45 protein-coding genes and 1 pseudogene (2 of these 46 running past the window's edge) are annotated in these 57,671 nt (G+C 71.1%); 24 read left to right on the top strand and 22 right to left on the bottom strand.

The features are described from left to right. Positions 1–175 carry the 5' portion of a DUF3000 domain-containing protein gene (locus IH48_RS0107990; RefSeq protein ID WP_037841244.1) on the bottom strand. 521 nt of this gene lie to the left of the window's left edge, so only the first 175 of its 696 coding nucleotides appear in the window; it begins with the start codon at positions 173–175; its stop codon lies beyond the left edge, outside the window. Between the two features lie 91 nt (positions 176–266). Between IH48_RS0107990 and hemE the strand changes: the two genes are divergently transcribed. Further along, entirely contained in the window at positions 267–1,340 is a 1,074-nt protein-coding gene (gene hemE, locus IH48_RS0107995) for a uroporphyrinogen decarboxylase (protein WP_030901045.1), read from the top strand. Positions 1,341–1,436: 96 nt separating this feature from the next. Here hemE and IH48_RS0108000 read toward each other — a convergent pair whose 3' ends face one another. Then, complete coding sequence (locus IH48_RS0108000; protein WP_030901048.1) at positions 1,437–2,411, bottom strand: chitinase; 975 nt, start codon at positions 2,409–2,411, stop codon at positions 1,437–1,439. A gap of 202 nt (positions 2,412–2,613) precedes the next feature. Next, the gene (locus tag IH48_RS0108005; protein ID WP_030901050.1) at positions 2,614–3,990 is read right to left on the bottom strand and encodes an FAD-dependent oxidoreductase; all 1,377 of its coding nucleotides are present in this window, start codon (positions 3,988–3,990) and stop codon (positions 2,614–2,616) included. Positions 3,991–4,075: 85 nt separating this feature from the next. Between IH48_RS0108005 and hemG the strand changes: the two genes are divergently transcribed. The 3 genes from hemG (at position 4,076) to IH48_RS0108020 (ending at position 7,342) form a co-directional block, all read left to right on the top strand. Beyond that, positions 4,076–5,527: a protoporphyrinogen oxidase gene (hemG, locus tag IH48_RS0108010; RefSeq protein ID WP_030901053.1), complete on the top strand. Its 1,452-nt coding sequence runs from the start codon at positions 4,076–4,078 to the stop codon at positions 5,525–5,527. Positions 5,528–5,593: 66 nt separating this feature from the next. Beyond that, the gene (gene hemQ, locus IH48_RS0108015) at positions 5,594–6,316 is read left to right on the top strand and encodes a hydrogen peroxide-dependent heme synthase (protein WP_030901056.1); all 723 of its coding nucleotides are present in this window, start codon (positions 5,594–5,596) and stop codon (positions 6,314–6,316) included. Positions 6,317–6,460: 144 nt separating this feature from the next. Beyond that, on the top strand, positions 6,461–7,342 hold the full coding sequence (locus tag IH48_RS0108020; RefSeq protein WP_030901059.1) for an SURF1 family protein: 882 nt from the start codon (positions 6,461–6,463) through the stop codon (positions 7,340–7,342). 32 nt (positions 7,343–7,374) lie between these two features. On the opposite strand, the gene IH48_RS0108025 is transcribed toward IH48_RS0108020, so the two are convergent. Both IH48_RS0108025 and IH48_RS0108030 read right to left on the bottom strand, forming a co-directional pair. Continuing rightward, positions 7,375–9,111: an alpha/beta hydrolase gene (locus IH48_RS0108025; protein WP_199809907.1), complete on the bottom strand. Its 1,737-nt coding sequence runs from the start codon at positions 9,109–9,111 to the stop codon at positions 7,375–7,377. A 457-nt stretch (positions 9,112–9,568) separates the two neighbouring features. Then, complete coding sequence (locus tag IH48_RS0108030; protein WP_234434170.1) at positions 9,569–10,741, bottom strand: hypothetical protein; 1,173 nt, start codon at positions 10,739–10,741, stop codon at positions 9,569–9,571. A 107-nt stretch (positions 10,742–10,848) separates the two neighbouring features. On the opposite strand from IH48_RS0108030, the gene IH48_RS0108035 reads away from it, so the two are divergent. Further along, positions 10,849–11,226, top strand: a complete 378-nt coding sequence (locus IH48_RS0108035; RefSeq protein WP_199809912.1) for an NTP pyrophosphohydrolase — start codon at positions 10,849–10,851, stop codon at positions 11,224–11,226. 2 nt (positions 11,227–11,228) lie between these two features. Next, positions 11,229–12,020, top strand: coding sequence for an RluA family pseudouridine synthase (locus IH48_RS0108040; protein WP_030901069.1), 792 nt, complete (start codon positions 11,229–11,231; stop codon positions 12,018–12,020). A 111-nt stretch (positions 12,021–12,131) separates the two neighbouring features. Here the strand turns inward: IH48_RS0108040 and dxs are convergent, their stop codons facing one another. The 12 genes from dxs to IH48_RS0108105 form a co-directional block, all read right to left on the bottom strand. Then, positions 12,132–14,045 carry a 1-deoxy-D-xylulose-5-phosphate synthase gene (gene dxs / locus IH48_RS0108045; RefSeq protein WP_030901073.1) on the bottom strand — a complete coding sequence of 638 codons (1,914 nt, stop codon included), beginning with the start codon at positions 14,043–14,045 and terminating at the stop codon, positions 12,132–12,134. Positions 14,046–14,336: 291 nt separating this feature from the next. Next, positions 14,337–15,626: a sugar ABC transporter permease gene (locus IH48_RS0108050; protein WP_030901076.1), complete on the bottom strand. Its 1,290-nt coding sequence runs from the start codon at positions 15,624–15,626 to the stop codon at positions 14,337–14,339. Beyond that, positions 15,623–16,414 carry an ATP-binding cassette domain-containing protein gene (locus IH48_RS0108055; RefSeq protein ID WP_030901080.1) on the bottom strand — a complete coding sequence of 264 codons (792 nt, stop codon included), beginning with the start codon at positions 16,412–16,414 and terminating at the stop codon, positions 15,623–15,625. The genes IH48_RS0108050 and IH48_RS0108055 overlap by 4 nt, the downstream gene beginning before the upstream one ends. 216 nt (positions 16,415–16,630) lie before the next feature. Continuing rightward, positions 16,631–17,740, bottom strand: coding sequence for a substrate-binding domain-containing protein (locus IH48_RS0108060; RefSeq protein ID WP_030901084.1), 1,110 nt, complete (start codon positions 17,738–17,740; stop codon positions 16,631–16,633). A 134-nt stretch (positions 17,741–17,874) separates the two neighbouring features. Then, the gene (locus IH48_RS0108065) at positions 17,875–19,074 is read right to left on the bottom strand and encodes an ROK family transcriptional regulator (protein ID WP_030901086.1); all 1,200 of its coding nucleotides are present in this window, start codon (positions 19,072–19,074) and stop codon (positions 17,875–17,877) included. Positions 19,075–19,302: 228 nt separating this feature from the next. Further along, positions 19,303–20,223 carry a carbohydrate ABC transporter permease gene (locus tag IH48_RS0108070; protein WP_199809908.1) on the bottom strand — a complete coding sequence of 307 codons (921 nt, stop codon included), beginning with the start codon at positions 20,221–20,223 and terminating at the stop codon, positions 19,303–19,305. Further along, on the bottom strand, positions 20,223–21,146 hold the full coding sequence (locus IH48_RS0108075; RefSeq protein WP_030901091.1) for a carbohydrate ABC transporter permease: 924 nt from the start codon (positions 21,144–21,146) through the stop codon (positions 20,223–20,225). Before IH48_RS0108075 ends, IH48_RS0108070 begins: the two co-directional genes overlap by 1 nt. Positions 21,147–21,290: 144 nt before the next feature. Beyond that, positions 21,291–22,742, bottom strand: coding sequence for an N-acetylglucosamine/diacetylchitobiose ABC transporter substrate-binding protein (gene ngcE, locus IH48_RS0108080; protein WP_030901093.1), 1,452 nt, complete (start codon positions 22,740–22,742; stop codon positions 21,291–21,293). A gap of 1,059 nt (positions 22,743–23,801) precedes the next feature. Continuing rightward, positions 23,802–24,344, bottom strand: a complete 543-nt coding sequence (locus IH48_RS0108090) for a TetR/AcrR family transcriptional regulator (RefSeq protein WP_030901095.1) — start codon at positions 24,342–24,344, stop codon at positions 23,802–23,804. Positions 24,345–24,349: 5 nt separating this feature from the next. After that, a complete protein-coding gene (locus IH48_RS0108095; protein WP_051839348.1) occupies positions 24,350–25,951 on the bottom strand; it encodes an MFS transporter in 1,602 nt (533 codons plus the stop codon). 148 nt (positions 25,952–26,099) lie between these two features. Further along, a complete protein-coding gene (locus tag IH48_RS0108100) occupies positions 26,100–28,892 on the bottom strand; it encodes an aconitate hydratase (protein WP_030901099.1) in 2,793 nt (930 codons plus the stop codon). A gap of 296 nt (positions 28,893–29,188) precedes the next feature. Then, on the bottom strand, positions 29,189–30,112 hold the full coding sequence (locus IH48_RS0108105) for a LysR family transcriptional regulator (protein ID WP_030901101.1): 924 nt from the start codon (positions 30,110–30,112) through the stop codon (positions 29,189–29,191). 81 nt (positions 30,113–30,193) lie between these two features. Between IH48_RS0108105 and IH48_RS0108110 the strand changes: the two genes are divergently transcribed. Beyond that, positions 30,194–31,135 carry a DMT family transporter gene (locus tag IH48_RS0108110; RefSeq protein WP_030901102.1) on the top strand — a complete coding sequence of 314 codons (942 nt, stop codon included), beginning with the start codon at positions 30,194–30,196 and terminating at the stop codon, positions 31,133–31,135. Positions 31,136–31,240: 105 nt separating this feature from the next. Here IH48_RS0108110 and IH48_RS0108115 read toward each other — a convergent pair whose 3' ends face one another. Then, on the bottom strand, positions 31,241–32,518 hold the full coding sequence (locus tag IH48_RS0108115; RefSeq protein WP_030901104.1) for a carbohydrate-binding protein: 1,278 nt from the start codon (positions 32,516–32,518) through the stop codon (positions 31,241–31,243). A 392-nt stretch (positions 32,519–32,910) separates the two neighbouring features. Between IH48_RS0108115 and IH48_RS0108120 the strand changes: the two genes are divergently transcribed. The 3 genes from IH48_RS0108120 to IH48_RS0108130 all read left to right on the top strand — a co-directional run bounded on the left by IH48_RS0108120 (position 32,911) and on the right by IH48_RS0108130 (position 36,357). Next, the gene (locus IH48_RS0108120; RefSeq protein ID WP_030901105.1) at positions 32,911–34,440 is read left to right on the top strand and encodes a helix-turn-helix domain-containing protein; all 1,530 of its coding nucleotides are present in this window, start codon (positions 32,911–32,913) and stop codon (positions 34,438–34,440) included. Positions 34,441–34,576: 136 nt separating this feature from the next. Next, on the top strand, positions 34,577–35,182 hold the full coding sequence (locus tag IH48_RS0108125) for a Chromate resistance protein ChrB (RefSeq protein WP_051839350.1): 606 nt from the start codon (positions 34,577–34,579) through the stop codon (positions 35,180–35,182). A gap of 38 nt (positions 35,183–35,220) precedes the next feature. Continuing rightward, complete coding sequence (locus tag IH48_RS0108130) at positions 35,221–36,357, top strand: MFS transporter (protein ID WP_037841350.1); 1,137 nt, start codon at positions 35,221–35,223, stop codon at positions 36,355–36,357. Between the two features lie 958 nt (positions 36,358–37,315). On the opposite strand, the gene IH48_RS0108135 is transcribed toward IH48_RS0108130, so the two are convergent. Next, positions 37,316–37,720, bottom strand: coding sequence for an ArsR/SmtB family transcription factor (locus tag IH48_RS0108135; RefSeq protein ID WP_030901114.1), 405 nt, complete (start codon positions 37,718–37,720; stop codon positions 37,316–37,318). A 110-nt stretch (positions 37,721–37,830) separates the two neighbouring features. On the opposite strand from IH48_RS0108135, the gene IH48_RS0108140 reads away from it, so the two are divergent. The 14 genes and pseudogenes from IH48_RS0108140 (at position 37,831) to IH48_RS0108205 (ending at position 53,212) form a co-directional block, all read left to right on the top strand. Beyond that, positions 37,831–39,810, top strand: a complete 1,980-nt coding sequence (locus IH48_RS0108140; protein WP_030901117.1) for a heavy metal translocating P-type ATPase — start codon at positions 37,831–37,833, stop codon at positions 39,808–39,810. Between the two features lie 339 nt (positions 39,811–40,149). Beyond that, a complete protein-coding gene (locus tag IH48_RS36905; RefSeq protein ID WP_030901120.1) occupies positions 40,150–40,557 on the top strand; it encodes a DUF6153 family protein in 408 nt (135 codons plus the stop codon). 75 nt (positions 40,558–40,632) lie between these two features. Further along, complete coding sequence (locus IH48_RS0108150; protein ID WP_030901123.1) at positions 40,633–42,213, top strand: multicopper oxidase family protein; 1,581 nt, start codon at positions 40,633–40,635, stop codon at positions 42,211–42,213. A 294-nt stretch (positions 42,214–42,507) separates the two neighbouring features. After that, positions 42,508–42,858 (top strand): NADH-quinone oxidoreductase subunit A, encoded by a 351-nt coding sequence (locus IH48_RS0108155; RefSeq protein WP_030901138.1) that lies wholly within the window; start codon positions 42,508–42,510, stop codon positions 42,856–42,858. Next, positions 42,855–44,072, top strand: a complete 1,218-nt coding sequence (locus tag IH48_RS0108160; protein WP_324604292.1) for a hypothetical protein — start codon at positions 42,855–42,857, stop codon at positions 44,070–44,072. The genes IH48_RS0108155 and IH48_RS0108160 overlap by 4 nt, the downstream gene beginning before the upstream one ends. Further along, positions 44,069–44,998: an NADH-quinone oxidoreductase subunit H gene (locus tag IH48_RS0108165; protein WP_030901143.1), complete on the top strand. Its 930-nt coding sequence runs from the start codon at positions 44,069–44,071 to the stop codon at positions 44,996–44,998. The genes IH48_RS0108160 and IH48_RS0108165 overlap by 4 nt, the downstream gene beginning before the upstream one ends. 19 nt (positions 44,999–45,017) lie before the next feature. Continuing rightward, a complete protein-coding gene (locus IH48_RS0108170; RefSeq protein ID WP_030901146.1) occupies positions 45,018–45,587 on the top strand; it encodes an NADH-quinone oxidoreductase subunit J in 570 nt (189 codons plus the stop codon). Next, entirely contained in the window at positions 45,584–45,889 is a 306-nt protein-coding gene (locus IH48_RS0108175; protein ID WP_030901148.1) for an NADH-quinone oxidoreductase subunit NuoK, read from the top strand. Before IH48_RS0108170 ends, IH48_RS0108175 begins: the two co-directional genes overlap by 4 nt. After that, positions 45,886–47,757 (top strand): NADH-quinone oxidoreductase subunit L, encoded by a 1,872-nt coding sequence (locus IH48_RS0108180; protein ID WP_030901150.1) that lies wholly within the window; start codon positions 45,886–45,888, stop codon positions 47,755–47,757. Before IH48_RS0108175 ends, IH48_RS0108180 begins: the two co-directional genes overlap by 4 nt. A 5-nt stretch (positions 47,758–47,762) precedes the next feature. Then, positions 47,763–49,271 (top strand): complex I subunit 4 family protein, encoded by a 1,509-nt coding sequence (locus IH48_RS0108185; RefSeq protein WP_030901152.1) that lies wholly within the window; start codon positions 47,763–47,765, stop codon positions 49,269–49,271. Beyond that, positions 49,268–50,689, top strand: coding sequence for an NADH-quinone oxidoreductase subunit N (locus tag IH48_RS0108190; protein WP_030901154.1), 1,422 nt, complete (start codon positions 49,268–49,270; stop codon positions 50,687–50,689). Before IH48_RS0108185 ends, IH48_RS0108190 begins: the two co-directional genes overlap by 4 nt. A gap of 218 nt (positions 50,690–50,907) precedes the next feature. Next, positions 50,908–51,096: pseudogene (locus tag IH48_RS0108195) on the top strand (BatC protein); the annotation flags it as partial. Between the two features lie 2 nt (positions 51,097–51,098). Beyond that, the gene (locus IH48_RS0108200) at positions 51,099–52,304 is read left to right on the top strand and encodes a JmjC domain-containing protein (protein WP_030901158.1); all 1,206 of its coding nucleotides are present in this window, start codon (positions 51,099–51,101) and stop codon (positions 52,302–52,304) included. An 8-nt stretch (positions 52,305–52,312) separates the two neighbouring features. Then, positions 52,313–53,212 (top strand): sucrase ferredoxin, encoded by a 900-nt coding sequence (locus IH48_RS0108205; RefSeq protein WP_030901162.1) that lies wholly within the window; start codon positions 52,313–52,315, stop codon positions 53,210–53,212. Positions 53,213–53,281: 69 nt separating this feature from the next. On the opposite strand, the gene IH48_RS0108210 is transcribed toward IH48_RS0108205, so the two are convergent. The 3 genes in view from IH48_RS0108210 to IH48_RS0108220 are tightly spaced (at most 14 nt apart) and all read right to left on the bottom strand, a layout consistent with a single transcriptional unit that may run on beyond the window. After that, positions 53,282–54,985, bottom strand: a complete 1,704-nt coding sequence (locus IH48_RS0108210; protein WP_030901164.1) for an ABC transporter family substrate-binding protein — start codon at positions 54,983–54,985, stop codon at positions 53,282–53,284. A 14-nt stretch (positions 54,986–54,999) separates the two neighbouring features. Then, a complete protein-coding gene (locus IH48_RS0108215) occupies positions 55,000–57,138 on the bottom strand; it encodes an ABC transporter ATP-binding protein (RefSeq protein ID WP_030901167.1) in 2,139 nt (712 codons plus the stop codon). Next, positions 57,135–57,671: the 3' portion of an ABC transporter permease gene (locus IH48_RS0108220; RefSeq protein WP_030901169.1), read on the bottom strand. 420 nt of this gene lie beyond the right edge of the window; 537 of the gene's 957 nt are visible here — the last part of the coding sequence; the start codon falls outside the window, past its right edge — the gene reads right to left on this strand; it ends in the stop codon at positions 57,135–57,137. Before IH48_RS0108220 ends, IH48_RS0108215 begins: the two co-directional genes overlap by 4 nt.

Here is a 57,671-nt window from a genome sequence, read left to right on the forward strand (position 1 = left end):
GCGCGAGGCGCTGCGGCGCCCGCGTGGGCTCGATCTCGATCTCCTGGCCCGGCCGCGCAGCGCGCAGCGCCTCCACCGCGGCGAGGAACGCGGGCGGTAGCGGAGCGCCCGGCGTGTTTTCCTTCCCACCTGCGTCGTTCGAATGATCGGAGAACTGTCCCTGAGCCGCGGCCATGCGGGGAAGAGTAGGCCGAACACGGCCCGCGCGCAGGGAGGGACACCCGTGCCGGGCCTGCCTCTCGGCCGCACATGCGAAGATTCCGGACGTGAGCAACCAGCACCGCCCCACGGGCCAGCCGACCACGAACACCGCCGCGCACGACTCGGCCTTCCTGCGTGCCTGCAGACGCGAGGACGTGCCGCACACACCGGTGTGGTTCATGCGCCAGGCGGGGCGGTCGCTGCCCGAGTACCTGAAGGCGCGCGAGGGTGTGCCGATGCTCGAGTCCTGCACGCGACCCGAGTTGGTCGCCGAGATCACGATGCAGCCCGTGCGCCGGCACAAGGTGGACGCGGCGGTCTACTACAGCGACATCGTGGTGCCGCTCAAGGCGATCGGCATCGATCTCGACATCAAGCCGGGCGTCGGCCCCGTGGTGGCCGACCCGGTGCGCACGCGCGCCGACCTGGACCGGCTGCGGCCGCTCACGCCCGACGACGTGCCGTACGTCACCGAGGCCGTCGGCCTGCTCACGGCCGAACTCGGCGCCACCCCGCTGATCGGGTTCGCGGGCGCACCGTTCACCCTCGCGAGCTACCTGATCGAGGGCGGGCCCTCGCGCACGTACGAGCGGACCAAGGCCATGATGTACGGCGAGCCGGACCTGTGGGCCGACCTGGTCGACCGGCTTGCCGCGATCACCGGGGCGTTTTTGAGGGTGCAGATCGAGGCGGGCGCTAGCGCGGTCCAGCTGTTCGACTCGTGGGCGGGGGCGCTGGCGCCCGACGACTACCGGCGCTACGTGCTGCCCGCGTCGGCGAAGGTGTTCGCCGAGACCGCCCCGTACGGCGTGCCGCGCATCCACTTCGGTGTCGGCACGGGCGAGCTGCTGGGCCTGATGGGCGAGGCCGGCGCGGACGTCGTCGGCGTCGACTGGCGCGTCCCGCTGGACGAGGCGGCGCGCAGGGTCGGGCCCGGCAAGGCGCTCCAGGGCAACCTGGACCCGGCGGTGCTGTTCGCGCCGCGGGAGGCCGTGGAGGCGAAGGCGGCGGCGGCGCTGGACGCGGCGTCCGGCCTCGAGGGGCATGTGTTCAACCTGGGCCACGGCGTCATGCCCGCGACGGACCCGGACGCGCTGACCCGCCTCGTCGAGTTCGTCCACGAGCGGACGGTCCGCTGACCCGCTGAGCGGACCGCTCGCCGGGGCGGGGCCGGCAGGGGCGTTTCGTCCTGCCGGCCCCGGGCTGTTCGGGCGGCCGCGACTACGTCAGCGCGCCTACTTCAGGGCGTCGGTGAAGGCGAGCTCGGACTGCGAGACGCCGCTGCAGGTGGACGAGGCCGCCGCCGGCGCGAGCGAGCCTCCGCAGCTCTGGTCGCGGTTGACCGACCACATGGACAGCCTGCCCACGCCGTTGGAGGCCGCCCAGTTCTTCACGGTGGCCGCGTCGGCGAGCGTGAAGGTCGAGCCGTCGTCGTTGGTGCCGATCATGGGCGTGATGCCGAGGTTGGCGTAGGTGTAGGAGGAGTCGACGGACTTCATCTGCGCGAGCGTCGCCTGGCCCGCCTTGATGGCGGCCTGGCCCATGTCCTGGTTGCCCTGGTAGTAGTCCATGGTCATGGCGTTGACGACGTCGAGCTTCAGGCCCGCGGACTTGGCGGACTTGAGGATGTTCACGCCGTCCTGGGTGAGCCCGCTGGGCAGGACGGGCAGCGTCGCCGACACGGTCAGGCCGGGGTTGGCGTCCTTGAGCTGCTTCATCACCGTCCAGTTGCGGACGGCCGAGGTCTGGTCGGCGACGGCCCCGCCCTCGATGTCGAAGTCGAGGGACTTCACGCCGTACGCGCTGATGATCTTCTGGTAGCCGGCCTTGATGGCGCTCTGGTCCGTGCAGGTCCAGCCGAGCGGGTAGCCCGCGGCGCCCCCGTTCGACACGATGACCGACGCGCCCTCGGACTGGGCCTTCTTGATGAGCGGGTCGGTGTACGAGTCGCCGCCGACGGGCAGCGTGTCGCCCCAGATGGCGTTGCAGCCCGAGCCGATGACGAAGGCCGCGGTGAAGGTCTTCACGCCGTGCTGGGTGATCGCCGTGTCGAGCAGGCCCTCCTGACTGTTCGACATGTCCGTGTACGGGGCGAACGTGGTGGCGCCCGCGGCCGGCGCGGCGGAGGCGGTACCGCCGGACGCGAGGGCGGCGGACGCGGCAAGGGCCGCGGTGGCGAGGCCGGCGGTGGCATGGCGGAGTCTGCGCATGGTGATGCCCTTTCGGTGGCTGTGGGGAGGCCGGGACGGCGCGCCGGCCGGAGGGTGGGGCCGCCCGGCGGCGCGCTGACGCGCACCCTCATAGTTGGACTAGACCAAAGAGGGCGTCAAGGGGTGGTGCACCAACTGTTCATCCGGAAGGCGCGGTTGGAGGCGGCACATCGAGGCGCGCCCGGGTACCCGCGCCCGTCGCTCAACCGCCCGCGCGCTGCTTGGCCGCGGCCTTGCGCGCCGCCACCAGGACCGGGTCCCAGACCGGCGAGAACGGCGGTGCGTACCCGAGGTCGAGGGCCGTCATCTGTTCCACCGTCATGCCGGCGGTCAGGGCGACGGCCGCCACGTCCACCCGCTTGCCGGCACCCTCGCGCCCCACGATCTGCACGCCGAGCAGCCGGCCGGTGCCCCGCTCCGCGGTCATCTTCACCGTCATCTCCGCCGCGCCGGGGAAGTAGCCGGCCCTGCTGGTGGAGCGGATCGTCACGGTCTCGAACCGCAGTCCCACCGCGCGGGCGTCCTTCTCGCGCAGCCCCGTGCGGGCGATCTCCAGGTCGCAGACCTTGCTCACGGCCGTGCCCACGACGCCGGGGAACGTGGCGTAGCCGCCGCCCACGTTCGCGCCGATGACCTGGCCGTGCTTGTTCGCGTGGGTGCCGAGCGCGATATGGCGCGTGCGGCCGGACACCAGGTCGAGCACCTCGACGCAGTCGCCGCCCGCCCAGACGTCCTCGTGGCCGCGCACCCGCATCGAAAGGTCGGTGAGCAGGCCCCCGGACGTGCCGCGCGGCAGCCCGGCCGCATCGGCGAGCTCCGTACGCGGCCGGACGCCGATGCCGAGGACGACGACGTCCGCCGGGTACTGCGCGTCGTCCGTGGCGACGGCGCGCGCCCGTCCGCCCGCGCCCGTCACGATCCCCGTGACGGCGGCGCCGTTCACCACGGTGATGCCCATGCCGGTCATCGCGTCGCCGACCATGCGCCCCATGTCGGGGTCGAGCGTCGACATGGGCTGCTCGTCGCGGTGCACGACGGTGACCTCGTACCCGTGGCGCAGCAGCGCCTCGGCCATCTCGACGCCGATGTACCCGGCGCCTACCACCACGGCGCGCCGCCCCTCGGTCCGGGCCAGCGTGTCGATGAGGGCCTCGCCGTCGTCGAGCGTCTGGACGCCGTGCACACCCGGCGCCTCGATGCCGGGCAGTGGCGGCCGCACGGGGCTCGCGCCGGTCGCCAGCACCAGCTTGTCGTAGCCCGTCCAACCCTCCTCGCCGCTCTCCAGGTCACGCGCGAGCACCCGCTGCCCCGGCACGTCGAGCTCGACGACCTCGGTGCGCGTGCGCAGGTCGATGCCGCGCTCAGCGTGCTCGCGCGGCGTGCGCGCCACCAGCGCGTCGCGCTCCCGCACGTCCCCGGCGATCCAGTACGGGATGCCGCAGGCGGAGTACGAGGTGAAGCGGGTGCGCTCGAAGGCGACGATCTCCAGCTCGTCACGGCCCCTCAGCCTGCGCGCCTGGGAGGCGGCGGACATGCCCGCCGCGTCACCCCCGACGACCACCATGCGCTCCGCCGCCATCGCACTCCCCTTCACCTCGGCCGTCCCACCGGCTGAACGCTACGCGGCCGACGGCACCACGCGCCGGTTTGAGAGAGTGAGAGCCATGGAGCCGAGCACGCAGCACACACTCAGCGCACGTCACGCGGGGGCCTCACCCGGGCGTGTCGTGGTCATCGGTGGCGGCATCGCCGGTCTCGCCGCCGCGCACCGGCTGCTCGGCTCGGGCGCCACCGTGACCCTCCTCGAGGGCAGCGACCGGGTCGGCGGCAAGCTGCACGCCGGAGAGATCGAGGGCGCGCCGGTCGACCTCGGCGCCGAGTCGATGCTGGCGCGCCGCCCCGAGGGCGCCGAACTGGCACGCGCGGTCGGCCTGGGCGGCCGGCTCCAGCCGCCCAGGGCGACGACGTCCTCGGTGTGGACGCGCGGCGCGCTGCGGCCGATGCCGAAGGGCCACGTGATGGGCGTGCCCGGCGACCCGGCCGCGCTCGCCGGACTGCTGTCGCGGGAGGGCCTCGCCAGGATCTCCGAGGAGCGCGCGCTGCCGCCCGCCGAGGTGGGCGAGGACGTCGCCATCGGCGCGTACGTGGCGGAGCGATTCGGCCGCGAGGTGGTCGACCGGCTGGTGGAGCCGCTGCTCGGCGGTGTGTACGCGGGCGACGCGTACCGCATCTCGATGCGCGCCGCGGTGCCGGCGCTGTATGCGGCGGCCCGGCGCCACGGATCGCTGCTCGACGCCGTCCGCTCGCTGCAGGCCGCACCGCCCGCACCGGCCGCCGGCGGGCCCGCCCCGTCCGGCGGGCCGGTGTTCAACGGGGTCGACGGCGGCATCGGGCGCCTCCCCGGCGCCGTGGCCGACGCGGTGCGCGCGGCGGGCGGGGAGGTACGCACCAAGGCGCCCGTGCTGGGCCTGTCCCGCGCCACCGACGGCTGGCACGTCCGTACCGACCAGGAGGTGCTGACCGCTGACGCCATCGTGCTCGCCACGCCCGCCTGGTCGAGCTCCGCGCTGCTGGCCGACGTGGCTCCGAAGGCGTCCGCCGAGCTCGCCGAGGTCGAATACGCCTCGATGGCGCTGATCACGATGGCGTTCCGCCGCACGGACGTCGCCGCGCTGCCGCAGGACAGCAGCGGCTTCCTCGTACCGCCGGTCGACGGGCGCACGATCAAGGCGGCGACGTTCTCCTCCCGCAAGTGGGGGTGGGTCGACGACGCGGCTCCCGACCTGTTCGTGCTGCGCACGTCGGTGGGCAGGTACGGCGAGCAGGAGCAGGTGCAGCGCGAGGACGGCTACCTGGTGCGCGCGTCGCTGCGCGACCTCGGGGACGCGGTGGGCATCGCCGCGCGGCCGGTGGCCACCCGCGTGACCCGGTGGATCGGCGGACTGCCGCAGTACCCGGTGGGCCACCTGGCGCGCGTGGCGCGCATCCGGGAGGCCGTCGCGGCGCTGCCGGGGCTGCGGGTGTGCGGGGCGGCGTACGACGGGGTCGGCATCCCGGCGACCATCGCCTCCGCCACGCGAGCCGCGGACGAGATCGCGGGTTCGCGCGCGCGGTGAGGGGGATCGGGATACGGGGGCGACCCCGGGCGGGAGCAGCGGGCCGGGCGCGCGAGAATGGGTCCCATGACTGCTGCACCATCTGAGGGCAAGACCCCGCACGCGGGCAAGAAGGCCCGGGATCTCAACGACGTCGTCCGCTACACCCTGTGGTCCGTCTTCCAGCTGCGCGACGTGCTGCCCGAGGACAGGTCGGGTTACGCCGACGAGGTCCAGGAACTGTTCGACCAGCTGGCCGCCAAGGACATCACGATCCGGGGCACGTACGACGTCTCCGGCCTGAAGGCCGAGGCGGACGTGATGATCTGGTGGCACGCGGAGACCGCCGACGAGCTCCAGGACGCCTACAACCGCTTCCGCCGCACGCGTCTCGGGCGCGCCCTGAAGCCCGTGTGGTCGAACATGGCGCTGCACCGGCCCGCCGAGTTCAACAAGTCGCACGTGCCCGCGTTCCTCGCGGAGGAGACGCCCCGCGACTACGTCGCCGTGTACCCGTTCGTGCGCTCGTACGAGTGGTACCTGCTGGAGGACGCGGAGCGGCGCAGGCTCCTCGCCGAGCACGGCATGATGGCGCGCGAGTACCCGGACGTGCGGGCCAACACGGTCTCGTCGTTCGCACTCGGCGACTACGAGTGGATCCTCGCGTTCGAGGCCGACGAACTGCACCGCATCGTGGACCTGATGCGTCACCTGCGAGGCTCGGAGACGCGCCGCCACGTCCGCATCGAGGTGCCGTTCTTCACTGGCCGCCGCAAGTCGGTGGCCGACCTGGTCGCAGGGCTCGCCTGAGAACACGGGTCCGGGCGGCCCGCTGCCGCCGGCTGCCTGCCGGCGTCCGGGCGTGCATGCCGTCCGGACGCCGGCACATGTCGGACATGCCGCCGAAGGCGGGGCCGCTGCTCGGGCGCTGGGGCGGAGAGGTACGGTCGTCAGGTGTTGCGTACCCTGCTGACCCGGCGCTGGGTGATCCTTACTCTGGTGTTCGCCGCCCTGATCCCGACCTTCTACCGGCTGGGCCTGTGGCAGTACCACCGGTACGAGGAGACCAAGAGGAACGACGCACTGATCAACGGAAACCTGAGTGCGCCGACGGTTGCGATGACCTCGCTGTCGAAGCCGGGTGGCACGGTACCGTTCAGCGATCTGTACCGGACGGTCAGTGCCACGGGCCACTACGACCCGGCCCACCAGTTCGTGATCCGCCAGCGCACCGACGCCCACGGCGACACGATCGGCTTCCACCTGATCACCCCGCTCATCACCGCCTCGGGCGACGCGATCCTCGTCAACCGCGGCTGGGTGAAGCCGGCCAACAACAGCGGCACCGCCTATCCGCCCGTCCCGAAGACACCCAAGGGCACCATCAAGGTGGTCGGGCGGTTGCGCCCGGACGAGACGTACGCGTCCACCGGCATCCACCGACGCGTCGGCCTGCCCCCCAAGCAGTACATGATCATCAACAGCCGTGAGCAGGCCAAGAACCTCCCCGAGCCCGTCGTCGCGGGATACATGGAGCTGAAGTCCACCAAGCCCACCCCGCCGGCGTCCGAGGAGGCGGAGCTCGTTCCCAATCCCAACGCCGACAGCGACTCCATGGCGGTCGTCGGCAAGGGTGTGCACCTGCCCTACGCCATCCAGTGGTGGCTCTTCGCCGCGGGCGTGCCGGTGGGCTGGTGGGTGCTGTTCCGCCGGGACGTGCGCGATGAGCGCGAGGCGGCGGAGGCGAAGGCGGAGGCCGCAGGCGGCGATGGCCCGGACGGCGACGGCGGCCGGGGCGCCGCGGCCGCGGCGCCGACCGCCGCGGCAGGCGGCTGACCGGCTCGCTGCGGCCGTTTTCCCCCACGCCTTCACGGCCGGCCCGGCAGCACGCTCGTGCGGAGTGCTTGCGTGACGCGTGCCTGCCCGCGCGGCGCCGCCCGGCCCGGCGCCTTCGCGCGGGCCAGGGACACCGGGTTCGGTTCCTTGTGCGGCGCGCAACTTGCCCCTGCCCCCGGCGTACGTCCCGTCAGCAGGTAGTCGGTCATGTAGGCGTTCACACACGCGTTGGGGCCGCCGGCGATGCCGTGGGTGCCCGCGTCGCGCTCGGTCACCAGCGAGGAACCGGCGAGCCTGCGCTGGAGTTCGAGCGCCCCCTCGTACGGCGTGGCCGCATCGCGCTCGGCGGCGAGGATCAGGGTCGGTGGCAGCGCGCCGGGAGCGGTCCGCACGTCGACCGGGCGCCCGTGCGGCGCGGGCCAGTACGCGCAGGGCAGGTTCTGCCAGACGTTGTCCCACGTCTCGAACGGCGCGGTGCGCGCGAGGGCCGTGTTGTCGCGGTCCCAGTCGCGCCACTTACCCGGCCAGGGCGCGTCATTGCACTCCACGGCGGTGTAGACCGCGTTGGCGTTCTCCGCCTCCCGTTCGGCTTCCGGGAGCGTGAGCGGTGACGCCTGTTCGACGAGAGGCTTCTCGTCTCCCTTGAGGTACTCGGAGAGCGCGGTCGCGCGCATCGCCCAGTAGTCGTCGTAGTAGCCGGCCGAGAGCATCGCCGCTTGGAGCTGGGCGGGGCCCACGCTACCGCCCGCCGGCCGGCGTGCGACGCGCGCCCTGACCTCCTCGTAGCTGCGCTCGACGCCCGCCGCCGTGGCGCCCAGGTGGTAGACGGCGTCGTGCCGCGCGACCCAGGCGCGGAAGTCGGCCCAGCGGCGTTCGAAGGCCGCCGACTGCTCCATGTTGTCGCCGTACCAGACCTGTGAGGGGTCGGGATCGACGGCCGAGTCGAACACCATGCGCCGTACGTGGGACGGGAAGAGCGTCGCGTACACGGCGCCGAAGTACGTGCCGTAGGAGGCGCCCATGAACGTCAGCTTCTTCTCGCCGAGCGCGGCCCGCAGCACGTCGAGGTCGCGCGCGTTGTTGAGCGACGTGTAGTAGGGCAGCGCGTCGCCCGCCTTCGTCGCGCAGGATTGCGCGTACGCCTTCGCCTCCTTGACGCGCAGGCGCTTGTAGGCCCGCGAGGGGTGCTCGGGCGCTGTTGTCGGCGCCTTCGCGAAGTCCTGCGGGCTCTCGCAGGACAGCGGCGCCGAGCGTCCCACGCCGCGCGGCGCGTAGCCGACGATGTCGTAGGCCGCCGCGATCTTCTTCCACTCGGGCAGGTCCGCCACCATGGGGAACGACATGCTGGAGGCTCCGGGCCCGCCCGGGTTGTAGACGAGGGCGCCCTGCCGCTCGGACGGCTTGCCGCTCGCCTTGACGTGACTGACGGTCAGCGCGATCCGGCGTCCTTCCGGGTGCGCGTAGTCGAGCGGGACGTCGACGGTGCCGCAGGTCACGGGGTCGGGCAGCATCTCCTCCTTGGGGCAGGGACCGAAAGCGATGCCCGCGGCCGCCGCCCGGTGTGCGGCGAGGGCGACTCCGCGGGACTCGGGCCCTGCCGCGAGCTCCTCCGCCGTCACGGCCCGGCCGGCGGCGTACGTGTCGAAGCGCTCGTAGGGTGGCTTCGCCCTCCCCGCGGCGTCCGCGCCGCTCGCCGGGGCGGCGACGGCCGTCGAGAGGGTCAGGGAGCCGAGCGCCGCCAGCGCGCCGTACCTCAGTGCTGCTCTCATCGCGTTCCCTTCGGGCGGTGGGGCAGCGATCATGAACAGCCGTGTCTCCCTTTCCCAAGGATGTGGACCCGGTGTCGTGAGCCGTGACCCCGATGCGCACAGGTGCCACCCGGCGGGCGCCGCCCGGGATGCGGGCGATCCCGATGTGTGCTCGTGCCCGATTCCGCCTCCCGAATGGTGCGACGGTGTGGCTGCCGGCGTCGTCATGGTGTGCCCCCGTAGATGTGCTGCTCCGCGTTTCCGAAGGGGGCATCACCGGCCGGGAAGCGGCAGAAACGTGATGAGACGGCGTTCGAGGGTGGAATCAGGGTGCACGGCCCCGCTGCCCGGATACGGCATCAGGGTTCGTGCCGCCACGCGAGGGCCTGCCCCGGTGGAGGTTGCCCGTAAGGGGTCGTTCAAGGGTCCATCGGGTGGTCGGCCGGGGAGTAGCGGATGCCGGGCGGTCGGCCGGGCGTCAGCCCGCCGGTCGCGTCCACGCCTCCAGGGCCAGGCCGCTCTCCGCCTTCTGCCGGGCGATCCGCAGGGAGCCGTCCTCGCCGATGGCGGCCAGCGTCACCCTGCCCGCGCCGTCCAGCGCGAGTGCCGGCGCTCCCCGGCACGGTTCGCCGGAGGGAACCCACGTCAGGCCCGCCTCCTCGTCCTCCGTCGGGTAGGCGGCGAGTGCGGGACGACCGTCCTGCCCACGGCCCGCGAGGATCGTGCAGTCCACGCCGTCCACGGGCGTGCGCAGGACGGACACGGGTCCGCTGCCGGGGCCGCCGAGGTCGGCAGGGTCGCTCCCCGGCCGCCAGGCGCGCACCCGCGCGCTCCCGGCATCGCGCCAGAAGTAGGTGCGGTGGGAGGGCGAGGTGCGCTCGGACGAGAGCGTGCCGGGGGCGACCGCCGCGTCGAGCTCCAGCTCCGTGACGCGTTCGATCTCCCCTTCGTGGCCCCGCAGACGCCAGTGCAGTACGCGGCCGGCGGCCGGGCCGAGCACGTCGATCACGCCGTCGTCGCCGAGCACCGCGTAAGCCTCGCCCTTGATGGGGGTGCCCTCGACGCCCGCCCGCTCCCAGTTGTTGAAGCGGCCCTTCGGCGTCTGTCTGCGGTAGGCGAGGCGGCCCTCGGCGGTTCGGATGTACACGTGGAGCCCGCTGCGCGCGTCGAGCAGCGCGGCGGGCACGCCCATCCTCGCCGCCTTCGCGTGGTCGCGGTAGGGGCTCACGAGGCTTTGCCAAGTGCGCAGTGGCCGCCCTGACTGGTACTGGATCGCGTTGACCACGTCGATGAGCGGCTCGCCGCCATCGGTCGCCGGGCGTCTGCGCAGGGCCGTCAGGTACGCGTAGCCCTCGGCGCTCTGTGCGGTGGTCATGCTGAGCGCCGTGCCGCCGGCGGGCAGCCGTTCCGGGCCCGTGAAGTACGGTCCGCCGGCCACGGTCTCGGTCCACCACACGGCCGCGTCGTCGACCTGCGCGTACGCGGTGAGCCTGCCGTCCTTCCCGCGCAGTAGCCAGCGGCCGGCGGTGGGCCTGGCAATGGCGCCGTCCGGCACTGCCTTGCCGCGCTTCTTCGCGGCGGAACCGGGAGCCGGCGCCCCCCGGCCGGGGCCTTCGGACGTCTTCCCCGCCCGTGCGGACCGCAGCGCCATGACCCGCCGCCACCACCTTCCCGTGTCCCCCGCTCCACCCGCGGAGGTTACGAACAGCCGATCCTACCCGGGGGCCCGGCGGCGTCGTGTGCGAGGCTGCGGACGTGCTGACTCTTCTGATCGTCGACGGCGCGAACGTGGTCGGTTCCGTCCCCGACGGGTGGTGGCGGGATCGCCACGGCGCGGCCGAGCGCCTGCGGGACGCCCTTGCGGTGGCGGCGGCCGAGGGGCGCGGCGTGCCCGGTCACGCGGGGCCTTTGGAGACGGTGCTGGTGGTGGAGGGAGCGGCGCGCGGCGTGGAGTCGGTACCCGGGGTGCGGGTCATGCCCGCCGCCGGCAGCGGCGACGACCTCATCGTGGAACTGGCGGCGGAGGCAGGGGCACGGGGACGGCCCTGCCTCGTCGCCACGGCGGACCGCGAGCTGCTGCGCAGAGCGGCCGTCCACGGCGCGGGGAGGGTGGGTCCGCGCAGCGTACGCTACTGAACATGGGCACGACCGACTGGAACTGGCGCGATCTGCGCGATGCGTCGCTCCTCCTGGAGGACTCCGCGATCCTGGCTCTCGACAAGCCGTCCGGGATCTCCGTGATGGGCGAGCGGCACGGCACGGACATCGTGGAGCTGGCTCGGGAATCCGGCGAGCAGCTCTATCCGGTGCACCGGATCGACAAGGCCACGTCGGGCGTCATCCTCTTCGCCAAGGAACTGGCACGGCACGGAGGTCTGACGCGCCAGTTCAGCAAGCGGACGGTCGACAAGGCCTATCTCGTCCTGACGGAGACCGTCGGGCTGCCCCGGCACGGCACCATCGAACTGCCCCTGAGCGCCGGGCGGAAGGGTCGCGTCCGTATCGCGGCGCAGCGTGAGTCCATCCGTGCGGAGCGCAACGCGGACGAGGACCGCTGGTGGGTCTCGGACGAGGACCTGCTGGACACGCGCAGGTATCCGTCGACAACCGTCTTCGACACGCTGTACGAGGGCGCCCGGCACACCCTGCTCGTCGCCAGGCCGATCACCGGGCGCCGCCACCAGATCCGGGTGCACCTCGCGTGGATCGGGCACCCGATCCTGGGGGACCCGCTGTTCGACAAGGCCGCGGCGCAGGCAGGGGCGCGCACGCACCTGCATTCGTGGCGCCTGGGGTTCGACGCCGACTGGCTCGATGGCGAGCGGGTGGCGCTCGAGGCGGCGCCGTCGGCGGGCTTCTTCGCGCCGCTGGCGGGAGAGGTGTCTGCCGAGGAGGCGACGGCGCTGCTGTCCGGGGTCCGGGTGCCCTGACCGCCCGCGCGAGCGCACGCCGACCGCGTCGGTCGAGGCCCCCGCGGGGAGCCGACCGCCCGCCGGCGGGGCCGGGGTCCGCCAGGACGACGCCGGCCCCCGCGGGCGTGCTCAGTCGCGCGCGATCTCGCCCGCGTCCACGAACTTGCCGTCCAGGCGGGCCACGAGGCCGGTGACCTGGCGGGCGATGTCCGGCGCCGTCAGGCCGATCTCGGCCATGATCTCCTTGCGCGACGCGTGCGGCAGGAACCGCTCGGGGATGCCGAAGTCGCGCAGCGGCACGTCCACCCCGGCGTCCCTGAGCGCCTGGGCGACGGCGGCGCCGACCCCGCCGGTGCGGATGTTGTCCTCGACGGTGACGACGACGCGGTGGCGCTCGGCGAGGGGCACCATCTCCTCGTCGACGGGCTTGACCCACCGCGGGTCGACGACCGTCGTGGAGATGCCCTGCTTGTCCAGCAGGTCGGCGACCTCCAGGCACATGGGGGCGAGCGCGCCGACGGAGACGAGGAGCACGTCCGCCGTGCCGGCGGCGTCCGGCCTGTGCAGGACGTCCATGCCGCCGATGCGGCCCACGGCGGCCACCGCGGGACCGACCGCGCCCTTCGAGTACCGCACGACCGTGGGCGCGTCCTCGACCTGGACGGCCTCGCGCAGCTGGGCACGCACCTGGTCGGCGTCGCGCGGCGCCGCGATCCGGATGCCGGGGACGACCTGGAGCATCGACATGTCCCACATGCCGTTGTGCGAGGGGCCGTCCGTGCCGGTGATGCCGGCCCGGTCGAGGGCGAACGTGACCCCGCAGCGGTGCAGCGCCACGTCCATGAGCACCTGGTCGAAGGCGCGGTTGAGGAACGTCGCGTAGACGGCGAAGACGGGGTGGAGCCCGGCCGTGGCGAGGCCCGCGGCGGAGACCGCTCCGTGCTGCTCGGCGATGCCGACGTCGTACACGCGCTCGGGGAACGCCTCGGCGAACTTGGTGAGGCCGACGGGGTGCAGCATCGAGGCGGTGATCGCGACGATGTCGTCGCGCTCGTGGCCCAGCTTGAGCATTTCCTCGCCGAACACCGACGTCCAGTCCGCGCCGCCCGCCGAGATGGGCAGGCCCGTGTCGGGGTGGATCGGCCCGATGCCGTGGAAGCGGTCCGTGGGGTCCTGCTCGGCGGGGGTGTAGCCGCGGCCCTTCTCGGTGATGCAGTGCACGATGACAGGGCCGCCGAAGCGTTTCGCTCGCAGGAGCGCCGATTCCACGGCCTCCACATCGTGCCCGTCGATGGGTCCCATGTACTTCAGGCCGAGGTCCTCGAACATGCCCTGCGGCGCGACGAAGTCCTTCAGGCCCTTCTTGGCCCCGTGCAGCGTCTCGTAGAGGGGCTTGCCGAGGACCGGCGTGCGTTCGAGGAGGTCCTTGCCGCGCGCGAGGAAGCGCTCGTAGCCGTCGGAGATGCGCAGGGTGGCGAGGTGGTTGGCCAGTCCGCCCGTGGTGCGCGCGTACGACCACTCGTTGTCGTTGACGACGATGACGAGCGGACGGTCCTTGGCTGCGGCGATGTTGTTCAGCGCCTCCCAGGCCATGCCGCCCGTCAGTGCCCCGTCGCCGATGACGGCGACCACGCTGTCGTCCTTCTTCAGGACGCGGTTGGCCTTGGCGAGGCCGTCGGCCCAGCCGAGGACCGTGGACGCGTGCGAGTTCTCGATGACGTCGTGGTCCGACTCGGCGCGCGAGGGGTAGCCGGACAGCCCGCCCTTGCCCTTGAGCTTGCCGAAGTCCTGGCGCCCCGTGAGGAGCTTGTGCACGTACGACTGGTGGCCCGTGTCGAAGAGGATCTTGTCCTTCGGCGAGTCGTACACCCGGTGGAGGGCGATCGTCAGCTCCACCACGCCCAGGTTGGGTCCGAGGTGGCCGCCGGTCTTGGAGACCGCGTCGACGAGGAACGTCCTGATCTCGCCCGCGAGCTGCGTGAGCTGCTCGGGGTCGAGGCGGTCCAGATCCCGCGGTCCCTTGATGTGGGTCAGCAACGGCACCCGTGCCTCCTTGCGATTGAGCCGGTCGAGCTCTGCCGATCCGCTGATTCTAATGTTCCGCCCGCGACGGCGTTCGTCGGGCGGCGCGTTTGTGTGTCACACCATCGGCTGTAAACGATTGGAACCTCTTGCGCCCATTCGACCCTTGTGCATGGTCGCCGCCCTCCGATACGCAGGGGTTTCCCGCTGCCCGTGGGGCGCCGGGGGCCACCGGAGCTCAGCTGCTGCCCACCGGAACGCGGCCGTGCCCGGCGCCTGCGAAGGCACCGGGCACGGTCTGCGGGAACGCGGTCAGGCGCGACCCGCGCTCCTCTGGGTCTTCCTGGTGATGGCGTCGATGACGACGGTGGCCAGGAGGACTGCACCGGTGACCATGGACACGATGGGCGCGGACACACCCTGGATGCCAAGACCCACCTGGATCGAGATGATCACCAGCACGCCGAGCAGCGCGTTCCACGTGCGGCCCCGGCCACCGAAGAGGCTGGTGCCGCCGATGACGGCCGCCGCGATGGAGTTCATCAGCAGGTTGCCGGCGCCGGCGCCCTGGTTGGCCGCCGCGATCTGGGAGGCCAGGAAGAGACCGCCGAGCGCGGCGAAGAAGCCCGCGATCATGAAGACCGTGATGCGGATGGTGGTCACGTTGATACCGGCACGGCGCGACGCCTCGACGCTGCCGCCGAGCGAGAAGACCTTGCGGCCGTACGTCGTCCTGCGGAGAACGAAGTCGGTGATCACCAGCAGGCCGACGAAGATCACCACGGCCAGCGGCAGGCCCTTGTACTGGTTGAAGATGATCGCGACGCCGAAGGCCACGATGGCGATCAGCACCGTCCGCATGAGGATGTCGCTCACCGGGCGGGCCGGCACGCCGGCCTGCTGCCTGCGGCGGTTCTGCGAGTACGACGTCCAGAAGTAGACGACCACGGCCACGAGGGCCAGGATGTACGCCGCCGCGACGTTGCTGAAGTAGTAGCCCTCCAGCTTGTAGACGACGTTGTCGCTGGGGATGTTGATGGTGCCGTCCGGGCCCAGCACCTGGAGCATCAGGCCGTTCCAGAACAGCAGGCCGGCCAGGGTGACGGCGAAGGCCGGAACGCCGACACGTGCGAAGAAGAAGCCGTGGATGGCGCCGACCACCGCGCCGGAGACCAGGGCCAGCACGAGGGCGAGGATGTCGTTCATGCCGTGTGTGATGGCCAGCACCGCGAAGATGGCGCTCGACAGACCGCTGACGGAACCGACGGAGAGGTCGATCTCGCCGAGCAGCAGCACGAAGACGATGCCGGTGGCTATCAGGCCGGTACCGGCCATCTGCACCAGGATGTTGGTGATGTTGCCGGGGCCCAGGAAGTTGGAGTTCAGGCTGGTGAAGATCGCGGCGATCAGGATCAGACCGACGATGACCGGGATGGAGCCCAGCTCACCGGCCTTGATCTTGCGCTTGAACTCGGTGACGTACCCGGCGATGCCCTCCTGCTGCACGAGCAGCCGAGGGTCGACGGCGGTGACCGCGCCCTCCGCCGCCTGCGGCGCGTCCACCGCGGCGTGGCGCGCCGAGGAGGTCTTGTCGATGCTCACTTCTGAACCTCCGCGGTACGGGACGCGCGCCGGGTGACGGCGTTGTCCGTGGCGCCGGTGATGGCGGCGATGATCTCTTCCTGCGAGGTGGTCCTGACGTCGAAGACGCCGTTGTTGCCTCCGAGGCGCAGCACGGCCACCCGGTCGGCCACGGCCTTCACGTCGGCCATGTTGTGGCTGATGAGCAGGACGGCGAGGCCGCGGGCCCGCAGCCGCTCGACGAGGTCGAGCACCTGTGCGGTCTGCTCGACGCCGAGGGCGGCCGTCGGCTCGTCGAGGATGACGAGCTTGGGCTCGCCCAGCATGGAGCGGGCGATCGCCACGACCTGGCGCTGGCCGCCGGAGAGCGACGCGATCGGGATGCGCACGCTCGGGATGCGGATGGAGAGCGAGTCGAGGAGCTCGCGTGAGCGGCGCTCCATCTCGACCTCGTTGAGCACGAAGCCGTAGCGGCGGATCTCGCGGCCGAGGAAGAGGTTGCCCACGACGTCGATGTTGTCGGCGAGCGCGAGGTCCTGGTACACGGTCGCGATGCCCAGGTGCTGGGCGTCCTGCGGCCGGTTGACGGAGACCCGTCCGCCCTGCCACTCGATGACGCCCTCGTCGATGGGGTGCACGCCGGCGATCGTCTTGACCAGCGTGGACTTTCCGGCTCCGTTGTCGCCCACGAGGGCGACCACCTCACCGGCGTGGATCTCAAGTTCGACGTCGGTGAGCGCCTGGACGGCACCGAATCGCTTGGAGACCCCTCGCAACGCCAGCACGGGCGTAGCGGTCACGTGAACCATCTCCTTCGCCGCCTGACCGGCGGGGATGCCGCGCCGGGGTGTGGCGCGGAGGTCGAGCAGAACATGCGCGAACCTGCCGCCGGGGGTCGGCGGCAGGGGGTGTGAAGAGTTCCGTCCGGCGCCCCGTCGCTTCTGCTTGCGGGGCGGTGGTCGAGCGGGGCGCCGGACAGGCTTCACGCGGGAGCCGCGGGGAGGTGCCCCCGGCTCCCCGGCCGGTCACATCAGACCGGCGGCCTTGCACGCGGCCTTGTAGTTCGCGGTGCAGATGTCGGAGAGCTTGTAGTAGTTGTTCTTGACCACCGTGCTCTTGACGTTGTCCTTGGTCAGGGCGACCACCGGGACAATCTTGGTCGGGATGTTCTTCGTGGTGTTGCTGTCGCTCTTGTCGGGAGCGACGGAGTCCACGGACTTGCCCTGGGCGAGGTCGACGGCCATCTGGCCGGCGATGGACGCCTCCTGCGGGTAGGACTTGAAGATGCTCATGAACTGCGTGCCGGCGAGGATCCGCTGGACACCGGTGAGCGTGGAGTCCTGGCCCGTGACCGGGATCTTCTTCGGGTCCATGCCGGCCTTCTTCATGGCCTCGATGATGGCGCCGGCCATGTCGTCGTTGGCGGAGTAGACACCGACGATCTTGTCCTTGCCGAGAGCCTGGATCGCCGCCGCCATCTCGCTGTTGGCGTTGACCGGGTCCCAGTCCTGGGTGTCGTACGTCTTGCCGATGGTCGTGCTCTTCTTCAGGATCGGCAGGGCGCCGTCCTTGAACATCTTGGCGTTCGGGTCCGTGACGGAGCCGTTCACCATCACGATGTCGCCGGCCTTGGCCTTCGGCCCCAGCTTCTTGACCAGGGCGTTGGCCTGCACCCGGCCGACTTCGGTGTTGTCGAAGGAGGTGTAGGCGTCGATCGGGCCGTCCGCGAGGCGGTCGTAGGCCACCACCGGGATGCCGGCGTCCTTGGCCTTCGTGACCGAGGAGGCGATCGACTTCGAGTCCACGGCGTCGAGGATGATCACGTCGACCTTGCGCGTGATCAGCGTCTGCATCTGCTGGGTCTGGGTCGTCGCGTCCTGCTGGGCGTTCTCGTAGACGACCTTGCCCTTGCCGTTGGTGAGGTCCGAGATCCGCTTGGTGATCAGCGGCCTGTCGAGGGACTCGTAACGAGCGGTCTTGTTCTCCGGCAGCAGGAGGCCGACCGTGATGTCGTCCCCCTTCGCCTTCTTGCCGGCGGAGTCGCCGCCGCTGCCACCGGACTGCTTGGCGCTGCCGCAGGCGGCGAGGAGGACAGCCATGGCGGTGGCGGACGCGGCCATCGCAGCACGACGCATCTGAGCGTTCACTTCGAAAAACCTCCCTGACGAGGCCGCGTCGCTGCGGCCGAGGTGGCTGGAAGTCAACTCGGCCAAACGGGCGACGTCAAGGAGTAAATCCTTAACGAGATGACAACGGTGCCATTCGTTATCTAAGTGAAGACGGGAGCCGTGGCCGGATGCGTGCTCTCCAGCAGGGTCGAATCTCCCATTTCGTTGAGTACGAGCGCCAGGGCCCCGAGCACCTCGGCCCGCCCCCCGAGCGCTCCGGGGAGCACCGACAACTGGCGGCCCGCGCTGGGGATCGCGTAGCGTGAGACGGACTCCCTGATGGGTGCGAGCACCAGTTCCCCGGCCTCCGCGAGATCGCCCCCCAGGACGACTCTGGAGGGGTTCAGGAGGTTGCAGAGATTGGCCACGCCGCTGCCGACGTGGCGGCCTACGTCGCCGACGACCCTACGGCATCCCGGGTCGCCCTCGCGCGCCAGCTGTACGACCCGTTCCATGGTCAACTCGGAGCCGTGGCTCGGCTGGAGGAGCGGCAGCACGTATCGCGCCGCGGCGAACGTCTCCAGGCAGCCGCGGTTGCCGCAGCGGCACACCGGGCCGGCCTCGTCCAGCGTGATGTGGCCGATCTCGCCGGCCGTGCCGCCCGGGCCGCGGTAGATCTGGCCCGCGATGACGAGGCCCGCCCCGACGCCGCTGGCGACCTTGATGTAGGCGAGGTCCTTGACCCCGCGGCCGCTGCCCCAGACCATCTCGCCGAGGGCGCCGAGGTTGGCGTCGTTGTCGACGTACACGGGCACGCCGAGGCGCGCGGCGAGCTCGTCGCCCGGGTTGATCCCGCCCCAGCCCGGGAGGATCGCCGTGGACCCGAGCGTGCCGGACTCGACGTCGATGGGGCCCGGCACTCCGAGCCCCACGCCGATGACCTTCTGGCGGTCGATCCCGGTGGTCACGATGAGCCGCTCCACCAGCGTCTCCGCGCGGCCGAAGCCGTCCGCGTACGACGCGTCGACGTCCAGCGGCTCGGACTCCTCGGCCAGCACCTGGTGGGCCAGGTTCCCCACGGCCACCCGCAGGTGCGTGTGGCCGAAATCGACTCCGAGCACGATGCCGGCGTCGGGGCTGAGCGAGACACTGCGGGCCCTGCGGCCGCCGGCGGAGGTCGGGGTGACCTCGACCGTGCCGCCGTCCTTGAGTTCCCGGACGATATTGGAGACCGTGGCGGCGGAGAGTCCCGTGCTCCTGGCGATCTCGGCCTGCGTGAGCGAACCGGCCATACGCACGGCGCGTACCACCCGCTCCAGGTTTGCCCGGTGCAGGGACGACTGCGACCCCGGAGTCTGCACGGATCATCCACTCCTGCCCTGGCGGGCGGCACGACGACCGCCTGCCGGTGGGGCCGCGTCACTGAGACCCCGACGTTTCTCCAACTTGTGAACCCTAAGCTCAGCCTTTGGGGCCACCTCCCGTCAAGACCTTGAGCGATGCCGCTACGGGCAAAAGGTCCGAATCACACGGAAATGCCCGCCGACAACTGTCGACGGGCACGCCCTGGTCCGATGTTTTCGCTGACGTTACTTCAGTGCCCCCGCGGTGAGCCCCTCGACGACCTGACGCTGGAAGACGATGTACGCGGCGAGGACGGGCAGCATCGCCATCACGAGCCCGGCGAACAGGCCCGACCAGTCCCCCTTGTACCCCTGGCTGGTGGCGAGCGCCACGAGGCCCTGGGAGAGCACCTTGTGGTTCGGGTCGGTGTTGAGCACCGTCGGCAGCAGGTACTGGTTCCACTGGCCGAGGAAGTTGAAGATCCCGACGCTGATCAGGCCGGGCTTCGCCATGGGCAGCATGACCTGGAAGAAGGTGCGGGTGTGCGACGCACCGTCGATGATCGCCGCCTCGGCCACCGAGGTCGGCAGCGTTTTGAAGAACGAGGTGAGGAAGAAGACGGTGAACGGCAGCGAGTACGCGATGTAGACGATGATCAACCCGGGGATGGTGTTGAGCAGCGACAGGTTCTGCATCACGTAGAACAGCGGGACGAGCGCCAGGATGATCGGGAAGCTCATTCCCCCGATGAACAGGAAGTAGATGAACCTGTTGCCGGGGAACTCGAACCGGGCCAGCACGTACGCCGCCATCGAGCCGAGCAGCAGCGTGCCGAAGAGCGAGAACGCCACCACGATGATGGTGTTGAGGAAGTAGTCGCTCATGTGCGCCTGGCTCCAGGCGCGCGACCAGTTCTCGAAGTGCAGGTGGCTGGGGAACGACCACGGCGAGGTGAAGATCGACTTGTCGTCCTTGAAGGAGGTCATGACCGCCCACAGCAGCGGCATCACCACCAGGATCGCCCAGATCACGAGGACGCCGTGGGAGAAGACGTTGAGCACCCCGCCGGTCTTCTTCCTGCCGTGCTCGCGGCCCGGGCCGTTCTTGGCGGCCGGGACCCGCGGGGGCACGGTCTCGGCGGGCTGCGGTGAGGTGTCAGTGCTCATCAGAACTCCAGCCGTTCGCGCCGGCCCATACGCAGCACCCCGGCGGCGAACACCAGGGTGACGAGGAGGAGGGCGACGCCGATGGCGGTCGCGTAGCCGGCCTGGCCACTGTGGAACGCCTTCTGGTAGACGTACAGGCTCAGGACGTTGGTGGAATCGGCGGGTCCGCCGGGGCCGACGGTCATGATCTGGGTGACGGCGAAGGACTCGGCGCCGAGTGAGAGCACACCCATGTAGACCCAGCCGGACTGCACGGTGTCCCACAGCAGGGGCAGGGTGATCCGGAAGAAGGTGGTGGCGCGCGACGCCCCGTCGAGCAGGGCCGCCTCGTAGAAGTCCTTGGGGATGGACGCCATGCCCGCGGAGAACAGCACCACGTAGAAGCCGACCTGGCTCCACATCAGGACGGCCATCACGCACCACAGCGCGAGCCCCGGGTCGCCGAGCCACTCCGGCTGCAAGCTGCCGAGCCCGATGGCGTCCAGGAAGGCGTTGAGCGCCCCGCTGTCCGGGTTGTAGAGGAACTGGAAGAGCAGGGCGACGATCGCGATGGACAGCACCTGCGGGAAGAAGTAGACGACCTTGTAGAACGAGGAGCCCTGGACGCCCGAGACCGCGGCGCCCTTCTTCCTGCGTCCGCCCACGTTCAGCATGAACGAGAGGAACAGCGCGATGGCCAGCACCACCACGGGCAGCACCAGGACGTAGATCACGCTGTGCCGGAAGGACGCCCAGAAGGTCGGGTCGTGCATCATCCGCCGGTAGTTGTCGAGCCCGGTCACCGAGAACTGGGGACTCAGCCCCGTCCAGTTGGTGAACGAGTAGTAGATCGACTGGATGAACGGCCAGATGACGAAAATGGCGTAGAACGCCAGGGGGACGATCAGGAACCCCACGATGAAACGGTACTTGCCGTGCTGCATGTCTCCCGACCCCGAATCCTCGACGGCGCCGCCCCCATGGCGTGCCGCCGTGCCGACTGGGCGCGTGCCGGCCGGCGAGGTGCGGACCGGCACGAGCGGCCGGAGGCCCGGTGTGCCCGGGCGCCTCCGGCCGTCCGCACCGCCCTACTGGTGCTTGTAGTGCGTGATGGACGAGTCCTTGGCCGCCGCGTCGGAGTACTGCTGGCACTTCTTGACGCATTCGGCCGGGGTCATGCGGCCGGCCATCATCTCGCCGAGCGCGCCCACGCCGATCTTCTGCTTCTGCAGGTCGACGTACCAGTCCTGCAGGCGCGGGTTGAGTACGTTGCTGCCGGCCAGCTTCAGCGCGTCGGCACCCGACTGGAGGGCGCTCGTGAGCGTGATGCCGTCGGTGCCGCCGTTGTAGGAGCTGAGGGACTTCACCTTCTGGATGAAGTTCTTCGTGGACCCCTCGCTGAGCATGATGCGCAGCTGCTCCATGGCTCCCAGCGGGTTCTTCGCCTTGGCCGGCACGATGTACGGCTCACCGCCCGAGGCCCAGATGGTGCCGAACGGCAGCTTGTCGCTGGAGTCGAGGCTGGAGGGCGCCGAGACCTTCATCTGGAAGTCCTTCGGCGTGGTCTTCGCCGCCTCGTTCTCCACCCAGGAGCCGTCGGGGATGAAGAGCGCCTTGTACTGCGTCCACGCGGTCTGCGACTGGATGTGGTCGAGGCCCGGCGTGCCCTTGAGGATGTAGCCCTTCTTGTAGAGCTCGTAGTACGCGTCGAAGGCGGCCTTGACGGCGGGCGCCTTCCAGCAGTTCGGCTCCAGGTTGTCGATGGCGTCCAGGACCTCGCGGCCGCCGATCTTGCCGATGAAGGGGTACAGCGAGAACGGGATGTAGTACGGGTACTTGCCCGCGTACGTCCAGCCCGCGACGCCCTTCTTCTTGGCCTTGGCGCACAGCGCCAGCATGTCGTCCCAGTTCTCCGGGTACTTCGCGTCGAAGCGGTCGAGCGCCTTCTGCGAGTACCACACGCCGTACACGGTGTACGCGTAGTTCATGACGTAGACCGGCTTGCCGTTGTACTGGCCCATCTCCAGGACACCCGGCCGCAGCGTGTCGCGGACCTTCTTGTTCGGGTCGTCGTAGGAGGGGGCGTCCATCAGCGGGGTCAGGTCGGCCAGCTGCTTCTGGCCGACGAGGACGCCCATGTCCATCTGCTCGGCGCCCGAGTTGTCGATGAGATCGGGCGGCGTGCCGCCGTTGAAGCGGGGCTGGAGCGTCGTCTGGATCTTCTGCGTCGGGGTGAGCGTGACCTTCGCCTTGGGGAAGGACTTGTTGTACAGGACGTTGGCGTCCTTCGCGTACTGCGTGCCGAAGCCGCCGTCGAAGATGACGAACTCGAGCGGGGCGGTCGCGTTCACCCCCAGCGGGTTCTTGGCGCTGGTCTTGCCCTTGTTCGGCTTGGGCGTGCCGTTGCTGTCCCCGCCGCCGCTCGCGCAGGCGCTCAGGAAGCTCACCGCCGGCACGCCGACCAGGCCGAGGGCTGCTGACCGCTTGATCACATCGCGGCGGCCGAGGCCCCCGTTGTTCTGAGCGGAGGTGGATCCCATGCTCAAGTCCTCGCCTTCTCCAGGACTCAGGCGGTGTGCCGGCCGGCCGTCCTTCTCGTCTGAGGCGAAGGCCCCGCCACCGCGGGTCTATGAAGCTGGTCGTACAGAGTGGTGTCACGTGTTCGCTTGCGGATCACAAAGGAGAGCGGCCCGGCCTCACGAACGGATACGGGCAGAGTCCTCCCGCCGTCCCCCCTTGGCCCGGCCTGCACCGAAAGCTCCAGGACGGACGCCGACAGGTATAGTCCACTTCCCGCCGAAGGAGCAAGATCGAAAGCAAACTTGGTCGCCACTCTTTCCCTAGTTGAGACCTCGCGGAAATGTAGCCCCATTGCCGAACGATTTGGTGCGTACTCGCCGATCGGAATGAATAATTCCGCGATTTTCTCCCGTGCAACACCCTTGACAGGCGGGCCCCTTCGGTCGTCGATCACGCCGAAGGCGGGTGTGTGCACGGTCGCCGGCCGGTCCTCCGACGGACGTCGCACCGAACGCCGTGGACCACGACTCAACGCCTCAAAGCGGGATCAAAGCGGGGTCACAGCGCGTGCCGGTCCCGCCCGGGCGGGCGGTTTCCCGTCCCCTCCTCCGGAACAGGAAAAGGCCGCGAAATGGAAGCGGCAACGCACGGAACTGCCCGAAAAGCGCCGTTCCTGCCTTCGGTGCGCCCACGCGCCGGGCAAGACCCGTGGGGTGCCTGGGACCACAGCGGCGACCGGTGCGGCGTCACCCGGCGGTTCGGCGAGCCGAACGCCGGGTGAACGAGTGGTGTACCTGTGGCACGGTGGTGCGAGGCGCGCGGCGAGTACGTCCCGACGATGTGTAGACCTGCTCAGGATGGGGACACGGGTGGCGTGGCGGCGTACCGTTCAGCCCGCCGTCACGTCAAACCGGCCGTGGACAGCGGCCGGCCGTCGCACTCAGGGGGCGAGCCATGGTGATCCAAGAGACGTACACCGTCCTCTGCGCGGTCCTGGCGCTGATCGGCATCGCCTGCGTCCTCTGGGCGTGGAACGTGAGCGGCCGCGGCGGCGCTTCCTGACCTGGCGTTCTGCCGGGTCAGTCGAGCAGGCGCCGGACGAGGGGCAGCAGGTCGCCCGGATCCGCCGCCGCCAGGTGCCCGAGCGTGCCCGTACGGCGCGCGAGCACGACCCCCACGAACGCGGCCGTGAGCAGTTCGGCGCGCAGCTCCGGCCGGTCGTCGCCCTCCCGTACGAAGTGCTCACGCAGCGGTCCGACGATGCGGCGCTCCAGCTCGGCCGCGGCCGCGGCGTGCGCCTCCGGGTCGTCGTAGGGGCGGACGGCGACCTGGGCGACCGGTCCCGGCCCCTGCCGGTCGAAGCGGCGCAGCAGGCCGCCCAGCCGTTCGGCGTCGAACAGGTCGGCGAAGGTCTCCGCGTCGCTCTCCGCGCGCAGCACCGCGACGAACAACTGCGCCTTGCCGCCGAAGTACCGGGCGATCATGGCAGGGTCGACGCCGGCGTGCTCGCCGATGTCGCGGGAGGTCGTCCTGTCGTAGCCGCGCTCGGCGAAGAGTTCGGCGGCCGCTCGCAGCAGCCGCTCCCTGCTCGCTGCGGCGTCACGGCGCCTGGGCGTGGGCATGGCGGTCAGTTCCCGGCGTCGTCGCGAGCGGGGCGGTGGTCCGTGCCTGAGGCGCCGGGTCCCGCCGGGGCGGCCGAGGTGGCGGGCACGGCGTCGGCGAGTCCCTCGTCGGCCAGTACCCGGTCGGCGGCGGCCCGCTGGATCCGCTGCTCCGGCAGGTACGGGGATCCGGCGGCGGGTCCCGCGATCGCGCCACCGGCCGCGCGGCGCGTACGCACCCTGGGCAGCAGGACGGCCGCGACGGCCGTGGCGATCCACATGGCGCACGCGATGAGCCCCGCGTCCGTGTAACCGCCGTCGGTGGGCAGGGCCTTGCCCGGCGAGGTGTGAGCTTCGAGCACCACGGCGCTCATGGTACTTCCCGCCGCGTAGCCGACGTACCGGATGACCTGGTTGAAGCTCGTGGCGCTGCCCGTCTCCTCGGGCGGCACCGAGCCCACGATGAGGCCGGGCATGACCGCGAAGATCGCGCCCACGCCGAGGCCCGCGAGTGCCATCACCACGAGCACCTCCCACATGGCGCCCCGCGCGTAGCTGAACATCACCATCGAGAGCAGCATCACGAACGCGCCGAGGCCGAGGGCCACGCCGACGGGGATCCGGGTGACGAGGGCGCGGGTGACCCGGGTGGAGACGACGCTCGCGGCGGAGAACGGCGTGAGGACGAGACCGGCGACGAACACGGTGGCACCGAGCCCGTATCTGCTGCTGACGGGCGTTTGCACGAAGCGCGTCACGAGCGAGATGAGCAGGTACATCCCGACGCCCGCGAGCAGGGCTGTGACATCGGCGGTCAGGACCGAGGGCAGCCGGAGCAGCCGCAGGTCGACCAGCGGGTGCGCGGCCAGGAGCTCCCGTACTACCCACCCGGCGAGCACGAGGACCGATCCGCCGACGACGCAGCACAGCAGCGGTGACGTCCAGCCCCAGCTCTCGCCCTCGCTGAGCGAGAGCAGCAGGCCGACGAGCGCGACGCCGAGCAGGACGGAGCCCGGCAGGTCGAGGGGGCGGGCCGGGCGGTGCGCGGAGGAGGGCACAACGATCGCGGCCACGACGAGTCCGAGGGCGCTGACGACGGCGCCGAACCAGAAGGCGGCGTGCAGCCCGCCGAACTGGGCGACGAGCCCGGTGATCGGGTAGCCGAGCCCGACGCCTGCGACGGTGGTGACGGACAGGACCGCGGCGGCGGGCCGGGAGCGCTCGGGCGGCAGCGCGTCGCGCACGGCGGTGATGCCGAGCGGGGTGAGGCCGAGCCCGATGCCCTGCATGGCCCTGCCGACCAGGAGGAACGGGAAGCCGAGCGGCAGTGCGGCGAGCACGGCGCCCGCGGTGACGGCGACGAGCGAGGCGATGATGACGCGCCGCCGGTGCGGCCCGTCCCCGAGCCGGCCGGTCAGCGGCGTGGCGACGGCGGCGACCAGGAACGTCACGGTGAGCGCCCACTGGGCGTCGCCCACGAATATGTGGTCGCTCTGCGCGATCGTCGGTATCAGGGGCGCGCCCAGGCTGCTGACGACGGCGACGACCATCCCCATGAACACCAGCCCCGGCACGAGGAAGCGGTGGGGCTCGGGGGTGGGCTCGGGACGGGGACTGGCATGGGTCATATTGTCAGTCTACGCCCGATGTCTACACACGATGTCTACATCCGATGACCTTGCACGCGCGGTGGCCGGGAACACGGACGGCGCCTCCGCACTCGGCGAGTGCGGAGGCGCCGTCGTGGGGAGCCGCGCCGTGCGCGGCCGGCCCGCGTTACTTGCGCAGCAGACTGCGCAGGACGTACTGGAGGATGCCGCCGTTGCGGTAGTAGTCGGCCTCTCCCGGCGTGTCGATGCGCAGGACCGCGTCGAACTCGACGCCCGTGTCCGTGGTGACCTTGACCGTGCTCGGGATGGAGTCGTTCAGGCCTGTCACGCCGGTGAAGGAGAACGTCTCCTCGCCGGTCAGGCCGAGCGAGTCGGCACTCTGGCCCTCGGGGAACTGGAGCGGCAGGACGCCCATGCCGATCAGGTTCGAGCGGTGGATGCGCTCGTAGGACTCGGCGATGACGACCTGCACGCCGAGCAGCACCGTGCCCTTGGCCGCCCAGTCGCGCGACGAGCCGGAGCCGTACTCCTTGCCGGCCAGCACGACCAGCGGGATGCCCTGCTCGATGTAGTTGCGCGACGCGTCGTAGATGAAGGAGACGGGGCCGTCCTCCTTCGTGAAGTCGCGGGTGTAGCCGCCCTCCGTGCCCGGCGCGATCTGGTTGCGCAGGCGGATGTTGGCGAACGTCCCGCGGATCATCACCTCGTGGTTGCCGCGGCGCGAGCCGTACGAGTTGAAGTCGCGGCGCTCGATGCCGTGCTCCGTGAGGTACTTGCCCGCCGGCGAGTCGGCCTTGATGGCGCCGGCCGGGGAGATGTGGTCCGTGGTGACCGAGTCGCCCAGCTTCGCCAGCACGCGCGCGCCCGTGACGTCCTCGACCGGCTCGGGCTCCTCGCCCATGCCGTCGAAGTAGGGGGGCTTGCGCACGTAGGTGGACTCCGTGTCCCACTCGAACGTGTCGCCGGTCGGAATCGGCAGCGAGGTCCACTGCTGGTCGCCCGCGAAGACGTCCTTGTAGGAGTCCTTGAACATGTCCTGGCCGATGGCGCCCGCGACGACCTCGTTGACCTCCGCCTCGGTGGGCCAGATGTCCGCGAGGTGGACGGGCTTGCCCTCCTTGTCGACGCCGAGCGCGTCGCGGGTGATGTCCACCTTCATGGACCCCGCGATGGCGTAGGCGACGACCAGCGGCGGGGAGGCCAGGTAGTTCATCTTGACGTCGGGGTTGATCCGGCCCTCGAAGTTGCGGTTGCCGGACAGCACGGCAGCGACCGCGAGGTCGGCCTCGTTGACCGCCTTGGAGACCTCCTCGGGCAGCGGCCCCGAGTTGCCGATGCAGGTGGTGCAGCCGTATCCGACGAGGTTGAAGCCCATCTTGTCGAGGTACGGGGTAAGGCCGGCGCGGTCGTAGTAGTCCATGACGACCTTGGACCCGGGCGCCAGCGTGGTCTTGACCCACGGCTTGCGGGACAGACCCTTCTCGACGGCCTTCTTCGCGACGAGCGCGGCCGCGACCATCACCGTCGGGTTCGAGGTGTTGGTGCAGGAGGTGATCGCGGCGACCGTCACGGCGCCGTGGTCGATCTCGTACGTCGAGCCGTCGGGCGCTGTGACCGTGGTCGGCTTCGAGGGTCCCGGACGTCCTGTCGCCCCGGCGTGGTGCGCGGCGCCCCGGCCGTCGTCGCCGTCGAAGAGGGCCGGCGAGTCGCTGGCCGGGAAGGACTCGGCCCCCGCCTCGTCCACCGGCGAGACCTCGTCCTGCGACGCCGCGTCGTCGTCCTCGACGTAAGCGCGCACGTCGCAGCCGAACTGCTTGGCCGCCTCGGAGAGCACGATGCGGTCCTGGGGGCGCTTCGGGCCCGCGATGGACGGGACGACCGTGGCGAGGTCGAGCTCGAGCTTCTCGGAGTAGTCGGGCTCGGCCGCGGGGTCGAGCCACAGGCCCTGCTCCTTGGCGTACGCCTCGACCAGCGCGATCTGCTCCTTGCTGCGGCCCGTCAGCGTCAGGTAGTTGATGGTCTCGGCGTCGATCGGGAAGATCGCCGCCGTGGAGCCGAACTCGGGCGACATGTTGCCGATGGTGGCGCGGTTCGCGAGCGTGGTGGCGCCGACGCCCTCACCGTAGAACTCGACGAACTTTCCGACCACGCCGTGCTCGCGCAGCATCTCGGTGATGGTGAGCACGAGGTCGGTCGCGGTGGTGCCCGCGGGCAGCTCACCGGTCAGCTTGAAGCCGACGACGCGCGGGATCAGCATCGAGACGGGCTGGCCGAGCATCGCGGCCTCGGCCTCGATGCCGCCGACGCCCCAGCCGAGCACGCCGAGGCCGTTGACCATGGTGGTGTGCGAGTCGGTGCCGACGAGCGTGTCGGGGTATGCCTGGCCGTTCCTGACCATCACCGTACGGGCGAGGTGCTCGATGTTGACCTGGTGCACGATGCCGGTGCCGGGCGGGACGACCTTGAACTCGTCGAACGCGGTCTGACCCCAGCGCAGGAACTGGTAGCGCTCGCGGTTGCGCCCGTACTCGAGCTCGACGTTGCGCGCGAAGGAGTCGGGCGTGCCGAACTTGTCGGCGATCACGGAGTGGTCGATGACCAGTTCAGCGGGGGCCAGCGGGTTGATCTTCGCCGGGTCGCCGCCCAGTTCCTTGACGGCCTCGCGCATGGTGGCGAGGTCGACGACGCAGGGCACGCCCGTGAAGTCCTGCATGATCACGCGGGCGGGCGTGAACTGGATCTCCTGGCTGGGCTGGGCCTGGGAGTCCCAGCCGCCGATCGCGCGGATGTGGTCCGCGGTGATGTTCGCCCCGTCCTCGGTGCGGAGCAGGTTCTCCAGGAGGACCTTCAGGCTGTAAGGGAGGCGCGCGGAGCCCTCGACCTTGTCCAGCCGGAAGATCTCGTACGACTCGTCGCCCACGCGCAGCGTGCTGCGGGCGTCGAAACTGTTGGCCGACACGACAGTCTCCTTCTTGATGTGCGCGTACCTCCGCCATGCTGCCGCCACGAGTCGTCACCGATCCGCTGAGGTAAGACTTACTTAGGGTCGCCTCACCTGTAACGCCGGGCCGCGGTACGCCTTGCATAAGTATCTCGATGTCGAGATAACTCTAGTACATGACCGCGCGATGGTCATGCGCGTGCGGCCCCGCACGCGACCGCGTCGGGCGGGGCCGCAGCCATCGATGGGTCGGGTTCCGCGGTAACCGGCTCGGCAAACCCACTTGCGGCGGCGGGGTTGGCGGCCGGTCGCGCTCACTCCGCCTGCGCGGGCGGCGCGTTCCGGCTGCTGATGGCCGCCGCCGCGCTCCGCAGGTGGCCGAGCACGGAGCCGACGGCCGTGCGTGCCGTGCGTTCGGGGCGGTGCAGCGCGTCGACGTGGCGCCGCGCGTGCACGCCGGTCAGCGGCCTGAGGACCACCCGCGGGTGGGGGCGGACGGTCCAGCGCGGCATCAGCGCGATACCGCCGCCGGCGGCCACCACCTCGGCCACCACCGCGAATTCGTTGATCCGGTGGGCGAGACGGAGGCGCCGGCCGGCCGCGGCGGAGAGGGCGTCGATGGTGGCCATCAGGGGGAAGCCGTCATGGACGGTGATCCAGGGCTCCCCCGCCACGTCGCGGGGTGTCAGGCGCGCCCTGGCGGCCAGCGGGTGCCCGGCGGGCAGCGCGACGTCGAGGGGTTCGTGCAGCAGCGGGGTGACGGACACGGTACGCGGCCACGGTGCGGCGTGGTCGAGCCGGTGGGCGAGGACGATGTCGTGGTCGCGGGTCAGCGGCGGGAAGCCGTTCTGCGCGACGTCCTCGTCGGCCAGTGCGAGCCGCGGGGAGCCCGGGGCCGCCAGCGCACGCACCAGGTGCGGCCAGAAGGTCGCGGCTGCGCTGTGGAAGGCGGCCAGCGTCACGAGGCCGTCCGCCTGCCCGACGAACTCCTCGACGCTGCGACGGGCCCGCGCCAGCGCGGTCTCGACCCCGATCGCGGCCGCGGCGAGGGCCTCTCCCGCCGGGGTGAGCACCAGCCGCCTGCCCTCCCGCTCGGTCAGCGGTACCGGCACCGAGCGCTGCAGCAGCCTCAGTTGCTGGGAAACGGCCGACGGCGTGACCCGCAGCGCCTCGGCGGCAGCGGTGACACTGCCCAGCTCGCCGAGCTCACGCAGGACCCGCAACTGCCTCTCGTCCATCGCCTCACTGTAGCTTCTCTAAAGAGTTGGTTGAGTAAGTGATACTTGGCTTCATTGTGCTGGCCGGGCACGGTGGGACGCATGCCCGACACACGCCGCACCGATCCGGTGCTCATGCTGGTCGCTCTGGTCTGGGGCTCCAGTTATCTGACGGCGAAGACCGCCATGGTGGCGGCCCCGGTGATGACCGTGCTGTTCATGCGCTATCTGATCTCCGCGCTCGCGGGCGTCCCCCTCGTCTTCGCCGCCACACGCGGGCGGCGGGAGCGGTGGACGCGGCGGGAGGTCCGCGTGGGCGGCGTCCTGGGCCTGACGCAGGCTGCCGTACTGGTGCTCGAGATGTACGGCGTGGCGCACACCAGCGCGGCGAACGCGGGGCTGCTCATCAGCCTGACCCTGGTGATCACGCCGCTGCTCGACCGCTCGGGCGGCCGTGGCAGGGTGCCGCCCCGCTTCTTCCTGGCGGCCGGCGTGTGCGTCGTGGCGGTGGGGCTGCTCACCTCGGCGGGCGGCCTGCACGCTCCCGGGAGGGGCGACGCGCTGATGCTGGCCGCCGCCGTGGTCAGGGCGGGCCACGTGGCGCTCGTCGGCCGGCTCACCGCGGACCGCTCCGTGCGGCCGCTGCAACTGACCTCCGTACAGACCGCCGTCGGAACGCTGATATGCCTGGTACCGGCCGCCGAGGGGCTGCCGGCTCTCGCGCACGCGTCCGCCGGCACCTGGGGCGAACTGGCCTATCTCGCCCTGGGCTGCAGCGTCTTCGCGTTCCTCGCCCAGACCTGGGCCGTCCAGCGCACCTCGGCGAGCAGGGCCAGCCTCCTGCTGGGCACCGAGCCCGTGTGGGCCGCGGCCACCGGCGTCGTTCTGGGCGGCGAGCGCCTGACCGCCGTCGCCGGCGCCGGCGCGCTGCTCATGGTCGCCGGGACGTACTGGGGGCAGGCCATCGAGCGCGGGCACCGCGCCGCCGTGCACGAGACGAAGGAGAACGGTGCGCGCACGGCCACGACGCCCGCCGGGGGCTGACCCACCGGGCCCACGTGGTCACGGCACTGTGCCCCGTACGCCCTGCTCGGGCATACGGGGCACGGTGCCGGTCAGCGAGCGGCCGGGGGATGCGGGTGACGCGGGTCAGCAGGCGCCCTCGTCCTGCCAGACGCCCCATTCGCCGGTGCTACCGGGCTTCTCGTTCTGCGTCCACCACTTGGCCTTCCAGTTGTGGCCGTCGTACGAGACCTCGTCGCCGCCCGTGTAGACGGCGGTGGCGCTCCACGCGGCGGCGGAGCAGGTGCCGGGGTCACCGGGGTCCGTCGGCGGGTCGGTGGGCGGGTCGCTGGGGGGCGTGGCGCCCGCGAACTCCACCGAGTACTTGGCGAAGTCCCAGGAGGCCTGTGGCACGCTGCTGCACGTGCCCGACGTCCTGCCGTTGTTGTCGGGCGGCGAGCACTGCCGGTCGCGGTTGAGCGACCAGAAGGTGAAGCGGTCCATGCCGTGGCTGGTCGCGTAGTCGAGGACCGTCTGGAAGTCCGCCTGGTAGAACATCTCGCCGCTGTCGCTGCGGCCGTTCATGCCGGAGAACCCCTCGTGCGCGTACGCCGTCGCCTCGCTCCACCCGAAGGTGGTCTGCAGCAGCTTGTTGAAGGCGGTGAGCGCGGCGGTCTGGGACGCGGCTCCGCTGAAGCCGCCGTCGAAGGGCATGATGGAGAAGTTGTTGGGCGTGAAGCCCTGCGACTTCGCCTCGTTCAGCATCTGCTGGCCGAACCACCCGGTGCCGGCCGCGGTGCCGGCCGTCGTGACGGAGACGTAGAGGCCGGGGTTGTTCTGCTGCAGGATCTTGGCCGCGCCGATCTCGTGGGCGACGGCTGCGCTGTTCTCGTACTCCGGCTCTTCCAGGTCGAAGTCGATGGCGTGCAGCTGGTACTTGGTGATGACCTGCTGGTACGCGGCCGCCGTGGAAGCGGCGTCGGAGCACGCCTGGCCGAGCTTGGTGCCCCCGTAGCCGCCGATGGAGACGGAGACGTCACCGCCCTTGGCGCGGATGGCGCTGATGGTGGAGGCGACGGACGTGTCGCTCGACACGGGCGCGGTTCCGCCCCAGGTCGGCGAGCAGCCACCGCCGTTGGGGGCGAGGATGAACGCCAGCTGGAACGCCTTGAGGCCGGTCGCGTCCATTATTTGGGTCGCGCTCGGCGGATCGTTGTCCAACGGCATCAGGTAGGGCGCGGCGGCGTACCAGCGGTCGCTGAGCGCGGTGGAGGCGTTCGCACCGGTGGCGGCTTGCTTCGCCGCGTGCGAAGTGGCGTGAGAGGTGGCGGCCGAGCCGAAGGCGGCCGGCGACGCCATGGCGATTCCCGCGGTGGCGAGCGCGGCCGCGGCCGCGCCGCCGAGGAGTGCACGAAGACGCTTCATGTGCGGATCTCCCGGAGATATGGAGGGGAGCCTTCAGGTGCGAACAGAATCGGGCACGGTCGCGAGCACGTCAATAGATTGGACTAGACCAAGCACATCGGCCGTCGATTCGCCGCAGCCGCCGGGCAAGCAGCCCCGGGCGCGGGCGCGTTCCGGGGCGATGGCCGCAGAGAACCGCCACACGCGGCCACGCGGAGTTCCGGGACGCGCGAGCCGCAGCGCGCCCCGCTTGCGTCACGACACGCGCGGGTCCATGATCAGTGCCCAAGACCACCCGGAGGTTCAAGTTCCGTATGCCGGGAGCCCGCTGGGGCCAAGCGGCCACAGCACAGTTCACTCGAACGGAGCACCCCGGCTCGGCGGCTATCTCACATTTGAGATAAGTTACCGCTATGGCAGATGACTACCTCGTACGCATCGGCAAGCTCATCCGTGACGCCCGCCAGCACCGTGGCTGGACGCAGACGCAGCTCGCCGACGCACTCGCGACCAGCCAGAGCGCCGTGAACCGGATCGAACGCGGCAATCAGAACATCAGCCTTGAGATGATCGCCCGCATCGGGGAGGCTCTCGACAGCGAGATCGTCTCCCTCGGTTACGCCGGCCCCATGCACCTGCGCGTGGTCGGCGGCCGCAGGCTCTCGGGCTCCATCGACGTCAAGACGTCAAAGAACGCGTGCGTCGCGCTGCTCTGCGGCTCGCTGCTCAACAAGGGACGTACCGTCCTGCGGCGCGTCGCCCGCATCGAGGAGGTCTACCGCCTCCTCGAGGTGCTCAACTCCATCGGCGTACGCACCCGGTGGATCAACGACGGCGTCGACCTGGAGATCGTGCCGCCCGCCGACCTCGACATGGAGGCCATCGACGCCGACGCGGCCCGCCGCACCCGCTCCATCATCATGTTCATGGGGCCGCTGCTGCACCGCATGGACTCCTTCCGGCTGCCGTACGCCGGCGGCTGCGACCTCGGTACGCGCACGATCGAGCCGCACATGATCGCGCTGCGCCGCTTCGGCCTCGACATCGCGGCCACCGAGGGCCTCTACCACGCCCAGGTCGACCGCTCCGTCGCGCCCGACCGCCCGATCGTGCTGACCGAGCGCGGCGACACCGTCACCGAGAACGCCCTGCTCGCGGCGGCGCGCCACGACGGCACCACCGTGATCCGCAACGCCTCGTCGAACTACATGGTCCAGGACCTGTGCTTCTTCCTCGAGGCGCTCGGCGTGCGGGTCGAGGGCATCGGCACCACCACGCTCACCGTGCACGGCGTGCCCTCGATCGACACGGACGTCGACTACTCGCCGTCGGAGGACCCGGTCGAGGCGATGAGCCTGATCGCCGCCGCGGTCGTCACCGAATCGCAGCTGACGATCCGCCGGGTGCCCATCGAGTTCCTGGAGATCGAGCTCGCGGTGCTGGAGGAGATGGGGCTCGACCACGACCTGACGCCCGAGTACCCGGCCGACAACGGCCGCACGAGGCTCGTCGACCTGACGGTGCGTCCGTCGAAGCTGGAAGCGCCGATCGACAAGATCCACCCCATGCCGTTCCCCGGCCTGAACATCGACAACGTCCCGTTCTTCGCGGCAATCGCCGCCATGGCTCAGGGCCAGACCCTGATCCACGACTGGGTGTACGACAACCGGGCGATCTACCTCACCGACCTGGGCAGGCTCGGCGGGCGCCTCCAGCTCCTCGATCCGCACCGCGTCCTGGTCGAGGGCCCGACCCGCTGGCGCGCCGCCGAGATGATGTGCCCGCCGGCGCTGCGGCCCGCGGTGGTCGTCCTGCTGGCGATGATGGCGGCCGAGGGCACGTCCGTCCTGCGCAACGTGTACGTCATCAACCGCGGCTACGAGGACCTGGCCGAGCGCCTGAACTCGGTGGGCGCGCAGATCGAGATCTTCCGCGACATCTGATACGACGATGCCGCCGCACCCTGCCTGACCTGCTATTCAGCGGGTCAGGCAGGGGCTCGGCGGCGTCTCTGCGCAGCACCCGGGGCATAGCCTTCGCGCACTCGGTTCCAGACCTACGGCTGGCGTTCACCCACGCATGTACCCAGCGAATGTAACGCTTGCTACATTTTCTAGTGTGGCGAACATAGAACCGGCGAGTGCGTGGCTCGTGCTCGTGATCAAACTGCCCGCCGAGCCGTCCAGGCACCGGGTGGCTGTCTGGCGTGAGCTGCGTCGTATCGGCGCGCTCTCGCTCGGTCAGGGCGTGTGGGCCGTACCGGACGTACCGGTCTTCGCCGAAGGCGTGGCTCGGGCGCTGGAGCTGGCGAACGCAGCGGCGGGCCAGGCGGTCACGCTGAACGCCACAGGGCGCAGCGCGCAGGACGCCGCCCGCTTCAAGGCGCTGTTCACCGCCGCCCGGTCTGCGGACTGGACGGAGTTCCTGTCCGACTGCGGCAAGTTCGAGGCGGAGATCGCCAAGGAGATCCGCATCGCGAAGTTCACGCTGGCCGAGCTGGAGGAAGAGGAGCAGTCGCTGGAACGGCTGCGGCGCTGGCACCGCGACCTGACGGCCCGCGATGTGTTCGGCGCCCCGGAGGCGCCCGAGGCCGGCCGGCGGCTCAAGGAATGCGCCGCGGCCTGTGAGGACTATGCGGAAAGGGTCTTCGCGGCCTTGCATCAGGCCCCGGAAGGCGAGCAGTGAGCACGGCCGCCAACTCCCCAGCGGCTCCGGCCCGGCAGATGTGGCCGCTGTACGCGGCAGGGTTCACGACCGCGTTCGGCGCGCACGGGATCGCTGCCAGCCTCGGCGCGCACGCCGAGGGCGCGGTCACCTCGCTGCTGGTGCTCGGCGGCCTGCTCGCCCTGTACGACGGTGCCGAGGTGCTGCTCAAGCCGGTCTTCGGCGCGCTGGCCGACCGGATCGGCGCACGCCCGGTCCTGCTCGGCGGCCTGGTCGCCTTCGCTGCCGCGTCCGCCGTGTACGCCGCCGCTGACAGCCCCGGATGGCTGTGGGCCGCTCGCCTCGGCCAGGGCGCCGCGGCCTCCGCCTTCTCCCCCTCGGCGTCCGCGCTCGTGGCTCGTCTCAACCCGGCGGCCAAACGCGGCCGGGCATTCGGCAGTTACGGCTTCTACAAGTCGATCGGCTACACCCTCGGGCCGCTGCTCGGCGGCGTGCTGGTATGGGCCGGCGGGCTGCGGCTGCTGTTCGCGGTCCTGGCCGCGCTCGGTGCGGCGGTCGCCGGGTGGGCCGCGCTCGCGGTACCCGACGTGCCCCCGCTCCCCAAGGTCCGGCAGACGGTACTGGATCTGGCCCGCCGCCTGGCCGACCCGGCCTTCCTCGTCCCGACGTCGGCGCTGGCGGCGGCGACCGCCGCCCTGGCGGTCGGGGTGGGTTTCCTGCCGGTCTCGGGCCGGGTGGCCGGGCTGGGCACGGTGGCCACGGGAGCAGCCGTATCGCTGCTTGCCGCCTGCGCGGCGGTGGTCCAGCCGCGGGCGGGGCGGGCATTGGACGACGGACGCCTGACGACCCGGTCCGGGATCACGGCGGGACTGCTGATCGCTGCGGGCGGGCTGGGCTGCGCGATGCTGCCGGGCCTGACCGGCATCCTTGCCGGCGCCGCCCTGATCGGCGTGGGAACCGGTCTGATCACCCCGCTCGGTTTCGCGGCGCTGGCCGCGAGCACCCCCACCGAGCGACTCGGGCAGACCATGGGCGCCGCCGAACTCGGCCGTGAACTGGGCGACGCGGGCGGCCCGTTGCTCGTCGCTGTGGTCGCCTCCCTCACCACCCTCACCCACGGCTACGCCGTTCTCGGCGTCGTACTCGCGCTGGGCCCCGCACTGACGGTCGTACGGCGACACCTGGCCCGAGGATGAACGCCCGGCCGTGCGCCGGGTGAAGCGGATTTGATACCGCAGGGCATTGTGCCGGGCAAGCCGAAGACCCCCTGCTCGTGCCGGACTGTGGGCCTGGCGTGAGCTGGTGTCCGGCTCCGGCAGCGATGGCGGGCACCGGGCCGGGGCCCATCGGTGCAGGGCGAGAGCTGCCGCGGGCCGGGCCTGGCCGCGCGGCCCGTTCCGGAGTTCCGTGAGTACGGGACCGAGGTCTGCCGGCGTGCGGATCCGGTACGCGAGGCCCACCTCCTGCGGCGCCTCGGCGTTGGTCTGCCCGCGGCCGGGGATGCACCGGTAGCCGGCCACCGGAAGCCCGGCGGCGAACGCCTCGAGCGAGGTCAGCCCGCCGGCGTTCTGGACCAGCACGTCGCAGGCGTGCAAAAGCTCCGGCATGTCGTCCACCCAGCCGAAGGCGTGCTCGACGCCGTCCTGCCGCAACTACTCGGCCGGCGGTGCGTCCGCGGGCAGCCCGAACCGGGCGCGACCCACATCGCATGAACGGAGAAGTCGGTCAGGGCGGAAGCATCGCGAGCATGCGACACTCCGCGCTGCGGAACAGCGCCCGCCACACCGCACCGGGGCGCGAAGCACCATCGGCCGGCCGGCCCGGCGGCCGCCCGTCGCGTCCCGCGCCCACACTCGCGGAGACGACGGCGATCCGCCGGGGACGTGAGCCCGGCGAAGGTGCGGAAAGCGAGCGCCGTGCAGCAACTGCTCCACCGACAGATCCAAAACCAACCGGGCCGGCACCGCCGCATGGTCCCCGCCCTCGTCCAGCATGGCGCGCATCCCGCCGCGCATGTCAGGATCGCCAGCAGCGTCGTGTACGCGGCATCGGCCACCTGCTCCTGGACCACCGATGCGGGGATCGGGCCGCCGGCCGCCACTTGGCCGCTCCCTCACCAGGCCCTGGCCCCTCATGCGGCCCGACGAGCGCTGCTCACGTGCTCGGGAGCGCCGCGGTTTCGGGTTCCGGCTCGGTGACGGTGCCAGTGGTGTCGCTCAGGCCGAGTCGGAGGTGCTCGACGTGGTAGAGCGCCTGGTCGAGCAACTCGGAGACGTGGTCGTCATAGAGGGAGTAGACGATGGAGCGGCCCGTGCGGGTGCCTACGACGAGGTTGAGGTTGCGCAGCAGGCGCAGTTGGTGGGAGCAGGCGGACTGCTCCATGCCGACCTCGGCGGCGAGCTCGGTTGCCGGCAGCGGGCCCTCGCGCAGGCGGGAGAGGATCAGCAGCCTTGAGGGGGTGGCCAGCGCCTGCAGCGTGGCGGCCACCTTGGTGGCGTTGTCCGCGGTGAGGTAGGTGCGCGGGACGCGGCTGGCGGGTGATTCGGCTCCATGACCCATGCCGCCATTGTACGTCTCCCGAAGGAACACATGAATTAATGTTCATTCGTTCTTGTTACGGTGGTGGGGTTGGACGCTGTCCGCCCCGCTTGCGAAGGAATCTCGCTTCGATGTCTTCCACTCTCACCCGCCCGGCACCTGCCGGCGACGCCGTGCGTGACGCGGTAGCGCCCCGGCGCCGTACCCGGATCCTGGCGCTGCCAGAGGCGCGCTGGGCGGCTGCCTCGCTGGTGCTGTTCCTGGCGGCGCTGCCGCTGTATCTGCTGGGCGCGCCGGCTTGGGCGTGGGGGCCGTTGTTCGCCCTCGCCTGTGCGACCGGCGGCTGGGAGCCCGGCTGGGCGGGCCTACGGGCGCTGCAGGGCAAGACGCTGGACGTGGACCTGCTGATGGTGGTCGCCGCGCTGGGTGCGGCGGCGATCGGGCAGGTGCTGGACGGTGCGCTGCTGATCGTCATCTTCGCCACCTCCGGTGCCCTGGAGGCGATCGCCACCGCCCGCACCGCCGACTCCGTGCGCGGCCTGCTCGACCTCGCGCCCACGGCAGCGACCCGCCTGGCCGGTGACGGCGCCGAGGAGACGCTCCCCGCCGAGGAGTTGCGAGTGGGTGACGTCATTCTGGTGCGTCCCGGGGAGCGGGTCGGCGCCGACGGGCGGGTGCTTGACGGGGCGAGCGACGTCGACCAGGCCTCCATCACCGGCGAGCCGCTGCCGGTGGCCAGGCAGGAGGGCGACGAGGTGTTCGCCGGCACCCTCAACGGCACAGGCGCGCTGCGCGTGAAGGTCGAGCGCGACCCCTCGGACTCGGTGATCGCCCGGATCGTGGCGATGGTCGAGGAAGCATCCGAGACCAAGGCGCCGACACAGCTGTTCATCGAGAAGGTCGAGCAGCGCTACAGCCTCGGCATGGTGGCCGCCACGCTTGCGCTGTTCGTGCTGCCGCTGCTGTTCGGCGCCGCGCTGCAGCCGACCTTGCTGCGGGCGATGACCTTCATGATTGTCGCTTCGCCGTGTGCGGTCGTGCTGGCGACCATGCCGCCTCTGCTGTCCGCCATCGCGAACGCAGGCCGCCACGGCGTGCTGGTCAAGTCCGCCGTGGTGATGGAGCAGCTCGGCCAGGTCGACGCGGTGGCCCTGGACAAGACCGGCACGCTGACCGAGGGCACCCCGCGCCTGACCGACATCCGCCCACTGGCCGCCTCCGGCCTGAGCGAGGAGGAACTGCTGCGGGTGGCGGCGGCGGTCGAATACCCCAGCGAGCACCCGCTGGCCCGCGCCGTCGTGGACGCCGCCCGCACCCGTGACCTGCGCATCCCCGTGGTCGAGGACTTCACCTCCGCCACCGGCACCGGAGTTGCGGCCACCGTCGACGGCAAGGCAGTCGCGGTCGGCAGACCCGCCCGGCACCGAGGCGCCCGCGACGACCACCCGGCCGCCGCGGTCGCCGCCGCCCTGGAGGACGAGGGCCGCACCGTCGCCCTGGTCGAGGTCGAGGGCACTCCGGTCGGCGTGCTGGGCATCGCCGACCGGCTGCGCGAGGAAGCCACCGCCGCCGTCACCGCGCTGACCGCCCTGACCGGCCGTGCGCCGGTACTTCTCACCGGCGACAACCCACGAGCGGCCGCTCGCCTGGCGGAAGAGGTCGGCATCACCGATGTCCGTGCCGGCCTCCTGCCGCAGGACAAGGTCAGCGCCGTGAGGGAGCTGGAGGCTGCCGGGCGCAAGGTGCTGGTGATCGGTGACGGCGTCAACGACGCTCCCGCGCTGGCCGCCGCCCACACCGGGATCGCCATGGGCCGCACGGGGTCCGACCTCGCGCTTCAGACCGCCGACGCCGTCGTGGTCCGCGACGAGCTCGCCACCGTCCCCACCGTCGTGGCACTCTCACGCCGGGCCCGGCGCCTGGTGGTACAAAACCTCGCGATCGCGGCGGCGTTCATCACCGGGCTGGTCATCTGGGACCTGGCCGGCACCCTGCCGCTGCCGCTCGGTGTCGCGGGCCACGAGGGCTCCACCGTCATCGTCGGCCTCAACGGCCTGCGCCTGCTGGCCGACGCCGCCTGGCGCCGCACACGCACCGGGCACGGCCAGTGAGCCGCCGCACCCCAAGATCCCCGACAGATCCCCGACCTGGACCACGGCGCCCAGCTCGCCCGGCTGCGCCGGTCCGTGGCCGAGAGCGCGGCGGCATCGCCACCCTGGGTCGAAGCCGGCGGCCCGGGCCGGCCGACCCGCCCGGCGCGCTGGGCCTGTATGCCGGCGCCCCCTCCCGCCGCATCCGTCAAGCGCTGACGGACTGACCCGCCATCACGCCCGGCTTCGCCTTGGAGTGCGTGCCCCACCAGCTGAAACAACCGCCGAGCCAGCACAGGTACCCCAGGGGGGTAGTATGCGCCGGGCCGGGCATCGGCACATACGGCACAGGTGGAGTTCATGGCGCAACGGGCGGCTCGCGGCAGCGGTGGGACAGCCCTCCGCTGGACGTACGGGGTGTTGGGCACCCTGTGCGTCGCGCTGGCCGTGCTCGTTCATCACGAAACCTGCGCGGTGGCCATGCCGACCGCAGGTATGGCATCCACGCTGTCCCCCGGCCATGACGCCCACGTGCCGGCGGGCCGGCCGTCGGCGTCCGTGCACGGCGTCGTCTCTGGCGGTTGCGGCATGTCCGGCATGCAGCACTGCGCCGCCGCGAGCGTCGGGTCCGTTCAGCTTCCCGCGCCGGGGCAAAGCCCCTTCGTCGCTCCGGCGGACCTGCGGGCGACGGTGCCGGGGACCGCCCCCACCAGTGCTGTCGGACGAGCTCCGCCCGACCTGTCCGTCCTGTCTCGACTGCGCATCTAGGCCGCTCCTGACGGCGCGCGATGTGCCGTCCTCACGTGACCACATCGGCAGTTTCGAGACAGAGGATGCACCACGATGAAGAGTGTCAACCGGCGTTCCATCCTGCTCGCGGGCCTGGGAGCGGCCGGCGCAGGCGCGCTCGCCGCCTGCGGCGGTTCCGGCGGCAATGGTTCGGACGACAGGGCCCTGGTCAGCCCCGCAAGCGCGGCGGTGGCCGGCGCCGAGAAGAAGCGCTCGCACAGCGGGCGTACGCACAGGATCACTCTGACAGCCGCGCCCGCCATGATCGACCTGGGCGGTGGTGTCACTCCCAGGACCTGGGCTTTCGACGGACGCACTCCCGGCAAGGAGGTCCGGCTGTCCGCCGGCGACACCCTGGCCGCGGAGCTGTCGAACCAACTCCCCGGCAAGACCGCCACGTCGATCCACTGGCACGGCATCGCACTGCGCAACGACATGGATGGCATGCCGCCCCTCACCCAGACCGCCGTGCGGGCCGGCTCGACCTTCGGCTACCGGTTCACCGCCGACGCGCCGGGCACCTACTTCTTCCACCCCCACGTCGGGGTCCAGCTCGACCGGGCGCTCTACGCCCCGCTGATCGTCGAGGACCCCGAGGAGCCCCTGGCGTACGACGACGAGTGGGTGGTGCTCCTCGACGACTGGGTCGACGGCGTCACCGGCACCCCGGACGAGGTCTTCGCCGAGCTCCGTCACGGCATGGGCGGCCATGACACGGGGGACATGGGCGGAATGGGTATGGGCGAGGCGGCGTCTTCGTCCGCTTCGGCCTCCGCATCGTCCGGGGGCATGGGGTCGAAGTTCATGCTCACGGGCGCCACCAGCAAGCTGCTCGAAGGCGACGCCGGAGATGTGAAGTACCCGCACCATCTGATCAACGGCAGGGTGGCCACGGATCCGGATGTCTATTCGGGCAAGCCCGGCAGGAAGGTACGGCTGCGGATCATCAACGCCGGTTCCGACACCGCCTACCGGGTCGCCCTCGGTGGCCACAGGCTGACCATCACCCACACCGACGGCTACCCCGTCGAGCACCAGCAAGTGGACGCCCTGCTGGTGGGCATGGGCGAACGCTACGACGTCCTCGTCACTCTCGACGACGGCGTCTTCCCGCTCGTCGCGCTCGCCGAGGGCAAGAAGGCGAGCGGCCTGGCCCTGGCACGGACAGGTTCGGGAAGCGCGCCGCCGGCGACCGTCCGGCCCAAGGAACTCGACGGGATGATCATGACCGCTTCACAGTTGCGGGCTGCGGACAGCGTTCGGCTCGCCCCGGCCAAGACGGATGTCACCCACCAGATCAAGCTGACCGGTGGCATGGCGAAGTACAACTGGTCCATCAACGGGCGGCCGTTCGACATGACCGATCCGCAGGCGAACCCCGTCCTCGTCCAGGAGGGCCAGCGCGTACGGCTCGACTTCGTCAACCGCACCGACATGTGGCACCCGATGCACCTGCACGGCCACACCTTCCAGCTCGGCAGCAACGGCCCGCGCAAGGACACCGCCATCGTCCTGCCCGGCAAGAAGACATCCGTCTTCTTCGACGCCGACAACCCGGGTCAATGGATGCTGCATTGCCACAACGCCTACCACGGCGCAGCCGGGATGATGGCCAATCTGGCCTACCGCGCCTGATGTCCCAGGGGGCTGTGCCGGGTGGTCCTGGCCTCCTGGTGCGGCCCCCGGCGCGGGGCCGCGGGGCGCGGCTGCACGCGCGGCTGCACGCATCATTCGTACGGTCGCAGGCGGCAACTTTCTCCGGCGCGGCGTGCCACGCCCTTTTCCCGCCCCGTAACCGGAATCCTCGCAAGGGATGTCAGGACCGACTCTTGATTGCGTATCCCCGGGGGCAGGTGAGCGCCTCCGGACGGCAGCAGAGAGGAGCATGGAGATGGTCGCCCAGGGCGCCGTCCAGCGCGGTGAGACGGGATGAGCGGCATGACGGCGGCACTGTCCCTGCTGGGTGTGGCCGCGCTGGCCGTCGCCGGCGTCTACGGGACGGCCTGGGCGGCGCGGCTGTCCGCTGATCCGGTGGCGGCCGCGCCGTTCGGGTCAGGTCTTGAGCCGGTCGAGCACGCGGTGAGCCGGTTCCACGTGCGCTGGTACACGGTGACGATGCTGTTCCTGGCCTTCGACATGGAGATGGTGTTCATGTACCCGTGGACGCGGGTGATCTCCACCATGGGGTCCAGCGCGGTGATCGAGATGTTCGTCTTCCTCGGGGTTCTGCTGGCCGGGGTCGTCCATGCCTGGCGGGAGGGTGCGCTGCGATGGACATGACCGGCCTTGCACTGCGCGCTGCCGCCGCCCGGCCTCATGTGCTGCCGGCCACCCTGCCGGGCGGAACGGCTGCGCGGCTGGCAGCCGAGCGCGTCCTGCGGCTGCGGGACTGGCCGTTGGCCGCCACCCCGGCGCAGGCGGATGTGCTCCTCGTCGCCGGGCCGGCCCGCCCGGACCTGGACGCGGCCGTGGACCGGCTGTGGCAGGACATGCCCGCGCCCCGCGCCCGCGTCCAGGCGCTGAGTGCCGATGACGTCGAGGCCGCGCTGGCGACCGGACAGGCCCGGCTCGGCTCGCCGGCCGGTCGGCGCACGCAGGCCGAAGCGCCCGATGCAGCCGAGAGCGACGACGAGGGCGATCACAGCCGGAGCCACGGCGGCCATGAGGGGCATGGCGGTCACGGCGGCGGCGAGATGGAGATGCCGGGTGGGCTGCCGATGGCCGAGCAGGGTGAGGACCGTGACGGCCTGACGCTCGACCAGCTGCACGTGGCGCTCGGACCGTTGCTCGCCGACTGGCCGTCAGGCCTGGCCATTCGTGTGACGCTGCAGGGCGATGTCGTGCAGGAGGCCGAGGTCGAGGAGCCGTTGCGACCCGGCTCCGCGGTGGCGGAGGCGTTCTGGGTGCAGCCGTGGCTGCGTGCGGCGGCGGGTGAGCCGGTGAGCGTGGGCGAGGCGGTCCGGCGGCGGGCGGCGGCGCATCTGGACAGTCTGGCCCGGCTGTTGTCGGTGGCCGGCTGGCCCGCCGAGGCGGTCGTGGCGAGGCGGCTGCGCGACGACCTGCTCGACGGCGCGCCCGGCGCGGCAGTCGTGCTCCGGCTTGAGCGTTTCGCCCGCCGGGTCGGCCGGTCGCGGACGTTGGCCTGGATGACCCGCGGGATCGGCCAGGTGAGTGCGGAACGGGCGCGCGAGGCCGGAGTGAGCGGACCGGCGGCGCGGGCCGGCGGGGACGTGAGCGATCGCTACCGGCAGTGGCTTGCCGTCATCCGCCGCGATGTGGGGCGTCTTGAGGAGCCGTCGCCGCTTCGGCCGGCGGTGGAGGAAAGTCCCCGCGGATGGTGGCGGGACGGCGGCCCGCCGTCGGCGGCGCTGATCCGCCTCCTGCCGGGTCTGCTGACGGGGGCCGAACTGGCCGCCGCGCGCCTCATCGTGGCCAGCCTCGACCCGGACCTGGACGAACTCGCCGCGGCACGACGTGAGGTGACGGCTTCGTGATTGAGGCAGGGGCGTGGTGGACGCTGCTTGCGGCGCCCGCGATGCTGCTCGCACTGGCCGGGCTCGCGGTGGCCGGGCATGCGGTGCTCGAAGCCCGGGACGCGGGCCGGCCCGTCACCCCCGCCGGCGTGATGCGGCCGTTTCTCGGGGTGCCGCGGGCGCTGCTTGCCCAGCCGAGGCGCCTGCCCGCCCCGGATGTGCTGCTGTGGCGGGCCGGTGTGGTCACCGTGCCGGTGGCGGCGGTGCTGTCCACGCTGGTGATCCCGTTCGGTGGCGTGGCGGTGGCCGACCCGTCGGTCGGCCTGGTGTGGTTCAACGCCATGGAGGTGTTGACCTGGGCCGGGCTGTGGCTGGCCGGCTGGGGCCCCAACGCCGCCTTGTCCCTGGTGGGTGGCTACCGGTTCCTGGCCCAGAGCCTGGCCTATGAACTGCCGCTGATGTTCGCGCTGATGTCGGCGGCGACCGGCGCGCAGTCCCTGCGGGTGGGCGGCATCGCCGGCGCCCAGCACGGTCTGTGGTACGCGGTGTGGATGCCGGTCGCCTTCGTCGTCTACCTGGCCGGGGTGCTCGCCTTCGGTTTCCTTGGGCCGTTCGCCTACCCGGCGGGTCGTGACCTGGCGGGCGGGGTGCTGAGCGAAGTCTCGGGGGCGGACCGGTTGCTGCTTGAGGCCGGGCGGTGGCTGTGGCTGGCCGCGGGATCGGCGATGGCCGTACCGCTGTTCCTGGGTGGCGGCGCCGGCCCGGGGATGCCGTCCTGGGCCTGGCAGGCGGTCAAGACGCTGCTGGTGCTGGCCGTGCTGGTGGCGGCGGTGCGGCGACTGCCGGTGATCCGGGCCGACCGTTACGTGGAGTTCGCCTGGGTGGTGCTCATCCCACTGACGATCGTGCAGGTACTCATCCCGGCCCTGGTCGACCTGAACCGATGACGAGCGAGGGGATCGCACCATGAGTACGAGGGACCTGGTGCTGCTGGGGCTGCTGGGCATGCTCGCCCTGGTCGGCGGGGTGCTGGTGTTCACCCTCAACTCGATGGCCCGCGTCACCTTCTGCCTGCTGGCGTCCCTGGTGTGCGTCGGTGGCGTGGTGACGGTGCTGGGGCTGCCGTATCTGGGTGTGGTGATCGTGCTGATGATGGTCATGGAGATGGTGATCATGGCCGTGTTCATGATCGCTTACATGATGAATCCGGCCGGCCTGATGCCGATGTCGATGCTGCACAACAAGCGCGGTTCCCTGATCATCAGCGCGGCTGTGTTCGCCGCCCTCGTCGCCGGGATCTTCGCGGTGCCATGGCCGAAGCCCGCTGCGGTCCGGCCGAAGGACACCACCTTTCAGGTCGCCATGTCGCTGATGGGCGGGCAGATGCTGACCATGGTCACGCTCGGGTTCGTGCTGCTGGCCACCATGGTCGGCGCCACGGTGCTGGCCACCCACCGGGGCCGCTACGACCGCTTCGGCGACGACCTCGACCAGCGGCCCGCCGACGACCCGGCCGGCGGAGGGGTGGGCCGATGACCTTCGAGCTGATCCTGGTACTGGCCGCCGGTCTGTTCTGCATCGGCCTGTTCGGCGCACTCTCCCAGCAGTCCATCGTGATGATCATGATGGGGATCGAGCTGATGATCGGCGGGATCATCGTGGCCGCCGCGGACTTCTGGCACTTCCTTACCCCGAACGCGCCGAGCGGGCAGGTGATCGTCGTGGCGGCGGTGGTGGCGATGGCCGTGGAGATGGCCATGGGCTTTGCCGTCACCACGGCCATCTACCGTGCCCGGCAGGTCGACATGACCGACATGGCCGAGGAGCTCAAGGGGTGAGTGTGCTGCTCTGGCTGCTGATCTCCGTCCCCTCGGGCACGGGGGCCGCCCTGGGCCTGGCGGGCCGAAGCGTCAACCGGCAGGCCCCGCTCCTCGGGGTGGCGGCGGCCGTGGCGACGCTGGGCCTGGCCGTGACCTCCGCGGTCACACGGCCCGGGGCGAGTGCGCCGTTGTTCACCGGGATGCGGGCGGGGCTCGCGGTGGACGGCCTGTCCGCCGTCATGGTGATCACCGTCGCCGCGGTCACCCTGGGAGTGCTGGCGTTCTCCACCGGGGAGTTCGGCCAGGACGAGAACCGGGGCCGGTTCTTCGGGCTGACGCTGCTCTTCGCCGGGGCGATGCTCGTCACCGTCACGGCGACCACGCTGCCGCTGCTGCTGATGGCCTGGGAGGTCATGGGCGCCACCAGCTGGGCGCTGATCGGCTACTGGTGGGATCGGGAGGAGCGGGTGCGCGCGGCGGACGTCGCCTTCCTCACCACGCGCACCGCGGACCTCGGCCTGTATCTCGCAGCAGGTGCGGCGCTCGCGGGCGGCGCCGGCTCACTGCGCCTTGACGCGCTGCCGCACGCGGCCTCGCCGTGGCTGCACTTCGTCACCGCGGGCATGGTCGCTGCGGCGCTGGGCAAGTCCGCCCAGCTGCCGTTCTCCTTCTGGCTCTCTCGCGCCATGCAGGGCCCGAGCCCGGTCTCTGCGCTGCTGCACTCGGCGACCATGGTCGCCGCCGGCGCCTACCTGCTGCTGCGCCTGCACCCGCTGCTGGCCGCGACCGCGTGGGCGGGCCCGCTCGTCGCCTGGACAGGCGCGCTCACCGCGCTGGCCCTGGGAATCGTGGCCATCGCCCAGAGCGACCTGAAACAGCTGCTCGCGGCCTCCACCTCCGCACAGATCGGGTTCATGGTCCTGGCGGCCGGAAGCGGCGGCGTGGCCGGCGGCCTCACCCAGCTCATCGCGCACGCCGCCACCAAGTCGGCGCTGTTCCTGGCCGCCGGGGTGTGGCTGACCGCGCTGGGCAGCAAGCAACTGCCCTCCCTGCGCGGCGCCGCACGCCACTACCGGCTGGTGGGCGCCGCCTTCGCGGTCGGAACTCTGACGCTGGCGGGGCTGCCGCCGCTGTCGCTGTGGGCGGCCAAGGACGAGGTGCTCGCCGCCGCCCGCGCCGAGAACACCGGCCTGTACGCCGTGGGGCTGGCCGCCGCGGCCGTGGCCGCCGTCTACAGCGTCAAGGCCCTGTGGTACGTCACCCGGCCCCTGCCCCCCGGCGCGGAAGCGGGGTACGACACCGAGCGGCACGGCACCCGCCGCATCCCGCGCCAGGCGCTCTTCCCACTGTGGGCGCTGACCGCTCTCGCGGCTGTACTGGGCGTCCTGGCCCTGCCCGGCCCCGCCACCTGGATCGGACAACTGGTCGGCGCCCCCGCCGAGCCGGCCCCTGCGGCGTGGGAGCTGGGCCTGTCGGCCGGCGTGTCCCTCGCCGCCGCTACATGGGCCTGGCGATACGCCTCCCGGCCCGCCCCTGTGCCCCGGGCCGTGGCGCGCTGGGCGGAGGGCTGGCTCGGCCTGGAGCGGGCCGCGTACCTGCTGGTCGCCCGTCCGGTCCTGGCTCTGGCCGGCGCCCTGGCCGTCCTCGACGATCGGGTCGTGGACGGCACGGTCCGGCAGACGGCGCGGGCCGGCCTGGCCGTCGCCCGGTTCGCGCGCCGCCTGGACGACAGCGGCATCGACGCCGCTGTCGGCGCGATCGCCTCCGGTGCGCGCCGTCTCGGACGGTGGGCGCGCCGCCCGCAGACCGGGCTGCTGCACCAGTACTACGCCCAAGCCGCCGTCGGCTTCTGCGTGCTGATCCTGATCGTGCTGTTGGTGAGGTAACCCCTGTGCTGAGTGTTGTCACCTTCCTCCCGCTGGCCGTGTGCGCGGTACTGCTGCTCCTGCCGCCACGCGCCCTGTCGGACCGTGCCTGCACCTGGGTGTGGATCGTTGCCGCGGCCGCCGACCTGGCCCTCGTGATCGCCCTGTGGACCGCGTTCGATCCCCACGGCGGCCTGCAGTACCAGCAGCGGGTGCGGTGGATTCCCAGCGCCGGGGTCGGCTACCACGTCGGCGTCGACGGACTGTCCCTGCCCCTGGTGGCCCTGACCTGCCTGCTGTTCCTGGCCGTTGCCGTCCACTCTCTGCGCGAGGCAAGGCGCGTGCGCTCGTACGTGTGCCTGTTCCTCTTCCTGCAGACGGCGAGCATCGGCCTGTTCGTCGCCCTGGACCTGATCCTCTTCTTCGTGTTCTTCGACCTGTCCATCGTCGGCATGTTCTTCGTCATCGCCTGCTGGGGCCACGGCGAGCGCGCCCGCGCGGCAGCGCTGAAGTTCTTCCTCTACACCTTCATCGGATCGCTCGCCCTGCTGCTCGGCTTCATCGGCCTCTATCTGGCCGCCACCCCGCACACCTTCGACATCGTCGACCTCACTCGCGCCGACCCACTGGCCGGTCGCGGCCTGTACGCCGCGCTGGTGCTGCTCGCGATCGGTGTGGGGCTCGCGGTCAAGACGCCGACCGTGCCCTTCCACACCTGGCTGCCCCCGGCCCACACCGACGCCCCCGCGGCCGGCTCGGCGATCCTGGCCGGCGTTCTGCTGAAAATGGGCACCTACGGCTTCGTCCGCATCGCCATGCCCCTGCTGCCCGGCAGCTGGCGCCATTACGCACTGGTCATCGTCATCGTCGGCGCCGTGTCGGTCGTTCACGGAGCGCTGGTCGCCCTGGCCCAGACCGACTTCAAACGCATGATCGCCTACACCTCGGTCAACCACATGGGTTACATCATCCTGGCCGTCGGCGCCGCCGGAACCCTCGCCGGCAGCGACGCCCGGGCCCGCTCCCTGGCCGTGACCGGGGCGGTCACCCAGATGGTCAGCCACGGCCTGATCACCGGCGCCCTGTTCCTGCTCACCGGGGTCCTGTACGACCGCGGCGGCACCTACGCCATCGACGCGTACTCCGGCCTGGCCGCCCGCACCCCGCGCTTCGCCGCCGTCACCGCGGTGGCCGCGTTCGCCTCCCTCGGCATCCCCGGCTTCTCCGGGTTCATCGCCGAGTTCCAGATCTTCGCCGGATCCCTCGCCTCCCAGACGGTGGCCACCGCCATCGCGGTGACCGGCATCCTGATCACCGCCGCCCTGTTCCTGCGAGCCCTGCGCGGCATGTTCCTCGGCGCACCCCGGCTGCCGGGGACCATCACCACCCGTGGCATCTCCGACCTGAACGGCGGCGAAGCGCTGTCCACCGTGGCGCTGCTGGCCGTCGCACTCGTCATCGGCATCGCACCGCGCTGGCTGCTGGACGTCATCGAGCCGGCCAGCCACACGGTCATCGAGCTGGTGGCCCGGTGAACGAGAACCTCTCCGCCCTCATCCCCGAACTCTCCCTCGCCGGCGCGGCCGTGATCGGCCTGCTCGCCGGTTCCTGGCTGCCGCGTCGCCGCCAGTGGCTCGTCGCCGCCCTGGCCGCCGCGGCCTGCACCGCGGGTCTTGCCGCCACATCGGCCACCATGGCCACCGGACGCGAACAGACCGTCTTCTCCCACACCTTCGCCGTCGACAGCGCCACCGACGCGGGACGCCTCATTGTTCTCGGCGCGCTGCTGCTGGTCATCGCCATGTCGGTGGAGACCGTACGCGGCCACAGGCGCGAAACCGAGTACTGGGTCCTGCTCCTGCTGACCGGCGCCGGCACCCTCGCCCTCATCGGCGCGAACGACGTGCTGATGCTGTTCGCCGCCTACCTGCTCGCGTCCATCCCCGCCTACGCCCTGGCCGCCTTCGCCAAGGACTCCCGCGGCACGGAAGCAGCCCTGAAGTACTACCTGATGGGCGCCCTGCTCGGCACCACCATGCTCGCCGGCACGGCCCTGCTCGACGGCGCCGGCCACGCCACCATCTACCGCGACCTGCGCACCGCCCTGCCCGCGGCACCGTATGGTCTGGTCGCTGTCGGACTGGTCGGCGTACTGGCCGGGCTGCTGTTCAAAGCCGGCGCCGCCCCCGCGCACTTCTGGGTCCCCGACGTCACCGACGGCGCACCCGCCCCCGTCGCCGCCTACGTCACCACCCTGCCCAAGATCGGGGCGCTCATCGCCGGATACCGGCTGCTCCACCAGGCGCTACCCGGCAGCGACGTCAACTGGCCGCTCCTCTTGGCGATCCTGGCCGCCGTCACCATGACCCTGGGCAACCTCGCCGCGTTCTTCCAAACCTCCGTCAAACGCCTGCTCGCCTACTCCACGATCAGCCAGGTCGGCTACCTCCTCATGGCCCTGGCCGTCGCCACTCGCAGCCACCTGGCGCAGAAGAGCCTGCTGTTCTACCTGGCCGCCTACGCCGCCACCAATCTCGGCGCCTTCGCCGTCGTCACCGAACTCCCGCACGCCCGAACCCTCGACGACTACCGCGGCCTCGCCCGCCGCCACCCCGCTCTCGCAGCCGTCCTGCTCGTGTGCCTCCTCGGCCTGGTCGGCACCCCGCCCACCGGTGTCTTCCTCGGCAAACTGGAGATCTTCAGCGCCGCCATCGACGGCGGCTACACCTGGCTCGCGGCCCTCGCCGTCGCCAACACCGTCGCCTCCCTCTTCTACTACCTGCGCTGGCTCGCCCCCCTCTTCACCGCCGCCGCTCACGCTCCCGCCGGCACCCAAACCGTCCTCGGCCGCTGGGCGGCCGCCACCGCCTGCACCGCAGCGACCCTCTCCCTCGCACTCGGCATCGCCGGCGGAACCGTCCTGCCCTTCGGCACCGGCCGTCTCCTGCCATGACTGCGCACTCCACCTGTGCGCGGCCGGGCAGCTCGCTGTAACGGCGGCCGAGGCTTGGCGGGCACCTCCGGCTCACTGCACCGCCGAGCGCCGGCCGCCCACTGATCGGCCGCCCCGCTCGAATCGACGCTTCCGTCCTACGGAGATACGGTGCTTGTGGGGTTTTCGCCATATTTGTGGGCACCCGGTCTCTTACTGCCCGACTCGCAGGAGGAATCATGACCAACCCCGAGCAGGATCCCGACCAGCAGGAAGGCCCCGCGGACGGCGGCGCGGCCGGAACACCCGGCGTCCACGACGGCGGAGCCGACGGAGGAGCCGAAGGCCCCGCGGACGGCGGCGCAGCCGGAACACCCGGCGTCCACGACGGCGGAGCCGACGGAGGAGCGGACGAGTCCTCCAGCGGCACTTGAGTGCCCTCCGAGCCGGATTGCAGCACCCTGGCGCCGGGACGACGGGCGGCGGGGTGCTGAACCGCCTGATCGGCGCGGACCTGGAGGCATTCGCCCGCGATGTCTGGGCGCGCAGAGCGCAGCTCACACGCGGAGCGGACGATTTCTCCGACCTGTTCTCCGCGGACGCCGTGGACGAGCTGGTGTCGCGCCGCGGGCTGCGCACGCCGTTCCTCCGCGTGGCCAAGGACGGTTCCACGCTTCCCGGCTCGTCGTTCACCTCGCCCGCCGGCGTCGGAGCCACTGTTTCCGATCAGCTCGACGACACCGCTGTGTGGCGTGCCTTCGGCAGTGGAGCCACGCTCGTCCTGCAAGCCCTGCAACGCACCTGGCAGCCGCTGGGCGACTTCGTCTCCGGGCTGGGCACGGAGCTCGGGCACCCGGTGCAGGCCAATGCGTACATCACCCCGCCGCAGAGTCGCGGTTTCGACGCCCACTACGACGTGCACGATGTCTTCGTGCTGCAGATCCAGGGCACCAAGCGCTGGCTGATCCATGAGCCGGTGCACCCCGATCCGCTGCGCGACGAGCCCTGGACCGATCGGCGCTCCGCGGTGGCCGAGGCCGCGGAGGGCGATCCTCGTATCGACTCCGTGCTGGGGCCCGGCGACACCCTCTACCTGCCGCGGGGGTGGCTGCACTCCGCCCGGGCGCAGGGCGCGGTCTCGATCCACCTGACGCTGGGAATCCACAACTGGACGCGCCACGCGCTGGCGGAGCAGCTCGCCGAGTCGGCGCTTGCTGCGCTGCGTGACGATCCCCGGATGCGCGGCACTCTCCCCCTGGGCGTGGACGGACCCGCGGATGAGCTCGACGCCGTCCGCGAGCTTCTCCTCGCCGCCGTCGCCACGGCGGATTCCGCGCCGTTGTTCCATCGCGCCCGTCGACGTCAGGGACGCCCTGCCCCACTGGGACCGCTGGCCCAGCACGAGGCCGTTGCCGGCCTCGGCCCGGCTTCGCCGGTACGGCTCCGTGACGGTCTGGAGGCGCGGCTGGAGGGCCTGCGTCTGAGCACCCGCGTGGGATGGCTCGATTTCTCCAGGAGCGATCTCAGGTCCCTCACCCGACTGCTCGACGGCGACGTGTGCACGGCCGGCGACCTCGGCACAGGGCTCGTCGAGAGACTGCTGCGCGCGGGTGTACTGGTGCCCGCCGGATCTTGACGGCCGCCATGGCTGCGACAGAGCCCTTCTTCTGCTCCCGTGCCGCCCGTGCACGCGGCGACGCGATCGCCGGCACCGCACCGCACGGCGTTGTCTGGGTCCTCGTCGAGCACCGGCGGGGCTGGCCCGCCAACGGTTTCGACGGCCTCGCCCTGGAGCCCGCGGTCAAAGCACGCGTCTACGGTGCCGCCCAGGCGGCTCGGGCACGGGTACTGCTGGTGAGACGGTACGGCCGGCGCACGCCTCCGGGTCCTGGCCCACGCTGGGCCGTGCTGCGTCACGACGGCTCGGGCGCCTACCGTCAGTGGTGGGGTACGTGGCGCGATGACGGCGACCTGCTGGGGATCGTCGAGGCCCTCGACGCCCCGGGAGAGGCCGGCCGGCCTCCCGTCGTACTCGTCTGCGCCCACGGTCAGCACGACCCGTGCTGTGCGATGCGCGGACGGCCGGTGGCACGTGCGCTGAGTGAGCGCTGGCCGGAGCTGGTGTGGGAGTGCACGCACGTCGGCGGTGACAGGTTCGCCGCCAACATCCTCGTGGCGCCCGACGGCGTCTACTACGGCGGCCTCGACGGCGGGTCGTCCGTCGCGGCGGTCGAGGAGCATCTGGCCGGCCGGATCCATGCGGAGTACCTGCGGGGATACACGGATCTCTTCCCGCCGCAGCAGGCCGCCGTCGCGGCCGTCCTCAGGCGCTTCGGGCCGGCCGGCCGGCATGACTATGCCGTCATCGAGACTGCCCGCGAGGGCGACCGCTGGAGGGTCCGCATCGGCGGCCGCCCGCCCCGGCCCGCGGCACTCGACGTCGAGGTACGGGGGCACCGCACCTCGCCGACCCGCTTGACCTGCCGGGGGGCGGCCAGGAGTTCGACTGTGGCCTACGACGTCACGTCCATCCGCGGGGGGTGAGCCCGTTGCGTGCCGGGGCGCGGGGGCCGCGCCGCGCAGGCGCTGCGGTGCGGCCCCCGGCGGGCCGGCCTACTTCTTCTGCCAGCCGACCAGCGCGGGCGGGCCGACGACGCCGTAGTTGCCGTAGAACTGGGCCGCACCGAAGTTGGCGAGCCCCTTCTTGACGGCCCAGATGGTGGGGCCGTTGGAGGTCGGCATGATGCCGTAGGTCTTCATGGCCTTCAGCTCGACCTTGTTGCCGGCCTTCAGCTGCTGGTCCAACGTGGGCAGCTTGATGACCGACTTGGTCTCCTTGTCCATGCTCTTCGGTACCGAGCGGGAGACATTGAGCGTGGAGTCGGAGCAGTACGTCTGGCAGATGTAGAGCATGCCGTTCGGGTCGCTCGCGATGAAGCCCATCCCGAAGATGTCGAACGACCGCTGCGTGAACACCTTGTTGAAGTCCGCGGACGGGTGGGCCTTGATGTCCACCTTGACGCCGATGCCCTTCATCATCTGTGCGAGGGCCGTGGCGCCGGCCTTGGTGGTGGACCTGTCACCGATGGTGGGGTAGCTCAGTTCCAGCTTCTTGCCGTCCTTGACGCGCACGCCGTCCGGGCCGGGCTTCCAGCCGGCGGCGTCCAGGTCCTTCTTCGCCTGGGCGGGGTCGTACTTCACAGCCTTGCCGAAGTTGTCCTGGTACCCCTTCTGGAAGGTGAAGAGGAGGACGGATCCGGGCAGCTGCTCGGTGTAGCCGAGTCCCTGGAAACTGATCTTCGCGAGCTGAGTGCGGTCGATACCCTCCATGAGGGCCTTGCGCACCGCCACGTCCTTCAGTTGCGGCGACGTGCTGTTGAAGATCAGCAGGTTGTTGTCGGTGGTCGTGCCGCGGCGCAGGTCGAGCTGGTGCACCGACTTCACCTGGTTGAGTTCCTCGGCGTCATGCACCTGAACCGCGTCGATCTGGCCGTTCTTGAAGGCGTTGATGGAGGCGCTCTCCTCCATCTGCACGAAGGTGAGCTCGTCCAGATGCGGCTTGGCGCCCCACCACTTGGGGTTGGGCTTGTAGGAGACGGTGCCGCCCTTGGCGTCGAACTTGGTGATGGTGTAGGGGCCGGCGCCCCACTCCGGGTGGGGGTTGTTCACGTAGGCCTTGTTGAAGGCGTCGGCCTTGGCGATGTGCGGGTTGACGACGTTGGCGAAGAGGGACTTCCAGTACACGAACGCCCCGTCGAAGGTGATGATCGCCTCCTTCGCGTCCTTCCCCTTCTTCACCGAGGCGATGCTGGAGTAGCCGTCGGTGGAGGCGGGGACGTAGTCCTTGTCCTTGCCGTTGAGCGCGTGCCAGGTGTCCCGGAAGATCGTCCAGTCCATCGCCTGGCCGTCGTTCCACTTGGCCTTCGGATTGATGTCGTAGGTGACCTGGGTGTTGCCGCCCACCGTCGTCTCCTTGACGTCGGTGAGGAAGTCCTTGTTGAAGGTGACGTTGCCCTTGGGGTCATTGAACGACAGTTGCGGCTGGTAGAACCAGTCGATCCTCGACGTGTACAGCGATGCGTTGCCGTTCAGCGGGTTGAGCTGATCGGGAATGGACACGATGGGGAGGGTCAGCTTCCCCCCCTGCTTCAGGTTGCTCGCAGGCTGCGGGTTGTACGAGGTCAGCACCTGGTTCTGGGAGGTGGCGCCCTTGGACGTCTTCTGCCCGGAGTTGTCGTTGCCCCCGCCGCCGCACCCGGTCAGGACGAGGGAAGCGGCGGCGGCGAACGCCAATCCGCTCAGCGCGATTCTTCTCATGACGGCCTTTCAGCTCAGTTGTCGGCGGACGCGGTCAGGTCCGCGAAATGGCATGCGTCGAGGTGGTCCTGGTCTCCCCTCCCGGTCAGCTGCGGTGTGACGCCGCGGCACTTCTCCCGCTGCGGCTCCGAGAGCGTCAGGTGGAGCGGGCACCTGCTGACGAACCGGCAGCCGGGCCGGTCGTCCGTCGGGCTGGGCAGGTCGCCCTTGAGCACGACGCGTTCCCTGGTGCGTTCCGCGACCGGGTCCGGCAGCGGGATCGCGGAGAGGAGCGCCTTGGTGTAGGGGTGCCTGGGGTTGTCGAAGACGGCGTCGGTGTCGCCGATCTCGACGATCCGCCCCAGGTACATCACGGCCACCCGGTCGGAGATGTGGCACACCACCGACAGGTCGTGCGCGACGAAGAGGTAGGACAGGCCCAGTTCGGCCTTGAGGTCGTTGAGCAGGTTGATGACGCCGGCCTGCACCGAGACGTCGAGGGCCGAGACCGGCTCGTCCAGGACCAGTAGCCGCGGCCTCGTGGCGAGCGCCCGGGCGATGCCGATGCGCTGCCGCTGCCCGCCGGAGAAGGCGGCGGGGAAGCGGTCGCGGTGCTCGGGGTCGAGTCCCACGAGCTCCATGAGCTCCGCGACCTTCGTGCTGAGCGTCTTCTTGTCGCGTTCGCCGACCGCACGGAGGGGTTCGGCGAGGATGTCGTAGACGGTCATGCGCGGGTCCAGCGCCCCCATGGGGTCCTGGAAGACCATCTGGATGTCGCGGCGGACGGCGCTGATGTCCTGCTTCCGCTTCAGGTCGGCCGTGTCCTTGCCGCAGACGGCGATGGCGCCCTGCTCGGGCGGGGTCAGCCCCATGATCTCGAGCAGGGTTGTGGTCTTGCCGCAGCCCGACTCGCCGACGAGTCCGAGCGTCTCCCCCTCCCGGATGTCGAGGTCGATGCCGTTGACGGCGAAGACGGTGCCCACCTGGCGCTTGAGCAGGCCGCCCTTGGTGAGCGGGAAGGTCTTGGTGACACCGGAGAGTTCAAGGACCTTGGGCCGATCCTCACGGGGGACGGCCGCGGCCCGGTCCTCCCTCTCGGCCGGGACGGGGTAGATCGGCTCGCCGCCGATGGCGCCGTCGTCGATCTCCGCGGCGCGGCGGCAGGCGGCCGAGTGCTCGCCGCCGTGTCCGTCCCCGTCGCCGTCGCCGGCGATCGCCAGCAGGGCCGGTTCCGCCTCCCGGCAGGCGTCCTGCACCGCCGGGCAGCGTGCCGCGAAGGGGCAGGCGTCGGGCAGGTCGACCAGCAGCGGCGGTGTTCCGTGGACCGGCGTGAGCGCGTCCCTGGCGCGGTCGTCCAGGCGGGGAATCGCGCCCATCAGGCCGATGGTGTACGGCATGCGCGGGCGGGTGAAGAGCTCGTCGACCCCGGCACGCTCGACCGCGCGTCCGGCGTACATCACCATGACGTCGTCGGCCGATCCCGCGACCACCCCGAGGTCGTGGGTGATCATGATGACCGCGGCGCCGGTCTCCCGCTGGGCGGTCTTGATGACGTCGAGGATCTGGGCCTGCACGGTGACGTCGAGAGCGGTCGTCGGCTCGTCGGCGATGATCAGGTCGGGGTCGTTCGCGATCGCCATGGCGATGACGGCCCGCTGCCGCATGCCGCCGGAGAACTCGTGCGGGAACCCCTTGGCGCGGCGGTCGGGGTTGGGGATGCCGACCAGGTCGAGCAGTTCGACGGCGCGTTTCCAGGCGGCGGCGGACGAGATGTCCTGGTGGATCTGGAGCGCCTCGACGATCTGGGACCCGATGGAGAAGATCGGCGTGAGCGACGAGAGGGGGTCCTGGAAGATCATGCCGATGCTCCGGCCGCGCACCTTCGACATCCGCCGGTCGTCGAGGTCGAGGAGGTTCTCCCCGCCGAGCGTGACCGAGCCGGTGACCGCCGCGTAGTCGGGCAGCAGCCCCATGACGGCCATGGACGTGACGGACTTGCCCGACCCGGATTCGCCCACGATGCCCAGGGTCTTGCCGCGGTGCAGGTCGAAGGAGACGCCGCGTACGGCGTCCACCCTGCCGGCTTCCGACGGGAACGCCACCTTCAGGTCACGCACGGACAGCAGGGGCTGCTGGGTACCGGGCTTGGTCATGACTGCGCGCTGCTCGATCATGCGCGGCCTCCAGACTGCGAGGTGGGGTCGAGTGCGTCACGCAGGCCGTCACCGATGAGCGCCATCGCGACGGTGAGCAGCACCACAAGGGCCGCGGGCAGGTAGAACAGCCAGGGAGCAGTGGACAGGGTGCTCTGGCCGTCGGCGAGCATGGAACCCAGCGACACGTCGGGCTGCTTGACGCCGAACCCGATGAAGGAGAGCGCCGTTTCGGCCTGCACGGTCGAGGCGACGCCGAGGGTGAACGTCACGATGAGCAGGGATCCGATGTTCGGCAGCAGGTGGCGGACGATGGTGCGCATCGGGCTGACGCCCATGAAGCGGGCGGCCGTCACGTACTCGCGCTCCCGCAGGGAAGTGGCCAGGGACCAGATCACCCGGGCCGTGAGCATCCAGCCGAACAGCGTGAGGACCACGACGAGGACCTGCCACTCGCCGCGGTAGTGCGTGCCGACCAGGGCGATGATGAGGAACGAGGGCAGGATGAGCAGGAAGTGCACGAAGCCGAGCATCGCCCGCTCGACCTTGCCGCC

It is taken from the genome of Streptomyces sp. NRRL F-5126 (assembly GCF_000721265.1).
Classification (GTDB): Bacteria; Actinomycetota; Actinomycetes; order Streptomycetales; family Streptomycetaceae; genus Streptomyces.

Excerpts from the sequence above, each read along its gene's own strand:
- IH48_RS0108030 (WP_234434170.1), bottom strand. The coding sequence starts at position 10,741 with ATGGCGCTGCGGTCCGCACGGGCGGGGAAGACGTCCGAAGGCCCCGGC.
- IH48_RS0108135 (WP_030901114.1), bottom strand. The coding sequence starts at position 37,720 with ATGGGTCATGGAGCCGAATCACCCGCCAGCCGCGTCCCGCGCACCTAC.
- IH48_RS0108040 (WP_030901069.1), top strand. The coding sequence starts at position 11,229 with ATGGGCACGACCGACTGGAACTGGCGCGATCTGCGCGATGCGTCGCTC.
- IH48_RS0108120 (WP_030901105.1), top strand. The coding sequence starts at position 32,911 with ATGGCAGATGACTACCTCGTACGCATCGGCAAGCTCATCCGTGACGCC.
- IH48_RS0108095 (WP_051839348.1), bottom strand. The coding sequence starts at position 25,951 with ATGACCCATGCCAGTCCCCGTCCCGAGCCCACCCCCGAGCCCCACCGC.
- IH48_RS0108125 (WP_051839350.1), top strand. The coding sequence starts at position 34,577 with ATGTACCCAGCGAATGTAACGCTTGCTACATTTTCTAGTGTGGCGAAC.
- IH48_RS0108105 (WP_030901101.1), bottom strand. The coding sequence starts at position 30,112 with ATGGACGAGAGGCAGTTGCGGGTCCTGCGTGAGCTCGGCGAGCTGGGC.
- IH48_RS0108075 (WP_030901091.1), bottom strand. The coding sequence starts at position 21,146 with ATGCAGCACGGCAAGTACCGTTTCATCGTGGGGTTCCTGATCGTCCCC.
- IH48_RS0108110 (WP_030901102.1), top strand. The coding sequence starts at position 30,194 with ATGCCCGACACACGCCGCACCGATCCGGTGCTCATGCTGGTCGCTCTG.
- IH48_RS0108205 (WP_030901162.1), top strand. The coding sequence starts at position 52,313 with ATGGCTGCGACAGAGCCCTTCTTCTGCTCCCGTGCCGCCCGTGCACGC.
- hemG (WP_030901053.1), top strand. The coding sequence starts at position 4,076 with ATGGAGCCGAGCACGCAGCACACACTCAGCGCACGTCACGCGGGGGCC.
- IH48_RS0108215 (WP_030901167.1), bottom strand. The coding sequence starts at position 57,138 with ATGATCGAGCAGCGCGCAGTCATGACCAAGCCCGGTACCCAGCAGCCC.
- IH48_RS0108175 (WP_030901148.1), top strand. The coding sequence starts at position 45,584 with ATGACCTTCGAGCTGATCCTGGTACTGGCCGCCGGTCTGTTCTGCATC.
- IH48_RS0108170 (WP_030901146.1), top strand. The coding sequence starts at position 45,018 with ATGAGTACGAGGGACCTGGTGCTGCTGGGGCTGCTGGGCATGCTCGCC.
- IH48_RS0108210 (WP_030901164.1), bottom strand. The coding sequence starts at position 54,985 with ATGAGAAGAATCGCGCTGAGCGGATTGGCGTTCGCCGCCGCCGCTTCC.
- hemQ (WP_030901056.1), top strand. The coding sequence starts at position 5,594 with ATGACTGCTGCACCATCTGAGGGCAAGACCCCGCACGCGGGCAAGAAG.
- IH48_RS0108070 (WP_199809908.1), bottom strand. The coding sequence starts at position 20,223 with ATGAGCACTGACACCTCACCGCAGCCCGCCGAGACCGTGCCCCCGCGG.
- IH48_RS36905 (WP_030901120.1), top strand. The coding sequence starts at position 40,150 with ATGGCGCAACGGGCGGCTCGCGGCAGCGGTGGGACAGCCCTCCGCTGG.
- IH48_RS0108140 (WP_030901117.1), top strand. The coding sequence starts at position 37,831 with ATGTCTTCCACTCTCACCCGCCCGGCACCTGCCGGCGACGCCGTGCGT.
- IH48_RS0108005 (WP_030901050.1), bottom strand. The coding sequence starts at position 3,990 with ATGGCGGCGGAGCGCATGGTGGTCGTCGGGGGTGACGCGGCGGGCATG.
- IH48_RS0108160 (WP_324604292.1), top strand. The coding sequence starts at position 42,855 with ATGACCGGCCTTGCACTGCGCGCTGCCGCCGCCCGGCCTCATGTGCTG.
- IH48_RS0108025 (WP_199809907.1), bottom strand. The coding sequence starts at position 9,111 with ATGAGAGCAGCACTGAGGTACGGCGCGCTGGCGGCGCTCGGCTCCCTG.
- IH48_RS0108150 (WP_030901123.1), top strand. The coding sequence starts at position 40,633 with ATGAAGAGTGTCAACCGGCGTTCCATCCTGCTCGCGGGCCTGGGAGCG.
- IH48_RS0108115 (WP_030901104.1), bottom strand. The coding sequence starts at position 32,518 with ATGAAGCGTCTTCGTGCACTCCTCGGCGGCGCGGCCGCGGCCGCGCTC.
- IH48_RS0108055 (WP_030901080.1), bottom strand. The coding sequence starts at position 16,414 with ATGGTTCACGTGACCGCTACGCCCGTGCTGGCGTTGCGAGGGGTCTCC.
- IH48_RS0108060 (WP_030901084.1), bottom strand. The coding sequence starts at position 17,740 with ATGCGTCGTGCTGCGATGGCCGCGTCCGCCACCGCCATGGCTGTCCTC.
- IH48_RS0108090 (WP_030901095.1), bottom strand. The coding sequence starts at position 24,344 with ATGCCCACGCCCAGGCGCCGTGACGCCGCAGCGAGCAGGGAGCGGCTG.
- IH48_RS0108130 (WP_037841350.1), top strand. The coding sequence starts at position 35,221 with ATGTGGCCGCTGTACGCGGCAGGGTTCACGACCGCGTTCGGCGCGCAC.
- IH48_RS0108155 (WP_030901138.1), top strand. The coding sequence starts at position 42,508 with ATGAGCGGCATGACGGCGGCACTGTCCCTGCTGGGTGTGGCCGCGCTG.
- ngcE (WP_030901093.1), bottom strand. The coding sequence starts at position 22,742 with ATGGGATCCACCTCCGCTCAGAACAACGGGGGCCTCGGCCGCCGCGAT.
- IH48_RS0108000 (WP_030901048.1), bottom strand. The coding sequence starts at position 2,411 with ATGCGCAGACTCCGCCATGCCACCGCCGGCCTCGCCACCGCGGCCCTT.